The 41056-nt window shown below is 73.3% G+C and carries 35 protein-coding genes and 1 riboswitch; of the genes, 24 read left to right on the forward strand and 11 right to left on the reverse strand.

The window, feature by feature from the left end:
* Positions 1-262: 262 nt before the first annotated feature.
* The 3 genes from PSU4_RS21715 (at position 263) to PSU4_RS21725 (ending at position 2834) form a co-directional block, all read left to right on the forward strand.
* Entirely contained in the window at positions 263-1264 is a 1002-nt protein-coding gene (locus PSU4_RS21715; protein WP_147111623.1) for an ABC transporter substrate-binding protein, read from the forward strand.
* An 86-nt stretch (positions 1265-1350) separates the two neighbouring features.
* On the forward strand, positions 1351-2097 hold the full coding sequence (locus PSU4_RS21720) for an ABC transporter permease (RefSeq protein WP_246115265.1): 747 nt from the start codon (positions 1351-1353) through the stop codon (positions 2095-2097).
* Between the two features lie 8 nt (positions 2098-2105).
* Complete coding sequence (locus PSU4_RS21725) at positions 2106-2834, forward strand: ABC transporter ATP-binding protein (RefSeq protein WP_246115266.1); 729 nt, start codon at positions 2106-2108, stop codon at positions 2832-2834.
* A 115-nt stretch (positions 2835-2949) separates the two neighbouring features.
* Here the strand turns inward: PSU4_RS21725 and PSU4_RS21730 are convergent, their stop codons facing one another.
* Positions 2950-3867, reverse strand: a complete 918-nt coding sequence (locus PSU4_RS21730; protein WP_147111537.1) for an IniB N-terminal domain-containing protein — start codon at positions 3865-3867, stop codon at positions 2950-2952.
* Between the two features lie 696 nt (positions 3868-4563).
* Between PSU4_RS21730 and cbiE the strand changes: the two genes are divergently transcribed.
* The 3 genes from cbiE to PSU4_RS21745 are packed head-to-tail and all read left to right on the forward strand — an operon-like array spanning position 4564 to position 7276.
* Positions 4564-5778, forward strand: a complete 1215-nt coding sequence (gene cbiE, locus PSU4_RS21735; RefSeq protein WP_147111540.1) for a precorrin-6y C5,15-methyltransferase (decarboxylating) subunit CbiE — start codon at positions 4564-4566, stop codon at positions 5776-5778.
* Positions 5775-6518, forward strand: coding sequence for a precorrin-4 C(11)-methyltransferase (cobM, locus tag PSU4_RS21740; protein WP_147111544.1), 744 nt, complete (start codon positions 5775-5777; stop codon positions 6516-6518). Before cbiE ends, cobM begins: the two co-directional genes overlap by 4 nt.
* Positions 6506-7276 (forward strand): cobalt-precorrin-6A reductase, encoded by a 771-nt coding sequence (locus PSU4_RS21745; RefSeq protein ID WP_147111547.1) that lies wholly within the window; start codon positions 6506-6508, stop codon positions 7274-7276. Before cobM ends, PSU4_RS21745 begins: the two co-directional genes overlap by 13 nt.
* Positions 7277-7411: 135 nt before the next feature.
* Here PSU4_RS21745 and PSU4_RS21750 read toward each other — a convergent pair whose 3' ends face one another.
* From PSU4_RS21750 to PSU4_RS21760, 3 genes are read right to left on the reverse strand one after another with little or no spacing between them, the layout of a single operon-like run.
* Complete coding sequence (locus PSU4_RS21750; RefSeq protein WP_147111551.1) at positions 7412-8944, reverse strand: precorrin-2 C(20)-methyltransferase; 1533 nt, start codon at positions 8942-8944, stop codon at positions 7412-7414.
* A 2-nt stretch (positions 8945-8946) separates the two neighbouring features.
* On the reverse strand, positions 8947-9573 hold the full coding sequence (locus PSU4_RS21755) for a precorrin-8X methylmutase (protein WP_147111553.1): 627 nt from the start codon (positions 9571-9573) through the stop codon (positions 8947-8949).
* Positions 9570-10805, reverse strand: coding sequence for a ferredoxin-like domain-containing protein (locus PSU4_RS21760; protein WP_147111554.1), 1236 nt, complete (start codon positions 10803-10805; stop codon positions 9570-9572). Before PSU4_RS21760 ends, PSU4_RS21755 begins: the two co-directional genes overlap by 4 nt.
* A 106-nt stretch (positions 10806-10911) precedes the next feature.
* Positions 10912-11077, forward strand: a riboswitch (cobalamin riboswitch).
* A 32-nt stretch (positions 11078-11109) separates the two neighbouring features.
* On the opposite strand from PSU4_RS21760, the gene cobN reads away from it, so the two are divergent.
* Entirely contained in the window at positions 11110-14721 is a 3612-nt protein-coding gene (gene cobN / locus PSU4_RS21765; RefSeq protein WP_147111556.1) for a cobaltochelatase subunit CobN, read from the forward strand.
* Positions 14722-14743: 22 nt separating this feature from the next.
* Here the strand turns inward: cobN and PSU4_RS21770 are convergent, their stop codons facing one another.
* Positions 14744-15802 carry a maleylacetate reductase gene (locus tag PSU4_RS21770; protein ID WP_147111558.1) on the reverse strand — a complete coding sequence of 353 codons (1059 nt, stop codon included), beginning with the start codon at positions 15800-15802 and terminating at the stop codon, positions 14744-14746.
* Positions 15803-15951: 149 nt separating this feature from the next.
* Positions 15952-17361 carry an MFS transporter gene (locus PSU4_RS21775; RefSeq protein ID WP_147111561.1) on the reverse strand — a complete coding sequence of 470 codons (1410 nt, stop codon included), beginning with the start codon at positions 17359-17361 and terminating at the stop codon, positions 15952-15954.
* Positions 17362-17440: 79 nt separating this feature from the next.
* Here PSU4_RS21775 and PSU4_RS21780 point away from each other — a divergent pair, with 79 nt between their 5' ends.
* The 9 genes from PSU4_RS21780 to PSU4_RS21820 all read left to right on the forward strand — a co-directional run bounded on the left by PSU4_RS21780 (position 17441) and on the right by PSU4_RS21820 (position 27486).
* Entirely contained in the window at positions 17441-18946 is a 1506-nt protein-coding gene (locus PSU4_RS21780; protein WP_246115267.1) for a glycosyltransferase family 39 protein, read from the forward strand.
* Between the two features lie 69 nt (positions 18947-19015).
* Positions 19016-19987 carry a metal ABC transporter substrate-binding protein gene (locus PSU4_RS21785; protein WP_147111567.1) on the forward strand — a complete coding sequence of 324 codons (972 nt, stop codon included), beginning with the start codon at positions 19016-19018 and terminating at the stop codon, positions 19985-19987.
* Complete coding sequence (locus PSU4_RS21790) at positions 19984-20727, forward strand: metal ABC transporter ATP-binding protein (protein ID WP_147111570.1); 744 nt, start codon at positions 19984-19986, stop codon at positions 20725-20727. Before PSU4_RS21785 ends, PSU4_RS21790 begins: the two co-directional genes overlap by 4 nt.
* Positions 20724-21611: a metal ABC transporter permease gene (locus tag PSU4_RS21795; RefSeq protein ID WP_147111573.1), complete on the forward strand. Its 888-nt coding sequence runs from the start codon at positions 20724-20726 to the stop codon at positions 21609-21611. The genes PSU4_RS21790 and PSU4_RS21795 overlap by 4 nt, the downstream gene beginning before the upstream one ends.
* Before the next feature lie 53 nt (positions 21612-21664).
* Positions 21665-22327 (forward strand): metal-dependent transcriptional regulator, encoded by a 663-nt coding sequence (locus PSU4_RS21800; RefSeq protein ID WP_147111576.1) that lies wholly within the window; start codon positions 21665-21667, stop codon positions 22325-22327.
* A 123-nt stretch (positions 22328-22450) separates the two neighbouring features.
* Positions 22451-22939 (forward strand): formate dehydrogenase subunit gamma, encoded by a 489-nt coding sequence (locus PSU4_RS21805; RefSeq protein WP_147111589.1) that lies wholly within the window; start codon positions 22451-22453, stop codon positions 22937-22939.
* Positions 22936-24435 (forward strand): formate dehydrogenase beta subunit, encoded by a 1500-nt coding sequence (locus PSU4_RS21810; RefSeq protein ID WP_147111592.1) that lies wholly within the window; start codon positions 22936-22938, stop codon positions 24433-24435. Before PSU4_RS21805 ends, PSU4_RS21810 begins: the two co-directional genes overlap by 4 nt.
* The gene (fdhF, locus tag PSU4_RS21815; RefSeq protein ID WP_147111595.1) at positions 24432-27269 is read left to right on the forward strand and encodes a formate dehydrogenase subunit alpha; all 2838 of its coding nucleotides are present in this window, start codon (positions 24432-24434) and stop codon (positions 27267-27269) included. Before PSU4_RS21810 ends, fdhF begins: the two co-directional genes overlap by 4 nt.
* Positions 27262-27486 carry a formate dehydrogenase subunit delta gene (locus PSU4_RS21820; protein WP_222596364.1) on the forward strand — a complete coding sequence of 75 codons (225 nt, stop codon included), beginning with the start codon at positions 27262-27264 and terminating at the stop codon, positions 27484-27486. The genes fdhF and PSU4_RS21820 overlap by 8 nt, the downstream gene beginning before the upstream one ends.
* Before the next feature lie 10 nt (positions 27487-27496).
* Here PSU4_RS21820 and PSU4_RS21825 read toward each other — a convergent pair whose 3' ends face one another.
* Complete coding sequence (locus PSU4_RS21825; RefSeq protein WP_147111598.1) at positions 27497-27985, reverse strand: MarR family winged helix-turn-helix transcriptional regulator; 489 nt, start codon at positions 27983-27985, stop codon at positions 27497-27499.
* Between the two features lie 128 nt (positions 27986-28113).
* Between PSU4_RS21825 and PSU4_RS21830 the strand changes: the two genes are divergently transcribed.
* The 4 genes from PSU4_RS21830 to fmdA all read left to right on the forward strand — a co-directional run bounded on the left by PSU4_RS21830 (position 28114) and on the right by fmdA (position 31554).
* Entirely contained in the window at positions 28114-29145 is a 1032-nt protein-coding gene (locus tag PSU4_RS21830; RefSeq protein WP_186817110.1) for a substrate-binding domain-containing protein, read from the forward strand.
* 101 nt (positions 29146-29246) lie between these two features.
* Complete coding sequence (locus PSU4_RS21835; protein WP_246115268.1) at positions 29247-29594, forward strand: FmdB family zinc ribbon protein; 348 nt, start codon at positions 29247-29249, stop codon at positions 29592-29594.
* 1 nt (position 29595) lies between these two features.
* Positions 29596-30234: an AmiS/UreI family transporter gene (locus PSU4_RS21840; RefSeq protein ID WP_147111603.1), complete on the forward strand. Its 639-nt coding sequence runs from the start codon at positions 29596-29598 to the stop codon at positions 30232-30234.
* A gap of 66 nt (positions 30235-30300) precedes the next feature.
* Complete coding sequence (gene fmdA / locus PSU4_RS21845; protein WP_147111606.1) at positions 30301-31554, forward strand: formamidase; 1254 nt, start codon at positions 30301-30303, stop codon at positions 31552-31554.
* A gap of 234 nt (positions 31555-31788) precedes the next feature.
* Here the strand turns inward: fmdA and PSU4_RS21850 are convergent, their stop codons facing one another.
* Complete coding sequence (locus PSU4_RS21850) at positions 31789-33171, reverse strand: RNA polymerase sigma factor (RefSeq protein WP_147111609.1); 1383 nt, start codon at positions 33169-33171, stop codon at positions 31789-31791.
* Between the two features lie 410 nt (positions 33172-33581).
* On the opposite strand from PSU4_RS21850, the gene PSU4_RS21855 reads away from it, so the two are divergent.
* Positions 33582-34454, forward strand: coding sequence for an inositol monophosphatase family protein (locus tag PSU4_RS21855; protein ID WP_147111612.1), 873 nt, complete (start codon positions 33582-33584; stop codon positions 34452-34454).
* A 27-nt stretch (positions 34455-34481) separates the two neighbouring features.
* On the opposite strand, the gene cei is transcribed toward PSU4_RS21855, so the two are convergent.
* Together cei and PSU4_RS21865 are read right to left on the reverse strand one after the other, a co-directional pair.
* Positions 34482-35144 (reverse strand): envelope integrity protein Cei, encoded by a 663-nt coding sequence (gene cei / locus PSU4_RS21860; RefSeq protein ID WP_186817109.1) that lies wholly within the window; start codon positions 35142-35144, stop codon positions 34482-34484.
* Positions 35144-36241, reverse strand: a complete 1098-nt coding sequence (locus PSU4_RS21865; RefSeq protein WP_147111615.1) for a phosphotransferase family protein — start codon at positions 36239-36241, stop codon at positions 35144-35146. The genes cei and PSU4_RS21865 overlap by 1 nt, the downstream gene beginning before the upstream one ends.
* A 354-nt stretch (positions 36242-36595) precedes the next feature.
* Here PSU4_RS21865 and PSU4_RS21870 point away from each other — a divergent pair, with 354 nt between their 5' ends.
* Positions 36596-36898 (forward strand): DUF4193 domain-containing protein, encoded by a 303-nt coding sequence (locus PSU4_RS21870; protein ID WP_013675177.1) that lies wholly within the window; start codon positions 36596-36598, stop codon positions 36896-36898.
* Between the two features lie 79 nt (positions 36899-36977).
* Here PSU4_RS21870 and PSU4_RS21875 read toward each other — a convergent pair whose 3' ends face one another.
* Complete coding sequence (locus PSU4_RS21875) at positions 36978-37466, reverse strand: DUF3093 domain-containing protein (RefSeq protein WP_147111617.1); 489 nt, start codon at positions 37464-37466, stop codon at positions 36978-36980.
* A 74-nt stretch (positions 37467-37540) separates the two neighbouring features.
* Here PSU4_RS21875 and dut point away from each other — a divergent pair, with 74 nt between their 5' ends.
* Positions 37541-38050, forward strand: coding sequence for a dUTP diphosphatase (dut, locus tag PSU4_RS21880; protein ID WP_147111635.1), 510 nt, complete (start codon positions 37541-37543; stop codon positions 38048-38050).
* Positions 38050-41056 (forward strand): DUF3710 domain-containing protein (locus PSU4_RS21885; RefSeq protein WP_147111620.1); only part of this gene is annotated, 3007 nt, incomplete at its 3' end. The genes dut and PSU4_RS21885, both read left to right, overlap by 1 nt.

Here is a 41056-nt window from a genome sequence, read left to right on the forward strand (position 1 = left end):
TTCCGGGGCCGGGCGACGACCGTGAGGTTGCGCGCGGGTGGCTGTAGCGACCTGCGCCACTCAGGTGGCAGCGCGGTGGGAGGGGCACGTATCGTCGTCGCGACCCGCGGGAGCACTCACGATCCGAGGCTGAGAGGGCGGCAGGACCGGCCGTCGACCGTTCGCACCTGACCCGGTTAGCACCGGCGTAGGGAGGACGACGACTGTGCGTACTCACGTCCCCGTTCCACGACGATCGCGGCGGCACCGGTTGCCGGTGGTGATGCTCGCGGCGCTGGCCATGGTGCTCGCGGCGTGCTCCGGATCGTCGGGCAGCTCCGGCGACGCCGGCACCACGACGATCCGGCTCGCGCTCGACTGGACGCCCAACACCAACCACACCGGGCTGTTCGTCGCGCAGCAGCAGGGCTGGTTCGGTGACGCCGGTCTCGACGTGCAGATCCTGCCGTACAACAGCACCTCGCCCGACACGCTCGTCGGCTCCGGCGCGGCCGAGTTCGGGATCGGCTTCCAGAACTCGTTCACGTTCTCCAAGGCCGCGGGCGCCGACATCGTGTCGGTCATGGCGATCCTGCAGCACTGGGGGTCCGGCATCGCGGTGCGCGCCGACCGGGCCGACATCACCTCGCCCAAGGACCTCGACGGCAAGACCTACGGCGGCTTCGGCGATCCCGGCGAGGCCCCCAAGATGGCCGCCGTCATCAAGGACGCCGGCGGCCGGGGGACGTTCGACACCGTCGTCCTCGGGACGTCGGCCTACGAGGCGCTGTACTCGGGGCAGGTCGACTTCACCGAGCCGTTCACCGCGTGGGAGGGCATCGAGGCGCAGCTGCGCGGCGAGCCGCTCAAGACGTTCCAGTACACCGACTACGGCTTCCCCGACGCCTACGGCGTGCTGCTCGAGGGCAACGGCGCCTGGCTGGCCGCGCACCCCGACGTCGCGACCACGTTCGTGCAGGCCGTGCAGCGCGGCTACCAGTTCGCCGCCGACGACCCCGCCACCGCCGCGAAGATTCTCAGCGACGCCAACCCCGGCGCGTTCGCCGAGCCCGATCTCGTCGACCGCAGCCAGCACATGCTCGCCGCCACGTACATGAAGGACGCGAACGGGCGCGTCGGCACGCAGACGGCCGCGCAGTGGGCGGGCTTCTCCGGGTTCCTCTACGACGCCGGTGTCCTCGTCGACGCCGCGGGCAAGCCGCTCACGGCCCGCCCCGACTTCTCGACGTGGTTCACCGACCGCTACCTGGGAGCGACGCCCTGAGCACCGGGGTCGCCGCCCGCTCGGTCGCGCACGACCCGCGGGTAGTCGCCGAGCCGGTGGCCCGCCGGGGCGGTCGGTGGCGCCGGGTGGTGCCGCCCCTGGTCGTCGTCGCCGTCCTCGTCGGGATCTGGCAGTGGGCCGTCACGGCGTTCGACGTCCGGCCGCAGGTGCTGCCGTCGCCGCTGCGGGTCGTCGAACAGGGGTGGCTGTTCCGGGACGCGCTGTGGACCAACACGGTGCCGACGCTGCAGGTCACCGCGGTCGGGTTCGCGGTCTCGCTCGTCGTGGCGTGGGTGCTGGCGGTCGTCGTCGACTTCTCGCCATGGTTGCGACGGGCGCTGCTGCCGCTGTTCGTCGCCTCCCAGACCATCCCGATCATCGCGATCGCGCCGCTGTTGATCATCTGGTTCGGTTTCGGGTTGCTGCCCAAGGTCGTCGTGATCGCGCTCGTGACGTTCTTCCCCGTCGCGATCGGGCTGGTCGAGGGCTTCTCCTCCGCCGACCGGGAGGCCTCGAACCTGGTGCGCAGCATGGGCGCCGGCCGCTGGAAGGAGTTCCGCTACCTGCGGCTGCCCGCGGCGATGCCGTCGTTCTTCACGTCGCTGCGGATCGGGATCACCTACGCGGTCACGGGCGCGGTGTTCGCCGAGTACGTCGGTGCCCGGGCGGGGCTGGGGATCTTCATGAACCTGCAGAAGAACTCGTTCCGCACCGACCTCGTGCTCGCCGCGGTGCTCGTGACCGCCGCGATCAGTGTCGCGTTGTTCGGGTTGACGTTCCTGGTGCAGCGGCTCGCGATGCCGTGGTATGCGGCGGAGCGCCGCCGTGGATGAGGTGCGTCGTGCGTGAGGTCCGGGTCGACGGTGTGGCGAAGCGGTTCGGGGACCGTGAGGTCCTCGACGATGTCTCCCTGCACGCCGGGCCCGGCGAGCTCGTCTCGGTCATCGGGCCCAGCGGCTGCGGCAAGAGCACCCTGTTCGGCGTGCTCGCCGGCCTGGTCGAGCCCGACCGGGGAACCGTGACCGTCGACGGCGGCCCGGCCACCGGCGCGATGTTCGGGTACATGCCGCAGAAGGACCTGCTCTTCCCGTGGCGGACGGTCCTCGACAACACCGCGCTCGGCCTGGAGATCGCCGGCGTCGGGCGGCGGGAGGCCCGCAGACGGGCCGAGCCGCTGTTCGAGCCCTTCGGTCTCGCCGGGTTCGAGACGTCGCGGCCGTCGGAGCTGTCGGGGGGCATGCGCCAGCGCGCCGCCCTGTTGCGGACGGTCGTGCAGGACCGCGACGTCCTGCTCCTCGACGAGCCGTTCGGCGCCCTGGACTCCTTGACCCGCACCGGGATGCAGGAGTGGCTGGAGGAGGTGCGGTCGCGGTTCGGCTGGACCGTCCTGCTCATCACCCACGACATCCGCGAAGCCGTCTTCCTGTCCGACCGGGTCGTGGTGCTGGGCCCCCGGCCCGCGCGGGTGCGGGCCGTCGTGGAGATCGACCTGCCCCGTCCCCGCGAGCCGGCCTCGCCCGCCGCGGCCGCCCGCGAAGCCGAGCTGCTGGCCCTCCTCCGCACCCTGTGAGCGGCGATGGTCGCTATGGCGACCATCGCCGCTCACGACCCCTGACCAGGCGAAAGGCCCGGCCTCCGCGGGAGCGGGGCCGGGCCTTCGGTGTCGTGCGTGCGCGCCGGGACGATCAGGCGCCGGGCAGGGCCACGTCGATCGGGTTGTGGTCGACGTGGATGTGGTGGTCGTCGGTGGTGGTGGTCGCGCTGCTGTGGTCGTCGGTCAGCGTCGCCTCGTTGTCCGACAGGAAGTGGTTCGTCGAGTGGTCGTGGACGCTGTTGTCGTTGTTGCTGTCGGTCGTCGTCGTGTCGTGCGAGTCGGTCGAGTTGTGCGAGTCCGTCGTGTTGTGACCGGTGTCGTTGTTGCTGTCGGTCTGGTTCGCGTTGCTGCCGTTGTTCGCGACGGAGCCCGAGCCGAAGTTGGTGAGCTCGGTGGAGGTGTGGTCCCCGCCGGTGCCGGAGCCGATGACGCCGCCGTCGGAGGCGGTGGCGCCGTGGTTGTTGGTCGCCGAGCCGCCGGCACCGAAGTTCACCGCGCTGTCGGTGTCGCCCTCGGCGACCTGGTTGCCGGAGCCGGCGACGGCACCGTTGCCGGTGGCGATGTTGCCGTTGTTGTCGCCGCCCACGGCCGCGGAGTGGTCGCCGGTGGCGTTGACGTTGGTGACGTCGACCGGGGCGAAGACGTGGCCGCCGTGCGAGGCGTCGATGTCCTGGTGGACGGAGTTGTCGATGGTGGTCTCGCGGGCGTCGACCGACACGTAGTTGTTGGTGATGTAGTTGTTCAGGTACTTGACCGCGGCTTCGTGGGGCGACTCGTGGCCGTGGTGCACGGGCGGGGGCGGGGGCAGGTGGCCGCCGTGGTCGTGGCCGCCCTTCCAGTTGTGCGACTCGTCGTCGTTTGCCAGCGCGATGGCGTCGTGGATGTCCTCGGCGCTCAGGTTCGACATGCCGCAGCTCTCGAGGTAGGCGGCGGGGTCGGCCTGGAAGGCGGCCTGCTCGGCCGGGTCGTTCAGCAGGCTCATCAGGAAGTCGAGAAGCGAGGTGCTCATCGGATTCTCCGTTGCTCGGGTGGTTCTCGTGTGTGGGTGACGTGCCGTTCGTGATGTTCGGGTGTCGCGGCCGGTCCGTGTGGGCCGGTGTTCGAGGCAGAACGTTATGAGCGGGGCGACGGGTCGGGGATCGGGGAAGTCCCAGAGTTCGTCCGCGGCCGGATCGCCTGATCCGGGGGCTCGACGAGTGGGGGGCCGGGGGCATTTCGCGAAAGAGGGCGACAGGGGCTTTCGCGAACGGCGCTCGTCGGCTAATGGAGATCTGACCTGCGGTTTCGTTCCGGAAGCACTGTTGGTGAGGTCCTTCCGGAATTGCCGGGATGGCTCGTTCTTTGCGCTGTGGAAGGAAATCTTTACCGACGGTTTGTTGCCATCAGCGGGATGCGTGGTCGAACGCCTGTGTGTGTCCGGATGGCGCGGTAGGTGCGAATGTCGCCCCATGGCGAAGATCGGGGGGTGTACATTTTCCGGTAGGACCGTTACGCGTCTTCTCGAACAGGATTCCCACACGTATTCGGACAATCGAATCGATGGTCCGCGGATTGCGTTCTCTTGACCGACCCCGACGGGCCCACACCGGCGTGGTGGCAGGACTCACGGACCGCGCGCGGCGCGGACGATTAGCGTTGCCGGGTAACACGACCCGGTCGACCGGGGACTCCGACGACCGGGACGGTCACGGCGAAAGGGACTCCCATGGGCACCGGCGGGCGCGTCACCGTCGTCGGCATCGGTGCCGACGGCTGGTCCGGCCTCACCTCCGACGCCCGCGACGCCGCCCTCGCCGCCGACGTCGTCCTCGGCAGCCCCCGCCAGCTCGACCTGCTCCCCGAATCCCTCACCGCCACCCCCCGTGCCTGGCCGAGCCCCCTCGTGCCCGCCCTACCCGCCCTGTTCGCCGAGCTCGCCGACCGCGCCGTGTGCGTCCTGGCCAGCGGCGACCCGATGTTCTTCGGCATCGGCGCCACCCTCGCCCGCGTACTGGGACCCGACCGGCTGCGGGTGATCCCGGCGCCGTCGTCGGTGGCGCTGGCCTGCGCGCGGCTGGGCTGGCCGGAGGAGGAGGTCGACGTCGTGAGCGTCGTCGGCCGCCCCCTCGCGAGGATCCGACGTGCGCTGGCCCCCGGCCGGCGGCTGATCGTGCTCTCCGCGGGCGCCGAGTCACCCGCGGAGATCGCGGCACTGCTCGACGCCGACGGCTGGGGCCCCAGCGCCATGGCCCTGCTCGAACAGCTCGGCGGCCCGGGGGAACGGCTGCTCGCCGGGCACGCCTCCCACTGGCCGCACCCGCCCGGCGACGCGCTCAACCTCGTCGCCGTCTCCTGCGAGCCCGGACCGGACGCGCGTGTCCTCGGCGAGACCGCAGGCCTGCCCGACGACGCCTACGACCACGACGGCCAGCTCACCAAACGCGAGATCCGGGCGGTGACGCTCGCGATGCTCGGCCCCCGGGCCGGCGAGCTGCTGTGGGACGTCGGCGCCGGCGCCGGCAGCATCGCCATCGAGTGGATGCGGGCGCACGCGTCGTGCCGGGCCGTCGCCATCGAGTCGCACCTCGACCGCGTCGCCGCGATCTCCCGCAACGCCGACGCGCTGGGCGTCCCCGGCCTGGAGGTCGTGCCCGGCCGCGCCCCCGAGGCGCTTACCGAACTGCCCACCCCCGACGCCGTGTTCATCGGCGGCGGCGTCACCGGCGACGGCGTGCTCGACACCTGCCTCGCCGCCCTGCGACCCGGCGGGCGGCTCGTCGCCAACGCGGTGACCGTCGAGGCCGAAGGTGTCCTCGCCGCCGCCCACGCCCGCCTCGACGGAACCCTGACCCGGCTGTCGGTCGCCCGTGCGGGCGCGGTCGGCGGCTTCACCGGCTGGCGCCCGGCGATGCCGGTGACGATCTGGAGCGTGACCCTGTGACCGTCCATTTCATCGGTGCCGGCCCCGGCGCCCCCGACCTGGTGACGCTGCGCGGGCGCGACCTCATCGCGTCCTCCCCGGTGTGCATCTACGCGGGCAGCCTGGTCCCGCCGGAGATGCTGGCGTTCGCGCCCGCGGGGGCGCGGCTCGTCGACAGCGCACTGATGACGCTCGACGAGATCGTCGACGAGATGGTCCGCGCCCACACCCACGGCCTCGACGTCGCCCGCCTGGCGTCGGGCGACCCGTCGGTGTTCTCCGCGATGGCCGAGCAGATGCGGCGCCTCGACGCCCTCGACGTCCCCTACGACGTGTGCCCGGGCGTTCCCGCCTACGCGGCCGCGGCCGCGGCGCTGCGTCGTGAGCTGACGGTGCCGACGGTCGCCCAGACCGTCACGCTGACCCGCATCGCCGCCCGCGCCACGCCGATGCCCGAGGGCGAGGGGATCGGCGAGCTGACCCGCGCCGCGGGCACGGTCGTCGTCCACCTCGCGGTGCACCGGATCGAGGAGGTCGTGAAGGAGCTGCTCGACGTCCACGGCCCCGACTGCCCGGCCGCCGTCGTCGCTCACGCCGCCCGGGACCACCAGGTGGTGCTGCGCGGCCGTCTCGACGGAATCGCCGCAGACGTGCGCGCGGCGGGCATCGAGCGGACCGCCGTCGTCATCGTCGGGCCCGCGCTCGCCGCCGAGCAGTTCCCCGACTCGCACCTGTACTCCGACGGGCGGTGTCGGTCCTGACGCCGAACTCCAGCACCCTTCTCGTCCTCGGCGGGACCGGCGAGGGCCGCCGGCTGGCGGGCGTGCTCGTCGGCAGGCCCGCGCTGCGGGTGGTGTCCTCGCTGGCGGGGCGGGTCAAGGCGCCGTCGCTGCCGGCGGGAGAGGTCCGCATCGGCGGGTTCGGCGGCACCGCCGGGCTCGCACAGTGGTTGCGCGACAACAGGGTCGACGCCGTCGTCGACGCCACCCATCCGTTCGCCGCGCGCATCACCGCGCACGCGGTGCGGGCCTGCGCGGCCACCGCGACGCCGCTGCTCGTGCTCAGCCGCCCCGGCTGGACGGCCGGGCCCGGCGACCTGTGGCACTGGGTCCGCAGCCTCGACGAGGCCGCCGGTCTGCTGCCCGAGCTGGGCCGGCGGGTCTTCCTGACGACGGGCCGCCAGGACCTCGCCGCCTTCGCCGATCTGGACCTGTGGTTCCTCGTCCGGTCGGTCGACCCGCCGCAGCCGCCGGTGCCGCGGCACTCCGAGGTGCTGCTGGCGCGCGGCCCGTTCTCCGTCGACGGCGAGCGGGACCTGCTGGAACGCCACCGCATCGACGTGCTCGTCACCAAGGACAGTGGCGGCATCATGACGGCCGCGAAGCTCATCGCGGCGCGCGACGCCCGGATTCCCGTCGTCGTGCAGCGCCGCCCGCCGCTGCCCTCGGGGCCGGGGGTGGAGCAGGTCGAGACCGTCGAGGACGCCGTCGCGTGGGTGCGGCAGCTCCTGCAGGTCTGACCATCGCCGCGCATCCGCGCGCAACCCCACTGTCGCCTTCTCGCCGTCGGACGACGCTGAGGTTGCGCCCGGTGGTTCGGCCGCAACCTCACTGTCGTCGTCGCGCCCCGACACGACTGTGAGGTTGCGCGCGGGTCAGGTGCCGTAGTGCCGCGGGGTGAACACCGTCGTGCCGGCTCCGCGGTGCACCACCCTGGTCGCCGACGAACCGACGACCACCAACGTCCGCATGTCGACGTCCTCGGGGTCCAGCTCGGCGAGCGTCGTCACGATGATCCGTTGTCCCGCACCGCCGACGTCGCGCCCGAGCACGACGGGGGTGTCGCCGGCGCGGTGCTCGAGCAGCACGTCACGCGCCGCGCCGAGCTGCCAGGGCCGGGCGCGCGAGCGCGGGTTGTAGATCGCGATGACCAGGTCCGCCTTCGCCGCGGCGACGAGCCGCTCGGTCACGGTGTCCCACGGCTTGAGCCTGTCGGACAACGAGATCAGCGCGTGGTCGTGACCCAGCGGCGCCCCGACGGCGGCGGCCACGGCCTGCGCCGCCGACATCCCGGGCAGCACCCGGACCGGGACGTCGGTGTACTTCTGCTCGCTCGCCACCTCCAGGACGGCGGTGGCCATCGCGAACACCCCGGGATCCCCGGCGGACACGACGACGACGCGACGTCCCGCGGCCGCGAGGTCGAGGGCGAGGGCGGCGCGTTCGGCCTCGACGCGGTTGTCGGAGGCGTGCCGGGTCTGCCGCGGGTTGGGGGCGACGCGGTCGAGGTAGGGGCCGTAGCCGACGAGGTCGTCGGCCTCGGCGAGCGCGGCGGCGGTCTGCGGGGTGAGCCAGTCACGCCCGGCCGGCCCGGTGCCGACGACGACGACCTCCCCGGGCCCGGTGACCGTCGACCCGCCCTCCTCCGCGACGGCGTCGGCGTCGGCCGACATGTCGGACGGAACGCTCGATGCCACCCGGCCCGGGATGACCGCGATGGAGAAGTACGGGACGTCGGCGGGGTCGACGTCGGCCAGCGGGGACGTGCGCTCGCCCGCGGTCGTGGCGCGCTCGACGTAGTGGGCGTCGTCGAGCCGCCCGGCGTCGGTCAGCGCGCCACGGACGTTGTCGAACGTGCGGCCGAGCTTCATCACCGCGGCCGAGTCCGTGTCGGCGAGGTGCCGCGCCAGCTCGTCGCGGGGCAGGGTGCCGGGCAGGATCGTCAGTACCTCGTCGCGCTCCACCAGGGGCTGCCCGAGCGCCGCCGACGCCGCGGACACCGACGTCACGCCCGGCACGACGACCGCGGTGAACCGCGGGGTGAGCCGCTTGTGCATGTGCATGTAGGAGCCGTAGAAGAGCGGGTCGCCCTCCGACAGCAGCACGACGTCGCGTCCCGCGTCGAGGTGCGCGGCCAGCCGCTCGGCCGCGGCGGTGTAGAACTCGTCGATCGCGCCCTGGTAGCCGCCGGGGTGGTCGGTGCTCTCCGTCGTGACGGGGTAGACCAGCGCCTCCTCGACCTGGTCACCGCGCAGGTAGGGCTCGGCGATGCCGCGCGCGATCGACCGGCCGTGCCGGGCCGCGTGGTAGGCGACGACGTCGGCGGCACCGATGAGCCGGGCGGCCTTGACCGTGATGAGCTCGGGGTCGCCGGGGCCGACGCCGACGCCGTAGAGAACTCCGGGCACCGTCACTCCTGCTCGCTCGCCAACGCGTTCAGCGCGGCCGCCGTGATGGCCGAGCCGCCGCGGCGCCCGTGCACCACCAGGTGCTCCAGGTCGGTCCGGGCGGCCAGGGCGTGCTTCGACTCCGCGGCGCCGATGAACCCGACGGGGATGCCGAGGACCGCGGCCGGGCGCGGCGCACCGGCGTCGATCATGTCGAGCAGGTGGAACAGCGCCGTCGGCGCGTTCCCGATGGCGACGACCGCGCCGTCGAGGTGCGGGCGCCACAGCTCCAGTGCCGCCGCCGAGCGGGTGTTGCCCAACTCCTGCGCCAGCGCCGGGACGCGCTCGTCGCGCAGGGTGCAGATCACCTCGTTGTCGCGGGGGAGCCGGGCGCGGGTGACGCCGGCGGCGACCATCATCGCGTCGCACAGGATCGGGGCCCCGGCCCGCAGCGCCGCACGGGCCGCGGCGACGACGCCCGCGGTCGCCGCGATGTCGTCGACGAGATCGACCTGCCCGCACGCGTGGATCATCCGGACCGCGACGTACGCGACGTCGGCCGGGAGCCGGGAGAGGTCGGCCTCGGCGCGGATCGTCGCGAACGACTGCCGGTAGATCTCGGCGCCGTCGCGAATGTAGGTGCTGGTCATGCGGTTCCTTCCGGCGCCTGCGGCGCCTGTGAGCGGCGATGGTCGCCATAGCGACCATCGCCGCTCACGACCTCGGTTGCGTACGTGCCGTCCACCTGCGCGACGAGTTCGGCGTGGGCCCCGTGCGGGGCGCCGCAGCGTCTCCCGCAGCCGACGACGTGGGTCCGTTCCCCGGCGGAGAGGGTCAGCGCACGGGCGTGGGAGCGGACGTCGGCGAGCGACTTCGCGCACCCCGGCGACCCCGCGCACGCGCTCACCAGCGTGACCGGCGAGTCGGCGTCGACGGCGAACCCCGCGGCCGCGAGAGCCTCGGGGTCGCCGCCGGAGGGCAGCACGATCGTCCGCCACGGCGTGACCAGCACCTGGGGCGAGAGCCGGGCGAGCAACCGGAGGTCGGCGGCGGCGAGCTCCCCCAACACCGGCGCGACGACGAGCGCGCGCCCGCCGTCGTCGCGCAGCACGCCCCCGACCCCCGGGGAACGAACGGCACAGTCGCGCAACTCAGTGGCGTCACTGTGCCGTTCGTGCGCGTCGGGCAGGGCGCGAGTGGGCAGGGCGAGGGCGGGCAGGGCGAGGGCGGCGGCGACGCGGGCGGCGGCGTCCGGCACCTCCGAGGCGCGCCATTGGGAACTGCTCAGCGCGGGGAACGCCTCCGCCGCGCTGACCAGCACGTCCACGGCATCGGCGAGCGCGACGGCACCGACCGGCGTGCCGGCCACGAGCAGTGTCCCGGTCGTCGCGGTCCGGGCCCGCCAGCACAGGTCGGGGGCCTCGGCGGCGACGTCGCCACGGCCGTCGTCGATCGCGAACAGGAACCGTCCGGACAGCCCGGCGAGCGCAGGACAGGCGCAGATCGCGGTGTCGAGCCGGGCCGCGACACCGCGGACGTCGGCGAGCCCGCCCGCGATCCCCGACAGCGGCGAGGCGAGGACGTTGCGTATCCGCTCGTGGGTCCGTGACGGCACGAGACCGGCCGTGACCAGCACCGACAGGGCGTCGGGGTCGTCGCGGCGCAGACCCCGCAGCTGCAGGTTCCCCCGGGAGGTCAGGTGCGCGGCGCCGTCACCGTGGCGTGCCGCGCAGTCGGCGACGGCCCGCGCCGCGGCGGCGGTGAGCACCCCGCCGGGCAGCCGGATCCGGGCGAGCGCACCGTCGGCGGCGTCGTGCGGGGCCAGTACGCCCGGGCAGGCGTCGGCCCGCAGGCGAGGCGGCGGCGCGACGGACGGGGGCACGGCCGCCACTGTAAACACCGCATTGCGGGCGTGGCGGGAGCCGATCGTCACTCCGGGGCCGCTCGGCTTGACGTGCGAGCAGGACGTTGCGGACAGTGAGAGCCGAACAACTTCATGGCGGGCGGGAACCGAGGAAGCCGGTGCGAGTCCGGCGCGGTCCCGCCACTGTCACCGGGGAGCGGACCCCACGCACGGCCACGGGCGCGAGCCCGGAAGGCCGGGGCGAGCGCCGATCCGGGAGCCAGGACACTCACCTGCCCGCCGACCATCCCACCCGGGACGAGGATCCCGAGGAAGGCCGGCCATGCGCCCCGAGAACCCGCGCCCCGAGATCCTGCTGCTCTCCACGTCGGACACCGACCTGCTGTCCGCCCGCGCCTCCGACGCGCCGTACCGGCTCGCGAACCCGGCCCGCGTCCTGCTCGACGACCTCCCCGCGCTGCTCGACGGCGTCGCGGTCGTCGTCGTGCGGATCCTGGGCGGGCGCCGGTACTGGGAGGACGGCCTCGACGCGGTCCTGGCCTCCGGGAAGCCGGTCGTGGCGCTGGGCGGGGAGATGGCGCCCGACGCGGAGATGATGGAGCTGTCGACGGTGCCCGCCGGGGTCGCCGCGCAGGCCCACGCCTACCTCGCCCAGGGCGGCACCGACAACCTCGCGCAGCTGGCCGCGTTCCTGTCCGACACCGTCCTGCTCACCGGCGAGGGCTTCGCGCCCCCGGCGGAGCTCCCGGCCTGGGGCATCCTCGACCGCCGCGGGAAGGAGAGCGACGGCCCGACCGTCGCCGTCCTCTACTACCGCGCCCAGCAGCTCGCCGGGAACACCGGCTACGTCGAGGCGCTGTGCACGGCGATCGAGGACGCGGGTGGGCGGCCGTTGCCGGTCTACTGCGCGTCGCTGCGCCAGGCGCCCGCCGAACTGTTGACGACGTTGCGCGCCGCCGACGCCATGGTCGTCACCGTGCTCGCCGCGGGCGGGACGAAGCCCGCGTCCGCGCAGGCCGGGGGTGACGACGAGGCGTGGGACGTCGCGGAGCTGGCCGCGCTCGACGTCCCGATCCTGCAGGGCCTGTGCCTGACCAGCAGCCGTGAGTCGTGGGCGTCCTCCGACGACGGGATGACCCCGCTCGACGTCGCCACCCAGGTCGCGGTCCCGGAGTTCGACGGCCGGCTGATCACGGTGCCGTTCTCGTTCAAGGAGGTCGACGCCGACGGCCTGTCGGTCTACGTGCCCGACCCCGAGCGCGCGGCCCGCGTCGCCGGGATCGCCGTCCGACACGCCATGCTGCGCCGGATCCCCAACGCGGACAAGCGGATCGTCGTGATGCTCTCGGCGTACCCGACGAAACACGCCCGCATCGGCAACGCGGTCGGGCTCGACACGCCGGCGTCGACGGTCGCGTTGCTGCGCACCATGGCCGAGGCGGGCTACGACGTCGGCGACTTCCCCGGGGTGGCCGACGGCGACGGCGACGCACTGATCCACGCGCTCATCGAGGCCGGCGGTCAGGACCCGGACTGGCTCACCGAGGAGCAGCTGGCCGGCAACCCCGTCCGCATCTCGGCGGCCCGCTACCGGTCGTGGTTCGAACGGTTGCCCGCGGAGCTGACCGACGGCGTCGAGAAGCACTGGGGGCCCGCTCCGGGGGAGCACTACGTCGACCGCTCCGCCGACCCGGACGGCGAGATCGTCGTCGCGGCGCTGCGGTCGGGCAACGTCGTGCTGATGGTGCAGCCGCCGCGCGGGTTCGGCGAGAACCCCGTCGCGATCTACCACGATCCGGACCTGCCGCCCTCGCACCACTATCTCGGCGCCTACCGCTGGCTCGCCGCGCCGCGCGACGAGGAGGGTTTCGGGGCGCACGCGATCGTGCACGTCGGCAAGCACGGGAACCTGGAGTGGTTGCCGGGCAAGACGTTGGGCATGTCCGCGGGCTGCGGGACCGACGCCGCGCTGGGCGACCTGCCGCTGGTCTACCCGTTCCTGGTCAACGACCCCGGCGAAGGCACGCAGGCCAAGCGCCGCGCCCACGCCACGCTGGTCGACCACCTGATCCCGCCGATGGCGCGCGCCGAGAGCTACGGCGACATCTCGCGGCTGGAGCAGCTGCTCGACGAGCACGCCAACATCGCAGCGCTCGACCCGGCGAAGCTGCCCGCGATCCGTCAGCAGATCTGGACGCTGATGCAGGCGGCGAAGCTCGACCACGACCTCGGGCTGTCCGAGCGCCCCGAGGAAGATCACTTCGACGACATGCTCCTGCACGTCGACGGCTGGTTGTGCGAGATCAAGGACGTCCAGATCCGCGACGGGCTGCACGTCCTCGGCGCGGCCCCGACGGGCGCGCAGCGGGTCGAGCTGGTGCTGGCCATGTTGCGGGCCCGGCAGATGTGGGGCGGGGAGCAGAACGTGCCCGGGCTGCGGGAGGCTCTCGGCCTGGTCGAGGACGGGTCGGAGACGAAGGCGCGCACGGACGCGATCGAGGCGCTCGCACACACGCTGGTCGCGGACATGGAGGCTGCGGGCTGGGATCCGGCCGCCGTCGCCGAGATCGCGCGCCTCCACAAAGCCCCCGAAGCCGAGGCCGTGTTGCGCTTCGCCGCGACCGAGGTCGTCCCCCGCCTCGCCGGGACCGCCCACGAGATCGACCGCGTCCTGCACGCCCTGGCCGGCGGGTTCGTCCCCGCCGGGCCGTCGGGCTCCCCGCTGCGCGGCCTGGTCAACGTGCTCCCGACCGGGCGCAACTTCTACTCCGTCGACCCCAAGGCCGTCCCGTCGCGGCTGGCGTGGGAGACGGGGCAGGCGATGGCGGACTCGCTCGTCGAGCGCTACCGCCGCGACCACGACGACTGGCCCCGCTCGGTCGGCATCTCGGTGTGGGGCACGTCCGCCATGCGCACGTCCGGTGACGACGTCGCCGAGGTCTTCGCCCTGCTCGGCGTCCGCCCGGTGTGGGACGAGATGTCGCGCCGCGTCGTCCGCCTCGAACCGATCCCGCTCGACGAGCTCGGCCGCCCCCGCATCGACGTCACCGTCCGCATCTCCGGGTTCTTCCGCGACGCGTTCCCGCACGTCCTGGCCCTTCTCGACGACGCCGTCGCCCTCGTCGCGGGTCTCGACGAACCGGCGTCGCAGAACTTCGTCCGGGCACACGTGGAGGCCGACCGGGACCGCCACGGCGACGAGCGGCGCGCCCGCACCCGCGTCTTCGGCTCGAAGCCCGGCACGTACGGCGCGGGGCTGCTGCAGCTCGTCGAGTCCCGGGACTGGCGCGGTGACGCCGACCTCGCCGAGGTCTACACGACGTGGGGCGGCTACGCCTACGGCCGCGGCCTCGACGGCGTCCCCGCGCGCGACGACATGGAGAACGCCTACCGGCGGATCGCGGTGGCGGCCAAGAACACCGACACCCGTGAGCACGACATCGCCGACTCCGACGACTACTACCAGTACCACGGCGGCATGGTCGCGACGGTCCGCGCGCTCACCGGCTCCGCGCCGGAGGCCTACATCGGTGACTCGACGCGGCCCGAGTCCGTGCGCACCCGGACGCTGTCGGAGGAGACGGCGCGGGTGTTCCGGGCGCGCGTGGTCAACCCGCGCTGGATCGCGGCGATGCGCCGCCACGGCTACAAGGGCGCCTTCGAGATGGCCGCGACGGTCGACTACCTCTTCGGCTACGACGCCACGACCGGTGTCGTCGACGACTGGATGTACGACCGGCTGGCGGGCGAGTACGTCCTCGATCCGGAGAACCGCGCGTTCCTGTCCGAGTCGAACCCGTGGGCGTTGCACGGCATGGCCGAACGGCTGCTGGAAGCGGTCGAACGCGGCATGTGGGAGGCCCCGGACCCCGACACCCTCGCCGCCCTGCGCACCGCCTACCTGGAATCGGAAGGCGACGTCGAAAGCCTGTGAGTGGCAATGGTCGCTATCGCGACTATTGCCACTCACGACCCCGGTACGCGCGGTCGAGCAGCGCCCGGATCGTGTCGAAGGACGCCGGCACCGGGTTCGTGGTGTCCGCGACGTCGTGGGCCACGCCGTCGAGGGCCTCGCCGGTGGCACCGAGCGTCGCGAGGTCATGGGGCAGCCCGATGCGCGCGGCGAGCTCCCACAGGGCGCGGCCGGGATCGTCACCCAGGTACGGACGCAGGCGTGACACCATGTCCGGCACCGCCGCGGCGTTCAACGCGACGACGTAGGGCAACACGACGGAGTGCGTGTCGGCGTGCACCAGTCCCAGCCGCCCACCGAGCGCGTGCGAGATCCGATGCTGCAGGCCGGTTCCGGCCGAGCCCAGCGCCGTCCCGGCGAGGAAGGCCCCGTACTGCAGGCCGGCGCGGGCGTCGAGATCCGCCGGGTTCGTCGTGACGACGGGCAGCGACGTCGTGAGGATGCGGACGGCGTCGGCGGCGAGCGCCGCGATCAGCGGGTTCCCGGCCGGTGCCCAGAGCGCGGCGAAACAGTGCGCCATCGCGTTGAACGTGCTCGGGCCCGTCACCGCGGCCGGGAGGCCGACCGTCAGCTCGGGGTCGTAGAGCACGACGCGCGGCCGGACCCGCTCGTCGGATCCCGTGCGCTTGCGCTGCCCACCGGTCATGCCGTAGACGGGCGTCAGCTCGGAACCGGCGTAGGTCGTCGGCACGGCGACGATCGGGATCCCGAGCTCGAGCGCCACGGCCTTCGCGAGCCCGGTCGCCGACCCGCCGCCGAGGCTCACGATCACGTCCGCGCCGGCGTCACGCGCCGCGGCCGTGGCACGCGAGGCGATGTCGACGGGCACGTGCTGGGCGATCTCGTGCCAGGTCAGCGCGGCACGCGCGCCGAGCGCGGCCGTCACCGTGTCCCCGCCGGGCGCGTGCCCGCTCACGATCACCATCGCCCGGGACGCGCCGAGCCGCGCGACCTCGTCACCGACCTCGGCGAGCCGCCCGGGCCCGAACACGATCCGGGTGGGTGCGAACTCGTGGTCGAAGGGGCGGACAGGCGCAGTCATGGTTCCGCGATCGTGGCAGACGCCGCCTCGACCGGCCCCACGGCCGACGGTCCTCGGACGCGTACCAGTCGGCGGCGCGGGCCCGGCTGCGATGGACTCCCTGGTCAGGGGTCGTGAGCGGCAATAGTCGCGATAGCGACTATTGCCGCTCACAGGGGGTTGGTGCGGCCTGCGATGCCCGTGCCCACGACGGCCAGTACCAGTAGACCCGCGATCAGCAGCGGCAACGCGACGGCCGGGGACGTCGTCGTCGCCAGGAGGGCGCCGCCGACCCCGACGAGCGTCGCCTGCGAGAGCTGGTCGGTGAGCTGCGCGGCCGCCGAGTCGGAGCCGACCCGGCCCGGACCCGCCTCCGCCGAACGCGCCAGCAGCAGGAACGACAGCGACGAGAACCCGAGCCCCATCCCGACGCCCGCGACCACCCAGAACGGCAGCGACAGCCACGCGACGCCCCAGGACGGTGCCACCGCCAGCAGCCCCGCGATCCCGACGGTCACGAACGCGAACCCGACCCGCAGCAGCGTCGGCCGTGACAGGTCCGGGTGCCGGCCCTGCCATGCTGCCGCGGACGACCAGCCCAGCGCCCCCACGATCAGCGGGATACCGGCGGCCGACAGCGACCAGCCGTGCGTCGACGTCAGCATCAGCGGCAGGTAGGCGTTGACGGTGAAGAACGCGCCCGACAACAGGCCGCGCGACGCCACGACCGCCGCGATCCCGCGCCGCGCGCGGAACGACCCCGCGGGCAGCAGCCGGCGCAGCGCCGGAACCAGCAGTGCGAGTGCGACGACGGCGACGACCGCGGCGGGCAGGCCCGTCGGGTGCTGACCGGCCCAGCTGAGCGCGGCGACCGCGGCCGCCGCCGCGAGGGCGGCGGCGACGATCCCGCGCCCGTGCGCACCGGTCCGTGCGGGGCGGCCCGCCGGCAGGTCGCGGACCGCGGGCAGCACCAGCACCACGGCGACCACGACGAACGGCACGATCCCCAGGAACACCCAGTGCCACGAGAGGCGCTCGGTGACCACCCCGGCGACGGGCGGTCCGACCAGCGCCGGCAGCACCCACGCCGACGACATCAGCGCGAACACCGCCGGCCGCGCCCGCTCGCTGTAGACCAGCGCGATCAGCACGTACACCGCGACGGCCACGGCCCCGGCGCCCAGCCCCTGCAGCACCCGCCCGACCAGCAGCTGTGCCATCGACGGTGCCGTCCCCGCCACGAGCAGGCCCGCCCCGAACAGCATCGGCGAGGTGACAAGCGTGCCCCGCGGGCCGCGCTGGTCGCACCAGCGTCCGCCGAGCACCGTCCCGACGACGCTCGCGGCCGTGAACGCCACGAACGGCCACGCGTACGACGACACCGATCCCAGGTCGGCCACGACCGCCGGCATCGCGGTGCCGACGCCCATCGCCTCGAACGCGATCATGCTGATCAGCAGCAGGATTCCGACGGTCGTCGCCCGCCTGCCGGGCCCGAACAGCTCGGGGCGCACCGCGGCCTGGTCGGTCGCCGGGGCGCTCGTCGGGGGAGAGGTCGGATCGTCCGTCGCGCTGCTCACGTCGGCCAGCGTGCGCGCTGAACCCCGGTTGAGGTCAACGACTTTCGCGCGCGGAGCGCGCCACGGCAGGATGAGGGTGGTGACGACGGTCGTCGAACAGCAGGTGAGACCCCGGCTGTGGTGGGCCGGTGTGGGCGCCGCCGCAGGCGTCGTCCTCGTCGTGCTCCTCGCGACGGCGGGCCGCTACGGATACCACCGCGACGAGCTGTACTTCCTGCGCGCGGGCCGTGAGCTCGCGTTCGGCTACGTCGACCAGCCGCCGCTCACCCCGCTGCTGGCCCGGGTCGCGACGGTCCTGTTCGGCGACTCCCTCGTCGGTCTGCGCGTCGCGTCGGCGATCGCGTCGGCGCTCGTCGTCGTGTGCGCGGGGCTGCTCGCCCGGGAGCTCGGCGGCGGCCGCGGCGCCCAGCTGCTGGCCGCCGCCGCGACCGGGGCGTCGTCGTTCCTGCTCGCGGTCGGGCACCTGCTGTCGACGACGACCTTCGACGTGGCGGCCTGGGCGCTCGTCTCCTGGCTCGCCGTGCGGGCGCTGCGCGACGGCGGCGCGACCTGGCTGCTCGTCGGTCTCGTCGCCGGGATCGGGCTGCAGAACAAGGTGCTGCCGGCATTCCTGGTGGGGGCTTTGCTGATCGGCATCCTCGTCGGGGGGCCGCGGGAGGTGCTGCGCACGCCCTGGCCGTGGCTCGGCGGGCTCCTCGCGCTGCTCGTGTGGACGCCGTTCCTGGTGTGGGAGGCCCGGCACGGCTGGCCGATGCTCGAGCTGTCGTCGGCGATCGCGGGCGGCAGCTCCGGCACCAGCGCGTCGCGCTGGATCCTCGTGCCCTACCAGCTGGTGATCGCCAGCCCGCTGTTCGTGCCGATCTGGGGGACCGGGCTGTGGCGCCTCGCCCGTGACCCCGCCCTGCGCCGCTGGCGCGCCTTCGCCGTCGCCTGGGTCCTGCTGCTCGTCCTGTTCGTCGCGACGGGCGGCAAGCCGTACTACATGGTCGGGCTCTACCCGCTGCTGCTCGCCGCCGGCGCCGGGCCGGTCGTGGACTGGGCGGGCCGTGGGGCGCACCGGGTCCGGCGTGGAATCCTCGTCGCCGGGGTCGCCCTCGCCGCCGCGGTCAGTGCGCTGCTGTTCCTGCCGCTGGTGCCCGCGACGGCGCTGCCCGGCATACCGATCGACGCGATCAACTACGACGCGGGGGAGCAGGTCGGGTGGCCGGGCTTCGCCGAGACGATCGCCCGGGCCGCCGACACCGTGGCGCCCGCCGAACGTGCGTCGACGATCGTGCTGACCGCCAACTACGGCGAGGCCGGCGCCGTCGACCACTACGGCCCCGCCCTCGGCCTACCGCCGGTCTACAGCGGACACAACAGCTATGGCGAGTGGGGCCCGCCGCCCGCGTCGGCGACGACGGCGATCGCCGTCGGCTACCGACCCGACACGCTGAGCCGGTGGTGCGGCAGCGTGGAACCGTTGGCGCGCATCGACAACGGCATCGGTCTCGACAACGACGAGCAGGGCGCGCCCGTCGCCGTCTGCCGCGACCTCACTGCGAGCTGGGCTCAGCTCTGGCCGCAGATCCGGCGCATCGGATGAGACGGTGTCTCAAGAAGTCAGACCACCGAAACATAGATTTCGGGTGCCCGAACTCTTAGTCTGCCCGTCATGTCCGGTTCGCAGCGTTGCCTCGGGTCGAGCGCCTCTCGACCGGCCCGTGCCCTCGTGCGCGGCCGGGCCGGGGTCGTGGCGGTACTGGCCGTCCTGCTGCTGGTGGTGGCCGGCTGCTCCGGCGCCGGTCCGGCGCGCGACGCCGAACGTCCGCTGGTGCTCACCACGTTCACGGTGCTGGCCGACATCGCCCGCAACGTGGCGGGGGAGCACCTGCAGGTCGAGTCGATCACCAAGGTGGGCGCGGAGATCCACGGCTACGAGCCGACCCCCGGCGACATCCGCAAGGCCGCGGAGGCGGACCTGATCGTCGACAACGGGCTCAACCTGGAGCTCTGGTTCGGCCGGTTCGTGTCGGAGCTGTCGGTGCCGCACGTCGTGGTGTCCGACGGCGTCGAGGTCATCGACATCAGCGAGGACGCCTACGCGGGCAAGCCGAACCCGCACGCGTGGATGAGCCCCGACAACGTGGCGCGCTACGTCGACAACATGGTCGCCGCGTTCTCGAACCTCGACCCGGCGAACACCGACGCGTTCCGCGCCAACGCCGAGACGTACAAGGCGCAGCTGCGGACGGTCCACGACGAGCTGGTGACGGCGTTGGCGGCGGTGCCGGCGACCCAGCGGGCGCTCGTGACGTGCGAGGGCGCGTTCTCCTACCTCGCGCGGGACGCGGGCCTGACCGAGCGCTACATCTGGGCGGTCAACGCCGAGCAGCAGGCGACGCCGCAGCAGGTGGCATCGACGATCGCGTTCGTGAGCGAGAACCGGGTCCCGGCGGTGTTCTGCGAGTCGACGGTGTCCGACAGCGCGATGCGCCAGGTCGTCGCCGCGACGGGCACCCGGTTCGGTGGCATCCTCTACGTCGACTCGCTGTCCGAACCCGGCGGACCCGTCCCGACCTACCTGGACCTGATCCGCCACGACACCCGCACGATCATCGCCGGGCTCACCGGGTCGGCGGCGTGAGTACCGCGGCGGTGCAGGTCGAGGGGCTGACGGTCCGCTACGGCCCCCTGGTCGCGCTGGACGACGTGTCGTTGCGGCTCGACCCGGGCACGGTGTGCGGGCTGATCGGGATGAACGGGTCGGGCAAGTCGACGCTGTTCAAGTCGGTGATGGGTCTGCTGCGCGCGGACGCGGGCCGGGTCCGGATCGCCGGCCACGACCCGGCAGGGGCGCGCCGGCGCGGCATCGTCGGCTACGTCCCGCAGGCCGAGGCCGTCGACTGGGCGTTCCCGGTGTCGGTGCGCGACGTCGTGACGATGGGCCGCTACGGCCGCCTCGGCGCGTTGCGGCGCACGCGGACGGCCGACCGGGTCGCGGTCGCCGACGCGCTGGCCCGGGTGGAGCTCACCGACCTGGCCGACCGCCAGATCGGGCAGCTCTCCGGCGGGCAGCGCAAGCGGGCGTTCGTGGCCCGCGGGATCGCGCAGGGTGCCGAGGTCCTGCTGCTCGACGAGCCGTTCGCGGGCGTCGACAAACGCTCGGAGGCGACGATGTCGGCACTGCTCACCGAGCTGGCGGCCGACGGCTGCGCGGTCCTGATCGCCACCCACGACCTGCACGCCCTGCCCGCGCTGGCCGACGAGGCGGTGCTGCTGCTGCGCCGGGTGCTGCTGCACGGCCCGGTCGACGAGGTGCTGCGCCCGGAGAACCTGGCCCGCGCGTTCGGGATGGACCCGCTGGAGCAGGGGAGGACGGCGTGAACCCGATCGAGCTCATCGTCGAGCCCCTGTCCTACGGGTTCATGATCCGCGCCCTGGTCACGACGGTCGTCGCCGCGGTGGTGTGCGCGCTGCTGTCGTGCTGGCTGGTGTTGATCGGGTGGTCCCTGATGGGCGACGCGGTGTCGCACGCCGTGCTGCCCGGGGTGGTGCTCGCCTACGTCCTGGGTCTGCCGTTCGCGATCGGCGCCGTCGTGTTCGGGTTCCTGGCCGTCGGGCTGATCGGCGCGATCCGCGACACCAGCCGGGTCAAGGAGGACGCGGCGATCGGCATCGTGTTCACGACGCTGTTCGCGCTCGGACTGGTGCTGATCTCGGTGACCCCGAGCCAGACCGACCTCAACCACATCGTGTTCGGCAACGTCCTGGGGGTGTCGGTCGCCGACCTCGTCCAGGTCGTCGTCCTCGGCGCGGTGGTGGCCGCCGTGCTGCTGGCCAAGCGTCGTGACCTGGTCCTGTACGCGTTCGACCCGGGTCACGCGCACGCGATCGGGCTGTCGCCGCGACGCCTCGGCGCGCTGCTGCTGGGGCTGCTCGCGCTGACCGCGGTGGTGGCACTGCAGGTCGTCGGGGTCATCCTCGTCGTCGCGATGCTGATCCTGCCCGGCGCGACCGCGCAGCTGCTCACCGACCGCTTCTCCCGGATGCTGGCGCTCGCGCCGGTGCTGTCGGCGGTGTGCGCGACGATCGGGCTGTACCTGAGCTACTGGCTCGACGCCGCGCCGGGCGGACTGGTCGTCGTCACCCAGGGTGCGGCGTTCGCGGTGGTCTACCTGTTCGGGCCGAGGAACGGGCTGCTCGCCCGGTTCCGCCGGTCGACGACCAAGCCGGTTCTCGATGCCGTCGTGCACGGGGAGCGGCTCTGAGGAATGCGCGCTGTCGTACGGTTCCGGCGACGGGTGCGTGACGAGAGGGACGGATGTCGGAGTCCGCGGCGACGGAGAACTACCTGAAGGTCCTGTGGACCGCCGGGGAGTGGTCCGACGAGCCCGTGACGGTCTCACGGCTCGCCGGGCGGCTGGGGCTGGCGGCGTCGTCGGTGTCGGAGGTCGTCCGCAGGCTGACCGAGCGTGGCCTCGTCGCCCACGCCCGGTACGGCACGATCGAGCTGACCGACGACGGCAGGCGGATCGCCCTGGCCACGGTGCGCAAGCACCGGCTGATCGAGACGTTCCTCGTCGAGTACCTGGGCTACACGTGGGACGAGGTGCACGAGGAGGCCGACGTCCTGGAGCACGCGGTGTCGGACACGTTCGTCGAACGGCTCGCGGCGCGGCTCGGCGAGCCCGACCGGGACCCGCACGGTGACCCGATCCCGAACGCCGACGGCACCGTGCCCGACGAGGCGGAGCTGACCCTGGACGTGGTCGCCGAGGGGGCCCGGGTGCGGGTCGTGCGGGTCTCCGACACCGATCCGCTCATGCTGCGCCACCTCGACCGGCTCGGCATCGCGCTGGGCAGCGTCCTGCGGGTGACCGAGCGCCACGACACCGCCGGCACCATCGAGGTCGTGCACGGGCCCGGTGCACTCGTGCTGGGTGTCCCCGCGGCGCGGGCGATCCGCGTCGCCGTGATCGGGTAGCTGCCGCCCACCGGTCCTGATAGTTAACGGCTATCACCGGATAGGAACGTTTGCTTTGACCGTTCCCGGTGACCACCCCACAGTCACCTGCATGACACGCAGCCGTGAGCGTCGGGACCGCCGATGAGTATCGAGGCGCCCCCCGCACGGGTGGACGAGGTGGTGAGCCAGGCGCTCGAGGCGCATTCCGGGTCCCGTGGCGCCCTGCTGCCGATCCTGCACGCGGTGCAGGCGGAGCTCGGTCACGTGCCACCCTCGGTCGTCCCGGTCCTGGCCGACCGGCTCAACCTGTCGACGGCCGAGGTCCACGGCGTCGTCACCTTCTACCGCGACTTCCGCACCACCCCGCCCGGGCGCGTGACCGTGCGCGTGTGCCGGGCCGAGGCCTGCCAGGCCGTCGGTGGCCAGGCGCTGCTGGAGCACGCCGTCACGAGCCTCGGCGTCGCGCGGGGGGAGACCACCCCCGACGGCGCGGTCACCCTCGACGAGGTCTTCTGCCTCGGCAACTGCGCGCTCGGCCCGGCCGTGCAGGTCGGCGACCGGCTGCACGGCCGCGTCACCCCGGCCCGCCTCGACGCGCTGATCGGGCAGACACGAGGGCTGGGCCGATGACGGTCTTCGTGCCCAAGGACTCCGCGGCCGTCTCCGTCGGGGCCGACGAGGTCGCCGAGCTGCTCGCCCGCGCCGGCGCCCACGTCGTGCGCACCGGCTCGCGCGGCATGCTCTGGCTGGAGCCGCTCGTCGAGGTCGAGACCGACGCCGGCCGCGTGGGCTACGGGCCCGTCGCACCCGAGGACGTCGACGGGCTCGTCGCCGCCGGGATGCTCGACGGCACCGCTGCCGGGCTGGGCCCGGTCGAGGACCTGCCGTGGATGCGGGCCCAGCAGCGGCTGACGTTCGCCCGCGTCGGCGTCGTCGACCCCGCCGACCCGGCCGACCACGAACGCCACGGCGGCCTCGACGGCCTGCGCGCCGCGCTCGCGATGGAACCGGCCGACGTCGTCACCGCGGTGACCGACTCCGGCCTGCGCGGGCGCGGCGGCGCCGGCTTCCCGACCGGCGTCAAATGGAAGACCGTCGCGGCCGCGGCGGCGGAGGAGAAGTTCGTGTGCTGCAACGCCGACGAGGGCGACAGCGGCACCTTCGCCGACCGGATGCTGATGGAGGGCGACCCCTTCACCCTGCTCACCGGCATGACCATCGCCGCGTACGCGGTCGGGGCCCGCGAGGGGTACGTCTACGTCCGCTCCGAGTACCCCGATGCCGTTGCCGCGCTTCGCACCGCGATCGTCGCCGCCCGCGAGCGCGGCTGGCTCGGCCCCGACGTCCTCGGCTCGGGGTTCGCGTTCGACGTGCACGTCCGCGTCGGCGCCGGCGCCTACATCTGCGGCGAGGAGACCTCCATGCTGGAGAGTCTCGAGGGCAGGCGCGGCACGGTCCGGCCGAAGCCCCCGATCCCCGCGCTGGAGGGCCTGTTCGGGCGGCCGACCGTCGTCAACAACGTGCTGTCGCTGGCCTCGGTGCCCACGATCCTGGCCGACGGCGCCGAGGCCTATGCCTCGCTCGGCGTCGGGCGCTCGCGCGGGACGCAGGTGTTCCAGCTGGGCGGCAACATCGCCCGCGGCGGCGTCCTGGAGACGGCCTTCGGCATCTCGCTCGGCGAGCTGGTCGAGACGTTCGGCGGCGGCACCCTGTCCGGGCGGCCGGTGCGGGCGGTGCAGGTCGGCGGCCCGCTGGGGGCCTACCTGCCGGTCGAGCAGTTCGACCTGCCGATGGACTACGAGGCCTTCGCCGCGTCCGGCGCGATGGTCGGGCACGGCGGAATCGTCGTGTTCGACGACACCGTCGACATGTCGGCGATGGCGCGGTTCGCGATGGAGTTCTGCGCCGAGGAGTCGTGCGGGCGCTGCACACCGTGCCGGATCGGGGCGGTGCGCGGCGTCGAGACGATCGACCGCATCCGGGCGGGCGTGGACCGCGAGGCCAACCTCATGCTCCTCGAGGACCTGTGCGAGCTCATGACCGACGGATCGCTGTGCGCCATGGGTGGGCTCACCCCACTCCCGGTGCGCAGCGCAGTGACGCACTTCGCGGAGGACTTCCGGTGAGCCTGCTGAAAGAACCCGACTTCGGCACGCCCGCCCGCGCCGGGGACGCAGGCGTCGAGCTCACCATCGACGGCACGACCGTCGCCGTGCCCCCGGGCACGTCGGTGATGCGCGCGGCCGCGCAGGCGGGCTGCGAGGTCCCGAAGCTGTGCGCGACCGACAGCCTGGAGGCGTTCGGCTCGTGCCGGCTGTGCGTCGTCGAGATCGACGGCGCCCGCGGCACCCCCGCCTCCTGCACGACGCCGGTCGCGCCCGGCATGGTGGTGCGGACCCAGACCGAGAAGCTGGGCAGGCTGCGCCGCGGGGTCATGGAGCTCTACATCTCCGACCACCCGCTCGACTGCCTGACCTGCTCGGCCAACGGCGACTGCGAGCTGCAGGACATGGCCGGTGTGACGGGGCTGCGCGAGGTCCGCTACGGCTCCGGTGTCGACGCCGGCGCCAACCACATGGACCTGCTCACGGACACGTCGAACCCGTACTTCGAGTTCGACCCGGCCAAGTGCATCCTCTGCTCGCGCTGCGTGCGGGCCTGCGACGAGGTGCAGGGCACCCTGGCGCTCACGATCGAGGGCCGCGGTTTCGACTCGAAGGTCTCGCCGGGCGCGGGTGGCACCTTCATGGAGTCCGACTGCGTCTCCTGCGGCGCGTGCGTCCAGGCCTGCCCGACGGCGACGCTGCAGGAGAAGACCGTCGTCGAGCTCGGCATGCCCACCCGCTCGGTGATCACCACGTGCGCCTACTGCGGCGTCGGCTGCTCGTTCAAGGCCGAGCTGCGCGGCTCCGGTGACAGCACGGAGCTCGTCCGGATGGTGCCGTACAAGGACGGCGGCGCCAACGAGGGCCACTCGTGTGTGAAGGGGCGCTTCGCGTTCGGCTACGCCTCCCACCCGGACCGGGTCCTGACGCCGCGGGTGCGCGACTCGATCGCCGACGAGTGGCGCGAGGTCTCCTGGGAGGAGGCGATCACCCACACCGCCCGTCGCCTGCGCGCGATCCAGGCCGAGCACGGGACCGGGTCGATCGGCGCGATCACCTCCTCGCGGTGCACCAACGAGGAGGTCTACGTCGTCCAGAAGATGGTGCGGGCGGCGTTCGGCAACAACAACGTCGACACGTGCGCGCGGGTCTGCCACTCGCCGACCGGGTACGGGCTGAACCAGACCTTCGGCACCTCGGCGGGCACCCAGGACTTCGCGTCCGTCGACGACGCCGACGTGATCATGGTGATCGGCGCCAACCCCACCGACGCCCACCCGGTGTTCGGGTCGCGGATGAAGAAGCGGCTGCGCCAGGGCGCCCGGCTCATCGTCGCCGACCCCCGCTCGATCGACCTGGTCCGCAGCCCCCACATCGAGGCCGCGCACCACCTCGCGCTCAACCCGGGCACCAACGTCGCGATCGTCAACGCCATGGCCCACGTCGTCGTCACCGAGGGGCTGGTCGACCGCGAGTTCGTCGACGCCCGCTGCGAGAACATCGACGAGTGGGAGGCGTTCATCGCCGATCCCGCGCACTCGCCCGAAGCCGTCGAGGAGATCACCGGCGTCCCGGCCGCCGAGGTACGCGCCGCCGCCCGGCTCTACGCGACGGCCGGCAACGCCGCGATCTACTACGGCCTGGGCGTCACCGAGCACAGCCAGGGCTCGACGATGGTGATGGGCATGGCCAACCTCGCCATGGCCACCGGCAACATCGGCCGCTCCGGGGTCGGGGTCAACCCGCTGCGCGGGCAGAACAACGTCCAGGGCTCCTGCGACATGGGCTCGTTCCCGCACGAGCTGCCCGGCTACCGCCACGTCTCCGACGGCTCGGTCCGCGAGGTCTACGAACAGCTGTGGGGCACGCCGCTGCTCGACGAGCCGGGCCTGCGCATCCCCAACATGTTCGACTCCGCGCTCGACGGCTCGTTCCGGGCGCTGTTCGTGCAAGGCGAGGACATCGCGCAGTCCGACCCCAACATCAGCCACGTGCACGCGGCGCTGGCCGCGCTCGACCTCGTCGTGGTGCAGGACCTGTTCGTCAACGAGACCGCGAAGTTCGCGCACGTCCTGCTGCCGGGCACGTCGTTCCTGGAGAAGGACGGCACGTTCACCAACGCCGAGCGGCGCATCAACCGCGTCCGCCCGGTGATGGCGGCGCGGACCGGCAAGCAGGAGTGGCAGATCGTCTGCGAGATCGCGCAGGCCATGGGCTACCCGATGCACTACGACGACGCCGCCCAGATCATGGACGAGATCGCGCTGACGACGCCCACGTTCGCCGGGGTGTCCTTCGCCCACCTCGACGCCGTCGGCTCGGTGCAGTGGCCCTGCACCACCGAGCGGCCGGAGGGGACGCCGATCATGCACGTCGACGGGTTCGTCCGCGGCAAGGGCCGGTTCGTCGTCACCCCGTACGTGCCGACGCGCGAGCGCAGCAACCGCCGTTTCCCGCTGATCCTGACGACGGGGCGCATCCTGTCGCAGTACAACGTCGGCGCCCAGACGCGGCGCACGGCCAACGTGGCGTGGCACCCCGAGGACGTCCTGGAGCTGCATCCCCACGACGCCGAGGTTCGCGGTGTGGCCGACGGCGACCGGGTCGAGCTGGCCAGCCGGGTGGGCACGACCTCGTTGCGCGCCAAGATCTCCGACCGGATGCCGGTGGGTGTCTGCTACACGACGTTCCACCATCCGGTCAGCGGCGCGAACGTCGTCACGACGGACAACTCCGACTGGGCGACCAACTGTCCGGAGTACAAGGTGACCGCGGTGCAGGTGACGCCGTCGACGGCGCTCACGGCCGCGGCGCCCGCCCACGAGCAGACCTCGGTGGGGGCCGGCCGTGGATGAGCTCGGGCCCGAGGTGCGGATGGTCTCCGACATCGTCGTCCAGTTCGCGCACCGCCCCGCCGACGACGCGGCCGCGGCGATCGCGGCGCACCTGAGGAGGTTCTGGGACCCGCGGATGCGGCGCAGGCTGGTCGCGGCCGTCGACGCCGGCGCCGACGTCGACCCGGTCGTGGTGCGGGTGGCGCAGCTGCTGTCGTCGTCTGCCCCGGCGTCCTGACGTCGCGGGGTCAGTCCTGCGTGGGGCCCTGCAGGCCGTTGCGCAGCCGGCGCAGCAGGTCGTCGAACAGCTCGGCGTCGGGCCCGAGCAGCCGGCTGAACTGGCGCCGCACGTCGGCCGTGGCCTCCTCCCACACCGTGTGGGCCTGACGCCCGCGCGGGGAGGCGGCGACGAGCACGCGGCGCCGGTCGAGCTCGTCGGGCCGGCGCAGCACCAGGTTGGCCGAGACCATCCGGTCGACCAGCTTGGACAGCTTGGGCGCCAGCATCATCGCGTGCTCGGCGACGACGTTCATCGGGCAGCCGCCGCGCGCGACGAGCAGTGACAGGATGCGCCACTGCTCGATGTCGGCGCCGTGGGCCTTGAGCGCCTCGTCGAGCTGCTGCTCGACGGAGCGCTCGACGAGGGTGAGCACGCGCAGCGTCTCGTCGTCGACCGGGGCCATCCGGCCCTCGACGGGGCCGTCGACGAGCTCCGACGGGTCCGGACGCGCTGCCACCGTCGCATGCTAACCCACGTTCGGAGTAACCGCCGGGCCCACCGGGTCGCTAGCGTCGTCACATGACCGCGGGCGGCGAGGCCGAGCGACTGACGGTGCCGCCGTCGGCCGGGCCGGACGTCCTCACGATGGCGCTCGTCGTCCCGTTGCAGGGACCGGCCGGCATCTTCGGGCCGTCGTGCGAGAGTTGCGCCGATCTGGCCGCGGCCGAGATCAACGAGGAGGGCGGCGTCCTCGGCCGTGAGCTGCGGCTGCTGCCCGTCGACGGCGGCCGGGCGCCCGACGTCGTGGCCACCGAGGTCGACGCGCTGATCCGGGCGGGCGCGGTCGAGGCCGTCACGGGCTGGCACATCTCCGCGGTCCGGGAGGCGGTCGCGCCGCGGATCGGGGGCCGGGTCCCGTACGCCTACACCGCCCTCTACGAGGGCGGTGAGCACCGCCCGGGGGTGTTCCTGACGGGGGAGACGCCGGACCTGCAGCTGGGCCCGACGCTCGACTGGTTCGCGGGCACGGTCGGGGTGCGGCGCTGGACGATCGTCGGTGACGACTACATCTGGCCGCGCCGCTCGGCCCACATCGCCAAGGAGTACCTGCGGGCGATCGGCGGCACGGTGTGCGACGAGATGTACGTGCCGCTGGGCACGTCGGACTTCGCGGGGCCGTTGGGGCGCATCGAGGCCAGCGGGTGCGAGGCCGTCCTGATGCTGCTCATCGGTGACGACGCGGTGTGCTTCAACCGGCAGTTCAGCGCGCGCGGCATGGACCGCGACATCCTGCGGTTCAGCTCGCTGATCGACGAGAACGTCCTGCTCGCCTCGGGTGCGAACAACACCCGTGGGCTGCTGACGTCGGCCGGGTACTTCGAGGAGCTGGCGACGACGCCGGGTCTCGACTTCGCCGCGGCCTACTTCAGCCGGTTCGGTCCCGACGCGCCGGTGCTCAACAGCCTGGGGGAGTCCTGTTACGAGGGCGTCCGGCTGCTGTCGGCCCTGATCCGGCGGGCGCACTCGGCCGAGGTGGGCTCGGTGACGTCGGTGTCGGAGGGGCTGGCCTACGAGAGCCCGCGCGGGACGGTCGTGGTGCGCGACCGTCACCTCAAGCAGCGGGTGTTCCTGGCGGTGGCCGACGGCCTGCGCTGGGACGTCATCCAGGAGCTCTGACCCCGTCCCCACCTGCGGGTTCTCGCGTCGGGCCGGTGGCGCTCCGACTGGTCGTTGACAGCCTTGGTCACACGCCGTAGTTTCCCAGGAAATTGTTTCCGGTGATCGTCATCACGGTGGTCCCGGGGACTCCCCACAACGACGTGGAAGGAGCGCTCGTGGCCCTCTACCGCTATCGCTGTGCCGCCCACGGTGCCTTCGACCTGACCACCCCCATCGGCACCGCCCCCGAGACCGCGCCCTGCCCCCGCTGCACCGCGACGTCCGCCCGCCAGTACACCGCGCCCATGCTGGGCCGGGGCACCGACGCCGCGATGACGCTGATCGACCGGACCCGCGCCACCGCCGACACCCCGGCCGTCGTGGGCGCCCCGCCGCCGCGCCCGGCGTCCCGACGCACCCCCCTCGCCCCGCCGAACCCGGCCCTGCGCCGGCTGCCGAGGCCGTGACATGGGAGCCGTCGGACTGATCTACGTGGGCGCCGTCCTGTTCGTCAACGGCGCGATGCTCCTCGGCTGGGTCGAGGGCCGCTCCGCAGCCCCGCTCAACATCTTCGTCGGCCTCCTGCAGGTCGTCACACCGACATACCTGATCTTCAGCGCCAACGGCAACACCGACCAGATCCTCAACGCATCAGGGCTCTACCTGTTCGGCTTCACCTACCTCTACGTCGCGTTCAACCTGTTCATGAACCTCGACGGAACCGGCCTCGGCTTCTTCTCGCTGTTCGTCGCCGTCGCCGCCGTCGGGTACTCGCTGGCGAACTTCTTCACCCTCCGCGACCCCGTCTTCGGCGTCATCTGGCTCTACTGGGCCTTCCTGTGGCTGCTGTTCTACCTGCTCCTCGGACGGAACGAGGAAGGACTCGGCCGCTACACCGGAGCCGTCGCCGCTGTCCAGGGCTGGGTCACCGGCGCCGTGCCCGCCGCACTGCTGCTGCTCGGCTACTGGGGTGGCAACAACGCCGGCCTGATCGCGACGATCTTCGCCGTCTTCGGGATCGTCGTCTTCGCCGCTCTCTGGGTCCCGTTGCGACCCCGCGGCCGAACAGAACCCACCACCACCGACAGGACCGCCGCCGCGACCTGATCGGGCGGACCACACCTCCGGACCTGGCAACCCTCGTTTCCTGCACACCCACACTGGAGATTCGCCATGCCTGATGTCGTGTTCCCGCTGGACTCGACCAAGAAGTTCACCGACCAGGAGAAGATCGGTCACAACCGCTGGCACCCGGACATCCCGGCGCAGGTGCACGTCAAGCCGGGCGACTCGTTCCGCGTCCACTGCCGCGAATGGTTCGACGGCGCGATCGTCAACGACGACTCCGCCGACGACATCCTCAACGCCCCGCTCGCCGGGGTGCACGTGCTCTCCGGGCCGATCGCCGTCGAGGGCGTCCAACCCGGCGACCTGCTGATCGTCGACATCCTCGACGTCGGCCCGATCCCGCAGGAGGACTCCGGCCCCCTCGCCGGCCAGGGCTGGGGCTACACCGGCGTCTTCGCCACCAGCAACGGCGGCGGGTTCCTCACCGAGCAGTTCCCCGACGCCTACAAGGTGATCTGGGACTTCCAGGGTGGCAAGGCGACCTCCCGGCACGTCCCCGGCGTCTCCTTCACCGGCATCGTGCACCCGGGCCTCATGGGCACCGCGCCCTCACACGAGCTGCTGGGCAAGTGGAACGCCCGCGAGCAGGCCCTGATCGACACCGACCCCGGCCGCGTCCCGCCGCTCGCCCTGCCGCCGCTGCCCGACTCGGCGATCCTCGGCAGCCTGTCGGGCGCCGACTTCGAACGCGCCGCCGCCGAGGCCGCCCGCACCGCCCCGCCCCGCGAGAACGGCGGCAACCAGGACATCAAGAACCTGACCAAGGGGACCCGGGTCTTCTACCCGGTGTTCGTCGACGGCGGGAACCTGTCCATGGGCGACCTGCACTTCTCCCAGGGCGACGGCGAGATCACGTTCTGCGGCGCGATCGAGATGGGCGGGTTCATGGACCTGCACGTCGACGTCATCAAGGGCGGCATGGCGACCTACGGCGTCTCCGAGAACGCGATCTTCATGCCGGGCAACACCGACCCGCAGTACAGCGAGTGGCTGGCCTTCTCCGGCACCTCGGTCACCCTCGACGGCGAGCAGCGCTACCTCGACTCGCACCTGTCGTACCAGCGGGCCTGTCTGCACGCCATCGACTACCTGACCAAGTTCGGCTACAGCGCCATCCAGGCCTACATGATCCTGGGCGCGGCGCCGATCGAGGGCCGGCTCTCGGGTGTCGTCGACATCCCGAACTCCTGCTCGACGGTCTACATCCCGACGGCGATCTTCGACTTCGACGTGCGGCCCGGCAAGAACGGCCCGCACCAGGTCGACCCGGGAATGGGTGTCCCGATGTCGCGAGGCTGACCTCGCGACGACCGACGGCCCCGGCCCGCCCTCACGGCGGCCGGGTTCGTTCGGCGTGCGGTCCGACCCTGCCGAGTCCGACACAGGACTGCTTCGATCATGGAGCGAGCCAGTCCGGTGTCGAACTCGGCGGATCGCTCCGGCCAGGCCCGCGGCGGCGCCGGGAGGGCGGGCAGGAGCGCGGCGAGCCGGTGCCCGGGACGCACGTGGCGTCCCGGGCACCGGGTACGACCGTCAGTCCAGGTAGTCGCGCAGGACCTGGGACCGCGACGGGTGGCGCAGCTTCGACATCGTCTTCGACTCGATCTGGCGGATCCGCTCACGGGTCACGCCGTAGACCTGGCCGATCTCGTCGAGGGTGCGGGGCTGGCCGTCGGTCAGGCCGAAGCGCAGCCGGACGACGCCCGCCTCACGCTCGGACAGCGTGGCCAGCACCGACTGCAGCTGGTCCTGCAGCAGCGTGAAGCTCACCGCGTCGACCGCGACGACAGCCTCGGAGTCCTCGATGAAGTCACCGAGCTGGCTGTCGCCCTCGTCGCCGATGGTCTGGTCGAGCGAGATGGGCTCCCGGGCGTACTGCTGGATCTCCAGCACCTTCTCCGGGGTGATGTCCATCTCCTTGGCCAGCTCCTCCGGGGTGGGCTCACGGCCCAGGTCCTGGAGCAGCTCGCGCTGGATGCGGCCCAGCTTGTTGATGACCTCGACCATGTGCACCGGGATACGGATGGTGCGGGCCTGGTCGGCCATCGCGCGGGTGATGGCCTGACGGATCCACCACGTCGCGTACGTCGAGAACTTGTAGCCCTTGGTGTAGTCGAACTTCTCGACCGCACGGATCAGGCCCAGGTTGCCCTCCTGGATCAGGTCCAGGAACGCCATACCGCGGCCGGTGTAGCGCTTGGCCAGCGACACGACGAGACGCAGGTTCGCCTCGAGCAGGTGGTTCTTGGCGCGCTCACCGTCGCGGACGATCCAGCGCAGGTCGCGCCGCAGCTGCGGGGAGACCTTCTCACCGGACTCGATCGCCCGGCGCAGCCGCTCGGCCGCGTAGAGGCCGGCCTCGATGCGCTTGGCGAGCTCGACCTCCTCCTCGGCATTGAGCAGCGCGACCTTGCCGATCTGCTTGAGGTACGCGCGGACCGAGTCGGCCGAGGCGGTGAGCTCGGCGTCCTTGCGGGCCTGCCGCAGCGCCTCCGACTCCTCCTCGTCCCAGACGAAGTCGCCCGACTGCTTCTGCTGCGAGCTGCGCGTGGTCGGGGCACGACGGTTGGCGCCGGTGTTGGTCGGCTCCTCTTCTTCGTCGTCCTCGTCATCGTCGTCGGAGTCGTCCGAGTCGGCCGTCTCGGGCTCGTCGTCGACCTCGAGGTCGTCGAGCTCGACGTCCTCGAGCTCACCCGCCTCGGGTGCGCCGTCGAGCTCGGCCTCGTCGCCGTCGCCCTCGCCGTCGGCCTTCTTGGTGGCCGGCTTGGCAGCCGACCCGGCCCGCGGGCGCGTCGTCTTCGTCGCGGTCTTCTTCGGGGCTCCCGTCGTACCCGCCTTGCGGCGGCGGGTCGGTGCCGGCGCGACCGCCTCGTCGACGGTCGAGTCGGTGCGGGTTGCGGAGTCTGCGGCTGCCACCTAGGCCCTCTCGCTGCGTGCGCTCTGCTGTTCGCCGGAGACACGAAGGATCCGGCTGTCGAGATGTCGGGACTGATCGATGACCTCGCTGCGCCGCGGACCGCCGTCGATTGGTGTTCGGCCGGCCTCGTGGGGGCGGGGTACCGCGTCATTGTAACTACGTCGCCGCCGAGAGTTCGCACGTCGCGTGGGTCGCGTGGCGCGACACTGCGCCGGACGGTCGCCGCGACGCCCTCGAAGGCCGCCCCGCGACGATCGGCGCAGGTCTCCCACATGGGAGTTCCGGCGTGTATCGGCCGGCGGCTGCGCCGATCCGGTGACGACGCCGTGCGTCCGCCGAACAGCCCCTCCGGACGCGCGCGGAGCTGCGGTGACCGGAGCGGGAACCACGGTGTGGTCGGATGTCGGCCATGCACGACCGAACCGATGCCGCGCCGTCCCCCGGGCCTCTCTCCGACGACCCCGCGGTGCTGCGCGCCGTCGCCGAGCAGGTGGCCCACGAGGCCGCCGCGCACCTGCGGTCGCTGCCGCCGCCGCGGCTGCCCTCCGGTGGTGACGTCGAGGGGGCGGTGCGCACCAAGTCGTCCCCGACCGACGTGGTGACCGCGGCGGACGAGGCCGTCGAGGCGCTGATCCGGGCGCGGCTCGCGCAGCTGCGTCCCGGTGAGCACGTGTTCGGGGAGGAGGACGGTGGCGACGCCGCGCGCGCCCGCTGGGTCGTGGACCCCATCGACGGCACCGTCAACTACCTCTACGGCATCCCCGCGTACTCGATCTCGGTGGCCGCGGTCCAGCACGGCGAGTCCCTCGCCGGGGTGGTCGTCGATCCTGTGTCGGGGTGTACCTGGAGCGCGGCCCGCGGCGGGGGAGCGACGCTGGACGGGCGGCCACTGTCGGTCACCGCCGCTACCGACCTCGCCCAGTCCCTGGTGGCGACGGGCTTCTCCTACCGGGCCGAGCGCCGCGCGCGCCAGGCCCGCATGGTCGCGGGCATGCTGCCGCGGGTCCGCGACATCCGCCGGGCGGGGTCGTCGGCACTCGATGTCTGCGCGGTCGCGACGGGCCGGCTCGACGGGTACGTCGAACACGGCCTGAGCTGGTACGACTGGGCCGCCTCGGGCCTGATCGCCGCCGAGGCGGGCGCGGTCGTACGGGTGCCCGGCCCGCCCGGGGCCACGGCCCCCGACGACGGGCTGGGCGCGGAGGCGATCCTCGTCGCCACGCCCGGCATCGCCGACGCACTGGCCGAGCTGGCCCGTGAGCAGGGCGCCGCCGAGGTCTGAGGCGCGCGGCCCGCGGCCGGGCCCTGCTCAGCAGGACGCGTCGCGCGCTTCCTGCAGCGTCGTCGGGTCGACCGCGGGCGGCGGGGGGCCGGCCGTGCCGCCCTCGGCCGAGGTGTCGGCGGGCGGGTTGGCCAGCTGGTCGAGCACGTCCTTCGCCGGGCGGCCCGGCTTCACGTCGGAGAACGCGGTGCCGACGGCGAAGTCGACGGTCTCGTCGGCGCGCGCGTCGCGCACCAGCTCGGTGCACGGCAGCACGATCGCGAGGGTCGCCGCCGCCGCCGACCCGTTCGCACCGAACCGGATCTGGCCGCGGCACTCCAGGTCGCCGTCGGGGAACAGCGGGTCGTTGTCGGGCGCGCCGCCCTCGGCGAACCCCAGGTCGCCGAGCTGGGCCGCGACCAGGTTGGCCTGACCCCGCTGCCCGCCGCCGTTGAGCACCCGCACCTTCACCGCCGACGCCGCAGCCGGCGTCGTCGAGTCGAGCGAGGACGCTTCGACGACCTCACCCGCCGCCCCCGCGGCCGGGGTGGGACACGACACGGCCCCGGACCGGCCCGCCGCCGTGATCAGCACCGTCGTCCACGTGACCAGCGCGACGACGGCCAGCACCGACACCAGCACGACGACCGGACCACGGCGCCGCCGCTGGTACGGGCGCGTCGGCCGGGACGACACAGCGGCGGCGGCCATCAGGAGATCCCCTCGTCGAGCACGTGATGGCCGAGGACGACGAGCGGGTCGACCGCCCCGTCGAGACCTTCGGCCATGTCGGCGGGCACCGAGCCCGCCCGTACCCGGGCGAGGATGCCCGCCAGGACGACGGCGAGCTTGAACGCCCCGAAGCCCGCGTACCAGGGCAGCGGTGCGAGGTCGAGACCCGAGCCCGCCGCGTAGGCGCTCGCGATGTCGGAGCGCAGGGGGAAGCCGGGCAGCCGGGTGGGCGACGGGATGTGCTGGGCCGCGCGCCAGACGGGGTGCTCGTCGGCCTGGCACCAGTAGACGAGCATGAGCCCGAGGTCGGCGAGCGGGTCGCCCAGCGTCGACAGCTCCCAGTCGAGCACCGCGAGGATGCGTCCCGGGTCGGTGGCGTCGAAGACGCAGTTGTCGATGCGGTAGTCGCCGTGGACGATCGTGTTGCGCTGCGTCGCGGGTACCGCGGCGGCCAGCCGGGTCGACAGCGCCGTGAGTGAGGACTCGGTGCCGGCACCGACGGTCAGCCCGCTCTCGCGCGCCGACTCCCACTGGGAGTTCCAGCGGCGCACCTGCCGGGACATGAAACCCTCGGGGCGCCCGAAGCCGGACAGCCCGGCCGCGTCGATGTCGACGGCGTGCAGCGCCACCAGGACGTCGACCAGCGCGCCGCCGGCGCGGGCCCGGTCGGCGGGCGTGTCGGCCCAGCCGGCGGGCGGCTCCTCCAGCGGCACCACACCGTCGACGAGCTCCATGACGTAACAGGGGGCGTCGACCGGTGCGCCGCCCTCGCTGTGCGCGAGGATCCGGGGGACCGGCACCGCGGTGTCGCGCAACGCGTCGACGACCGTGCGCTCACGTCCCATGTCGTGCGCCGTCGCCGCGACCGAACCCACCGGGGGGCGGCGCAGCACGACCGCGCCCGCGGCCGAGGTGACCCGGTAGGTGAGGTTGGACCGGCCGGCCCCGATCAGCGAGAGCGAACACTCCTGCCAGGCGGGATCTCCGAGCTCGGAGGCGAGCCAGCGGCCGACTGCGGCGGGGTCGGCCCCCGGGGGCGAGGACGTGGCGGCTCCGGCGAGGGACTGATCGGGCACGACCGCAGACCCTAGTGCCCCGGGGCGCCCGTCACGGCGGACTCGCGACGGGTGTCACGCACATGTTCGATGCGCGCGCATCAAGCCCGAGGTGACCTGCCGGATGTCGTTCCCGTCACCCGCTCGGCGACGAGTTGTCGGGTGGGGCGGCGCGGCGACGCGGCCTCGGCTACCCTCTCGCCCCCGGGGGGACAGTCAGTACCGCGCCGCGGGCCGCGCACGCACGAAGACCTGTGCCGCGGACCGGGCCACTGCACTGAGACCGGCATCACGTCGAGGTCGGGCACAAACCCCGCGGTCGCGACGTTGTCGCGGCACGGCGAAGACACAGTGCAGAAGTTGAGGGTGGGAAAGATGGCGACCGACTACGACGCTCCACGTCGCAACGAGAGCGACGACATGGCCGAGGACTCGCTCGACGAGCTCAAGGCCCGCCGCAACGAGGCGCAGTCGTCCGCGGTCGATGTCGACGAGTCGGACACTGCGGAGAGCTTCGAGCTCCCGGGCGCGGACCTGTCGGGCGAGGAGCTCACGGTCAAGGTGCTGCCCAAGCAGGCCGACGAGTTCACGTGCGCGAGCTGCTTCCTCGTGCACCACCGAAGCCGGCTCGCGGAGACCCGCGGCGCGCAGTTCATCTGCCGCGACTGCGCGGCCTGACAGTCGACCGGGAGCCCGGTCCCGTCCTCTCGCAGGGACGGGACCGGGCTCTCGACGTTCCCGTGCCGCTCCCGGCAGGTCAGCGGCGCGCGGCGGCCAGCACCGCCCGGAGCTTGTCCGGGTCGCGGGTGCTGACGATCCAGTACGGCTCGTCGATGGTCGGGTCGACGTTCTCGATACGCACCACCGGGCCGACCCACGCGCGGTGCATCAGGAACGCCTGCGGGTCCAGCTGCGGCCCCAGCGCGACCTGCTTGTCCCGCTTGTCGACGGTGTCGGTCCGCCCGACAGCGCTCAACGGGATCGTCTCGCCGGCGATCGTCAGGGACTCGTCGTCGACCCGCACACGGGTGCGGCCCAGCCAGAACAGCGCCCCCAGCAACAGCGGGACCGCGATGACGTAGCCGATCCACGACCGGAAGCCCGGGTAGCCCATGTGGATCTCGGCGCCGATCAGGACGCCGATCGCCGCAGCGACCAGGTACCACCACACCGGGACGTACAACCGCTCGTCGAACGCAACACGGCCGGACGTCGCAGATTCCGGGGGTGACGGGTGCTCGCTCACGGAGGCCAAGGGTAGCGTCGTCCGTCGTGCCCGGCTCCCTCGACGCTCCCCAGCCCGAGCCAACCGCCGCGCCGCTGCCCGAGCCGTTCCCCGAGCCGCTCGCAGGCCCGGCGCTCGAGGTGGCGCTCGTCAGGCTGGACGCCGCCGTTCCGCTGCCCGCCTACGCCCGCCCCGGCGACGCCGGGGCCGACTTGGTCACCACGTCCGACGTGGCACTCGGTCCCGGTGAACGGGCCGTGGTCGGCACCGGCGTCGCGGTCGCGCTGCCCCCCGGCTACGCGGGCTTCGTCCACCCACGCTCCGGGCTCGCCGCCCGCGCGGGGCTGTCCGTCGTCAACACGCCGGGCACGATCGACTCCGGATACCGCGGCGAGATCCGTGTGTGTCTGATCAATCACGACCCTCGGACGGAACTCGTCCTGAGAAAGGGTGACCGGATAGCCCAGTTGGTCGTTCAGAGAGTGGAACACGTCAGGTTCGTCGAGACCGACGTCCTGCCCGGCTCCGAACGCGGAGCCGGAGGCTACGGCTCCACAGGGGGCCACGACCGGCTGTCCCAGCACGCCATCGAGGAGATTGCGTAGTGGCACGACGCGACCGCACAGGGCTGCGTTCCGCCGCTCCGGCAGCCGGCCCGGACGACGAGTACGACGACTACGACTACGACACCCGCGACCGGGCCGGCCGCGGTCGCTCCTCGGAGCGGTACGCCGACGACGACCGGTACGACGACCGGTACGCCGACGACGAGTACGACGGCGAGTACGACGACTACGACGACGAGTACGCCGACGACGAGTACGACGGCTACGACGACGACCCCGAGCCGCGGCGCCGCACCTTCGACCCCGACGCGGTCGGGCCGTTCGACGTCGAGGACCTGGAGGCGCCGATCCCCGACGCCGGCGCCGACGACAACGTCGACCCGAAGGAGTACGAGCGCCTCCACAACGGCGGCGCCGCCGACGACGACTTCCGCGACGACCCGGCCCACGCCGAGTGGGCCCGGGAGATCCTCACCGGCCTGACCGACTTCGGCGCGGTGCGCGTCCCCGTCCCCGCCGACGGCAACGTCGACCTCACCGTCCCACCCTCGGGCACCATGCAGGCCGTCCACGTCCTCATCCCGCAGGGCAAGCTGTCGGTCAGCGCGCTGGCCGCGCCCCGCTCCGAGGAGCTGTGGCCGACGCTCGCCGCCGAGATCGAGGCGTCCCTGCGCGACGGCGGCGCCACCGTCCGCCAGTCGTCGGGCCCGTGGGGCCTGGAGCTGCACGCCCACACCGACGTCGCCGGCTCGGTGTTCGTCGGTGTCGACGGTCCCCGCTGGATGGTCTACGGCGTGGCGACCGGCCCGCAGGCCTCCGCCGCCGAGCTCGACGCCGCGCTGCGGCTGATGCTGCGCGGCATGGTCGTCGTCCGCGGCCGGCTGCCCTACCCGCCCCGGACAGTCCTGCCGCTCGAGCTCCCCGAGGACCTCAAGCTGCGCCAGGACGAGCAGGTCGCGGCCGCCGAGAAGGCCAAGGCCGCCGGGGAGGTCGTCCCCGAGCCGCCCGAACCGCGCGACCTGCCCACCACGGCGATCCCGGTGCGACCCACCCCACCCCGCCCGCCGCAGGGCCGTCGTCCCGCCGGTCCGCGTCCGCCGCAGGGTCCGGGCCGTCGTCCCGACGGCCACCCCGGCGCGGGTCCGCGCCCGGTCGACCCGGCCCGCCGCCCCGCCGCGAACGGCGCAGGCAACGGGACCGGCCCGAACCGGCTGCCCTTCGACGGTCGCGCCGCCGCGTTCCGCCCGGCGGTGGACGGCCGCCCCGCCGGCGTCAACGGCGCTCCCGACGGAGTCGCCGGCACCGGCATGAACGGTGCCGTGCACGGTGGTGCGAACGGTGCCGTGCACGGTGGTGCGAACGGTGCCGTGCCCGGCGGTGCGAACGGTGCGCCGGTCAACGGGCGCGCCAACGGCGGCCGGGCCAACGGCACCAACGGGTCCGGTGTCAACGGCACCGCAGGCCACGGGATCGACGGCACCGCCGCCTACCGGCCCGCGACGAACGGCCACGGCCCCCACGGTTCCGGCAACGGCGTCAACGGCTCCGGCGCGCCTACCGGCCGCGGCGCCGACGGCCGCTCCTTCGACGGGCCGCCGCCCAACGCCCGCCCGGTCGACGGCCGGGGCCGCCCCGACACGTCCGGGTTCGCGCCCGGCGCGGACTCGGGCCGCCACGAGACACCGCGTCCTCAGTTCGGCGACGCCGCTCCCGTCGACGGTCGCGGTCCCGCCCCACGCGACGCCCGGCCCGCCGCGTCGGCCGACCGGCCGTACCCGGGCGACCCCGGTCGTCTCCCCACCCGCGGCTCCGACAGCGGGTCATTCCGCCGCGACGACGCTGCGGCCCGCGGCGACAGCGGCGGCTACCGGCGCCCGGCCGACGTCCGCCCCGCCGGCCCCCGGCCGTCCGACACCGGCGCGTACCGCGGCGACGCGTTCGCGCCCGCAGCCGACAGCGGGGCCTTCGCCCCGCGCGACCGGCACCCCGCCCGCCGCGACGACGTACCCGCCCGCCCCGCGGACGGGTCCACCGGCGGCCACCGCGCGCCCGCCGCGACCGGCGGCTACGACGTCCCGGATGCCACCGGCGGCCATCGTGCCCCCGCGGCCACGGGCGGCCACCGTGCACCCGACCCGACCGGCGGATACCGGGCGGTGCCCCCCACGGGCGGCCACCGCGTCGACGGCCCCGGTCCCGACGGGATCCCGACGCCCCCACGCGCGTACGACAACCGTGGCGGCGACCCGATCGCGGGCAGGCCGCTCGACGGCCCGCCGCGCACCGGCCGCCGCGCCGCCGACGACGGACGCTCCGCCTTCCGACCCCCGGCCGGTGCCCGTCCGGGTGGGCGCCGTCGCGCCGAGGACCGCGACGACCGGCGCGCCGTCGACCCGCAGACCGGCATGCCGGCCGGCGCGCAGCCGCCCGCGAGCGGCCGTCGCGCCGCGCCCGAGGGCGTGAACCGGCACGGCTCCACCGGGTTCGGGGAGTTCGGCAGCGGCGCCTACGGCCTGCGTGAGCCTGCCGGTTCCCGATCCGACCGGGCGGTTCCGCCCGCCGCCGGCCACCGCGCGCCCGCCGATCACCGCACGCCCGCCGATCACCGCGGCGCCGCAGCGAGCCACACGGCGCCGGTCGACCGCGATGCGGACCGGGGACGCCACGGTGCTCCCGCGGGCGGCCCCACCTACGCGGCGTCGTCGTACGAGCCGGCCGGGCGGGACCCGTTCGGGTCCGAGCGCGGATCCGTGGGTGGGTCGCGCGACGAGCGCGATACGTACGGCCGTGACGGGTACGGCCCCGACCCGTACGGCCGGGACTCGTTCGCCCCGGGCTCCTCCGGCCAGGACTCGTACCGAGCCGATTCCTCCCGGGCTGATTCCTCCCGGGCCGATTCCTCCCGGGCCGACTCCTACGGCGCCGAGTCCAACAACGCCGACTCCTACGGCACCGATCCCTACAGCGCCGATCCCTACAGCGCCGGGTCATACGGCGCTGACTCCAACAGCGCCAGGCGCTACAGCGCCGATCCCTACAGCGCCG

This window comes from Pseudonocardia sulfidoxydans NBRC 16205, assembly GCF_007989085.1.
Taxonomy (GTDB): Bacteria; Actinomycetota; Actinomycetes; order Mycobacteriales; family Pseudonocardiaceae; genus Pseudonocardia; species Pseudonocardia sulfidoxydans.

Excerpts from the sequence above, each read along its gene's own strand:
- PSU4_RS21870 (WP_013675177.1), top strand. The coding sequence starts at position 36,596 with ATGGCGACCGACTACGACGCTCCACGTCGCAACGAGAGCGACGACATG.
- PSU4_RS21840 (WP_147111603.1), top strand. The coding sequence starts at position 29,596 with ATGGGAGCCGTCGGACTGATCTACGTGGGCGCCGTCCTGTTCGTCAAC.
- PSU4_RS21715 (WP_147111623.1), top strand. The coding sequence starts at position 263 with ATGCTCGCGGCGCTGGCCATGGTGCTCGCGGCGTGCTCCGGATCGTCG.
- PSU4_RS21800 (WP_147111576.1), top strand. The coding sequence starts at position 21,665 with ATGTCGGAGTCCGCGGCGACGGAGAACTACCTGAAGGTCCTGTGGACC.
- PSU4_RS21730 (WP_147111537.1), bottom strand. The coding sequence starts at position 3,867 with ATGAGCACCTCGCTTCTCGACTTCCTGATGAGCCTGCTGAACGACCCG.
- cobN (WP_147111556.1), top strand. The coding sequence starts at position 11,110 with ATGCGCCCCGAGAACCCGCGCCCCGAGATCCTGCTGCTCTCCACGTCG.
- PSU4_RS21755 (WP_147111553.1), bottom strand. The coding sequence starts at position 9,573 with ATGACCAGCACCTACATTCGCGACGGCGCCGAGATCTACCGGCAGTCG.
- PSU4_RS21785 (WP_147111567.1), top strand. The coding sequence starts at position 19,016 with ATGTCCGGTTCGCAGCGTTGCCTCGGGTCGAGCGCCTCTCGACCGGCC.
- PSU4_RS21855 (WP_147111612.1), top strand. The coding sequence starts at position 33,582 with ATGCACGACCGAACCGATGCCGCGCCGTCCCCCGGGCCTCTCTCCGAC.
- fmdA (WP_147111606.1), top strand. The coding sequence starts at position 30,301 with ATGCCTGATGTCGTGTTCCCGCTGGACTCGACCAAGAAGTTCACCGAC.
- PSU4_RS21810 (WP_147111592.1), top strand. The coding sequence starts at position 22,936 with ATGACGGTCTTCGTGCCCAAGGACTCCGCGGCCGTCTCCGTCGGGGCC.
- PSU4_RS21805 (WP_147111589.1), top strand. The coding sequence starts at position 22,451 with ATGAGTATCGAGGCGCCCCCCGCACGGGTGGACGAGGTGGTGAGCCAG.
- PSU4_RS21770 (WP_147111558.1), bottom strand. The coding sequence starts at position 15,802 with ATGACTGCGCCTGTCCGCCCCTTCGACCACGAGTTCGCACCCACCCGG.
- PSU4_RS21830 (WP_186817110.1), top strand. The coding sequence starts at position 28,114 with ATGGCGCTCGTCGTCCCGTTGCAGGGACCGGCCGGCATCTTCGGGCCG.
- cbiE (WP_147111540.1), top strand. The coding sequence starts at position 4,564 with ATGGGCACCGGCGGGCGCGTCACCGTCGTCGGCATCGGTGCCGACGGC.
- cei (WP_186817109.1), bottom strand. The coding sequence starts at position 35,144 with ATGGCCGCCGCCGCTGTGTCGTCCCGGCCGACGCGCCCGTACCAGCGG.